The sequence below is a fragment of the Streptomyces sp. NPDC051677 genome (assembly GCF_044453465.1).
In the GTDB taxonomy this organism is placed as follows: domain Bacteria; phylum Actinomycetota; class Actinomycetes; order Streptomycetales; family Streptomycetaceae; genus Streptomyces.
Genome location: NZ_JBITCT010000041.1, coordinates 31,478 through 87,814 on the forward strand (window position 1 = coordinate 31,478; position 56,337 = coordinate 87,814).

Below are 56,337 nucleotides of genomic sequence, written 5' to 3' on the forward strand. Positions count from 1 at the left end.
GGGGCCCCACGGCGTGCAGCGCCCTGCCCTCGTCGAGAGCGCGTCGAGGCGGGTGTGCACATCGCCGTGAACGTCCGGGGCGAAGTGATCCCGGGCGGGCTCCGCATCGTCGGGCGCGGCCCGCGTGTCCGCCTCGGCGTCCGGCGAGACCGTACGGCCTTGCCAGCGTGCCCCGGACCACGCCTCCCGGCCTGCGGCGGGAGGGCTACGGGGGCCGAACGGGTGAGAACGGCAGTGCAGCCGCCGGCACGTTCCGAGGATCGGGGGCCCCACGGCGTGCAGCGCCCTGCCCTCGTCGAGAGCGCGTCGAGGCGGGTGTGCACATCGCCGTGAACGTCCGGGGCGAAGTGATCCCGGGCGAACCCCGGATCGTCGGGCGCGGCCCGCGTGTTCGCCTCGGCGTCCGGCGAGACCGTACGGCCCGACCTCACCTCGCGTACGGCGGCCGGCGCCCGCTCCGGCGTCAATACGTCCCACGTGCCCGGGGCGGGCGCCGTGCCGGGGTCACGCCGGACCGGTGTCCAGGAACTCGCGCAGCGCGAAGGCGACCAGCACGATCACCGCCGTCCAGAGCACCACCGCCATGGTCGGATAGCTCCACGTGAACAGGACGACCGCGGCCACGACCAGGATCGCCGCCCCGATCCACCCCTTGAAGCGGTGCACGAACCCGCCCACCGCGCCCAGGCGCAGCCCCGCCGAGGTCGCCACCTCGCGCCCCGCTCCGATGCCCTTGGTGCAGAAGTGCCGGGTGAACACGGCGGGCCGGGAGGGGCCGACCAGGAACGCGCCGAGGGCCGTGACCACGGCCAGCGCCCCGACCGCCCGGATGCTGGAGCGCAGAAAGCGCACCAGCGCGTCGTAGACGGATCCCGCGGCGTCCGAGTTCGTCCCCGGTGGCAGGTGGTCCAGATACACGGCGCGGAACACGGCGAGCACCACGCCCAGGAGCACCATGGCGAGGAACACCCCGATCGCGGCCCCGATCAGCGCCCGCCGCCGGTGGGTGGCCAGGAACACGCCCCCGGCGGCGATCAGCACCGCGATGATCGGCAGCCAGTTGCCGATGATCTGGAGCACCCGCAGATACGACTTGATCTTGCCGACGTCCTTGCCCTCGACGACGACGAAGTCCGTGTGCACGTCGGGGATCTTCGCCGCCACCGCGAGTCCCCTGTCGACGAGCCGCTGCTTCACCTGGGCCACGATGGGCCCGACGTCGATGGCGACCTGGTTGTTCTTCACCTGCACCGCCCCGCCGCCCGAGCCGGTCAGCGCCTTGTCGACGGCACTGTGGGCCCGGCGGTTGGCGTTCGTCCAGGCCGTCTCGAAGGCAGAACTGGAGACGACTTTCATCACGGTGCTGCTCACCAGTTCCTTCAGACCGCTGTTGATGGGGCCGCTCAGGTTGTCGATGAGGCTCGCGGCCTTGGGCGGCACGCCCTTCTGCGCCGCGGCCTGACTCAGCTCCGCGACCAAAGCGTCCACGTCGATCTGCTGGAGTACGACGTTGGTGACGCGGGTGGTGACGGCCTGCTGGACGTCGGGGTCGGAGGCCAGCGGCGCCACGGTGGCGACGTAGCGGTCGGTGTCGCGGATGATGCTGTTCGCCCAGACCGCGACCACGGCGAGCAGCGCCAGCAGCGACGCCAGGATGATCAGCAGGACCGATCCCAGTGCCCTCAGCCGGTGTTTCGGCTCGTGCCGGGCGGTCTCCAATTCGCTCAGTCGGCGATGCAGTTCGTCCAGCTCGCGGTCCTTCTGGGCGAGCCGGCGTTCCTCGGCGGAGCCCCCGGAGGAGTCCCCGGGCCGTGGCGGGGGCGTGTCGCTGCCAGTCATGCCTTCGAGGAGATCCCCGAAGGGGCGGTCCGGCGAGCCGGGAGGATCCGGTCAGGTGAACGCGCACCGGGTGCGACGGCCCATACCGGGTGATGCAATGGCAGTCAGGGGGCCGCAGCACGAGCACCAGAGGTGAAACCGTGAGCGAGCAGAGCGAGCGACTCGAAGAGATGGGACCCGTCGACTACGTGGTGGTGGAGTTCCCCGGCAACCGGATGACGGGCGAGGGCTTCCCGCTGCTGGTCGATCTGGTGGACCGCGGCCTCATCCGGATCCTGGACCTGATGTTCATCAGGAAGGAGGAGGACGGCTCGGTGACCGCCCTGGAGATCGCTGATCTCACCGGTGACGGCAAGCTCGACCTCGCCGTCTTCGAAGGCGCCCATTCCGGTCTGCTCGGCCAGGACGACCTGGAGGAGGCCGCCGCGGCCGTCGAGCCGGGCAACTCCGCCGGGCTGCTGATCTACGAGAACGTATGGGCCGCGCCTTTCGCGGCCGCCCTGCGGCGCGGCGGCGCCGAGCTGGTCGCCTCCGGACGGCTGCCCGTGCAGGCGATCCTCGCCTCGCTGGAAGCGGCCGAGGCCGCCTCCTGAGGTGACGGCCGGGGTCTGAGGTGACAGCCGGGGTCTGAGGTGACAGCCGGGGACGGGCGGCCGACGGCCGCCCGTCCTCAGCCGCCTCCGCCGACGACGGAGTAGCTCAGCCACGGGGACTGGCCGGGCGTGTACTGCACGGACATCTGCGTCCCGAGATAGAAGCTCTCTCCGCCGACCCGGCCGCTCTGGTCGTCGCCGGCCTCGGTCAGGACGCAGTCCGCGTTGGCGTAGAGCCGGATGTCGTCGACCGTGTAGTTCCACACGTTGTGGGCGCCGCCCGGCAGGAGGTGGCAGCCGTCGTCGGGCGGGCTCTGGAGCTTCACCACCCGCTTGGCCGCGGTGGTGTACTCGATCGTGCCCATGGCGGACTGCTCTGTACAGCCCGCGACGGCGAGCAGGAGGGCGACGGCTCCGGCCCGGCGGCCGGCCCGGCTACGACAGATCATGGCGACGAGTCCTCGTCTGTGCGGGTCTGTGCGGGAGGTCAGCGGGAAGCCTGAGGCCTCTTCCATCCAGCCTGCCGTGACCTGCGGCCCCCGGCATCCGGTGCAGGACCGGTCGGCTGAATCGCGGACGGCGTCCCGGTCAGCCGCCCGTGGCGAAGCCGGGGAACAGGGTCCGGCAGGGGATGAGCCTCAACAGGTCGGCCTCGGCCTTGGGGGGTCCCACGCGCTGCGGTTGATGGGCGTGCGGATCGCGCCGGGGGCGACGGCGTTGACCCGGATGCCGTGGGGGCCGAATTCCTGCGCGAGGGTTCCCGCCACCGGGCGAATACACCCACAACGAAAACACCGGCGGTTTCGCGCGGTGCGCCGGCGCGGGCCCCGACCGCACCTGCGCGGGTGACGGCCGGGGCCGAACGGCGCAATACCGGAGGGGCCGGGGGTCAGACGGCCCTGGGCTCCCTTCGCGGTCCGACGCACAGGGCCCAGATCACGAAGCCGTCGATGACCATCAGCGTGATCGCCCAGAACGGGTACCAGGGCAGCCACGCGAAATTGGCGACCAGGTTCAGACCCGCCACGGCGATACCGACGACACGGGCCCACATCGCCCCACTGAACAGGGCGATTCCGGCCAGTACGACCACGATCCCGAGGGAGAGGTGCAGCCATCCCCAGCTGGTCAGGCTCCACTGGAAGGTGAAATTACGGGTGGAGACGAATACGTCGTCCTCCGCGATGGCGGCTATTCCTTCGAATATCGCCAGGACGCCGCCGAACATCATCATGATCGCGGCGAATATCGTCCAGCCGGACACCGCGCCCATTCCCCGGGCGGTGGTCTGCTGCATTCCCGTGCTTTGTGTGGCCATTTTTTCGGGCTCCTTCGACTGGGCCTCGTCGCCGGAACTGAACGCCCGGCCGTGGACACACTTCCAGCCTGCCACCACTTGCGGTGATCGGCAGTTCGAGGAAGGAATCGCGGCCGTCCACACGCGGTGGTCCAATGGAATTACCTACGGACGAGAGGGGATGGGCCATGCCAGGTCTTCTTCGCGGAGTCGCCCGCACCGCGGTCGTCGCGGGCACGGCGACCGCCGTCTCCAACCGTGTGTCGCGCCGTCAGCAGGGGCGCTGGGCCGCCCAGGAAGGCTACCGGGAGCCCCCGCAGCAGTCGTACGAGCAGCCGCAGCAGGCCGCGCCGTCCCAGGCCGACGACATGAACAGCAAGCTCGACCAGCTCAAGGAGCTCGGCGAGCTCAAGAAGCAAGGGGTGCTCACCGAGGCCGAGTTCGCGGAACAGAAGCGCAGGCTGCTCGGCTGAGCCGGGCCGGACTCCGCCGCCGGACAACTGCCCTGGAGCAGGCTGTGGTTGGCCGACGCCGAAGGCATGCCAGGATGATGATCCGACAGTCACTCATCACGGTTCATCCGGCGGCAGGACACGAAGTCCAGGACGGAGCCAGGCAGATGGCCTCTCCCCTCAGCGGCGACGACGGCAGCGGCGGCAACAGCGGCGGCGACGGCCTCTCCCTGAAGATCGACACGAGCAAGCCCCATCCGGCCCGGATGTACGACTACTTCCTCGGCGGCAAGGACAACTACGAGGTCGACCAGGAAGCCGCCGAGCGGTTCATCAAGGCGGCGCCGGAGGTCCGGCTCGCCGTCCGGGCGAACCGGACGTTCATGCACCGCGCCGTGCGGCACGTGGTCGCCGAGGGCGGCATCCGGCAGATCCTCGACATCGGCACCGGCCTGCCGACCGAGCCCAACGTGCACCAGATCGCGCGCGCCATCGCCCCCGAGACCCGTGTGGCCTACGTCGACAACGACCCGATCGTCAGCGCCCATTCGCGGACCCTGCTGGACGACGACGACCACACCTCCGTCGTCCTGGCCGACCTGCGCGACCCCCGGGCCATCCTCGACCACCCCGACGTGCGCAGGGTCATCGACTTCGACGAGCCGGTGGCGCTGCTGCTGGTGGCCATCCTGCACTTCATCACCGAGGAGGAGGACCCGGACGCCATCGTCGCCGCCTTCCTCGACGCACTGCCGGCCGGCTCCTACCTCGTGCTGTCCCACGCGACGGTCGACATCCACGACAACGACCGCCAGGACGCGGTGAAGGTCTACAACAACGCCACCGCCAGCATGAACCCCCGCGACCACGGCCGCGTCCTGGAGTTCTTCGGCGACCTCACGCTCACCGACCCGGGTCTGGTCCTGGTCCCGCACTGGCGCCCCGACGAGCCCCCGCAGCAGGACGCCCCGCCGATCGGCATCTACGGCGGAGTCGCCCGCAAGAACGGCTGAGGTCCGGCAAACGGTTCCGTCCGACGAACGGTTCCGTCCGGCCAACGGCTCACCGCAGCGGGGTCGTGTCCAGGAGCTCGTGGGCCAGGCGCCGCGCGGGGGCCGTGGTCTGGTCCGCGACCTTGCGGAACCCACTCCCGCTCAGTCCCTAGGAACGGTCCGTGCGGATCGTCCAGAATTCGCTGACCAGCCGCAGCCGGACCCCGATCGGATCGCCGCCGGGACCGGCGTTCAGGTGCGCCGTCCAGCGCTTGTCGAAGGAGACGTAGCGCGCGGCGATGCTCTCCATTGGCTCGGTCGGGTGGCGGGATGACAGGTTTCGCCCCGGTCTTCTCAGACCGTTGAGTACAGTGCCGACCTCAGCAGCCGAAGGTGACGGTGCGTGGCGAAGAACCCGGGGGTGGCGGTGGGCCGTGAGCTGGACGCGGGGCAGGCGGGAACGGGACAGGGCTCCGACGGGCTCGCCGTGCTGGACCAGATACCCGACGGACCGCGCCGCGCACTGGTCGCGCATCTGCGCGCCCTCCGGGAGGCGTCCGGCCTGACCGTCGCGGAGCTGGTGCAACGACTCGCACAGCGGGGCGTCGCCCTCAACGCCTCGCGGTTGTCGAACATCCTCAGCGGCCAGGAAGTGCCCAGCCGCACGCAGGTCACGGCACTGCACCAGGTGTGCGAGGCCGCCGCCGGGACCGAGCGCGACCCGGATGCCGTCCAGGAGACCCGCCGCCTGCTGTACGCCGTGCTCGACGCCGAGCGCGCCACGAAACCGTTACGCGCACGGGAGTTCGACCTGGAGGAGCTGCGGGACCAACTGGAACGGGTCCGGGTGCGGACCGCCACCGAACTCGGCGTCCTGCGCGACGAGCTGGACCGGGAACGGGCCCTGCGCCGACAGGCCGAGGACCAGCTGACCGTGCTGATCGCCGCCGCCGACGACCACGCCCGGGAGATCGGCGAGACCACCGCCGAGCGGGATGTGGCCCGGGGGCGGATCGCCGAGCTGGAGGACCAGATCCGCCAGCACGCGGCGCTGTTGCGCCTGCACGAGAAGGAGGCCCGGCACCTGCAGGCCATGGCGAAGGAGACCGCGCAGGAGATCGCGCGCTACGACAGCCCGGTCCTGAAGACAGCCGCCCCGGAGACGACGGGGAACGCGACGGACGCGACGGACGCGACGGACGCAACGGACACGCGAGGCAGGAGAGGCGCCAGGGACGGGGCGCAGGGCGCGGCGGGTGCGGGCGCGTCGACCTCGACGGAGGTGCGGGTCGACGTCCTGAAGGTCGTCGCGGCGGTGGAGCGGCTGCGCGACGAGGACCGCGACCACGAGGCGGACCAGGTGCTGAGCCGCATCTGCGAGGCGGAGCCCGACCTGCTGCCCGGCCTCTGGCAGGCGTTTCGCGCGGGCCATCGACGCCTCGACGCCGAACGGCTGCTCGTCGGGGCGGCACAGTGCTGCAACGGGATCACGCTCTACCACATGTGGCGGACGAGAACGTTCCTCGGGACCCGGCACGTGGGCCTGTTCCCCCTGCACACCGACCACCTGATGGCCGCCATCGGCAGCCATGCGCCCCTCGACGTGCTGGAGCGGTTCATCAAGGCGTGCCGGGAACGCGACGATCAGCAGGGGCTGCGGCTGCTGGCCCTGCACTGCACCCCGCTCCCGGTCGGCGAAGTGCTGAAGCTCCGTGAGGTCGGCCTGCCGACGCGGCCGTTCCTCTTCTGGCCCTGGCAGGCCCTGCTGAAGGCGGTCGCGCGGGCCACCCCCTTCAGCAGAACACGCTGACTCAGGCGACGGGGCCGGCGGTGCCGGTGAGGACAGCGACGACGGTGACGGAGACAGCGAGGACCGCGAGGACGGCGAGGACGGCGGGGTTCGCCCGTCTCCTCCTCCGGTCTCACCTCACCCGGGCCCCCGCAGACGCGCACGTTCCTCGCCCCGTCCGCCCTCGGGCGGCCCCCCGCCCGCCGTGAAGCCGATCACCGAGCCGCCGCCCGCACGGTGGAAGGCGAAGGGGGCGCCGCCGTGGGCCAGGGCCACCTCGCGCACGATCGACAGACCCAGGCCGGATCCGGGCAGGGAGCGGGCGTCGGCGGCGCGGTAGAAGCGGTCGAAGACGCGGGTCAGGTCGGCCTCGGCGATGCCGGGCCCGCGGTCGAGGACCTCGACGCGGACGACGCCCGGCCGGGCGGGCCCGGTGACGGCGATCTCGACCGGCGCGGTGCCCTCGCGGTCGAACTTGGTCGCGTTCTCCACGAGGTTGGACAGCGCCCGCTGGAGCATGCCCGGCCGCCCGTAGGCGCTGGTCTCGCCGCTCGCCCGGATCAGGATCTGCCGCCCGGTGCGCCGCCGGGCGAGGCCCGCGACCTCCTCGGCGATGTCGGCCAGGTCCACCCTGCGCGGCGGCTCGCTGTCGGACTGGCCGGCCGCGAGGTCGACGAGCTCGTTGACCAGGTCGGTCAGCTCACGGGCCTCCTGGGTCAGGTCCGCCACCAGTTCGTCACGGGTGTCCGGCGGCAGCTCGTCGATGCGACGCAGCAGCGAGATGTTCGTCCGCAGCGACGTCAGCGGCGTGCGCAGCTCGTGTCCCGCGTCCTGGACGAGCCGCCGCTGGTCCTCCTCCGACTGGGCGAGCCGGCCCAGCATCCGGTCGAAGGCGCGGCCGAGCCGGCCCACCTCGTCGTACCCGGTGACCGGCACCTGCACGCCGAGCCGGCGGGTGCGGGCGACGTCCTCGGCGGCCGTGGTGAGGATGACCAGGCGGTGGGTGATGCGCCGGGCCAGCCACCAGCCGAACAGGCCCGCGGCCGTGACGACCGCGATCATCAGGATCAGGGTGCGCTGCTGGAGCGCCCGCAGCAGGTCCTCGGTGTCGCTGAACTCCTGCGCCACCTGCACCGCGCCCCGCCCGCCGCCCAGGGACACGGTCGCGATGCGGTAGACGTCGCTGCCGACGTCCACGTCCTTGTGCTCGGCCATCCGCCCGGCCGTCCCGGCGGCCGCGATCACGCGGTCGGCGGACCCGACCGGCAGCCCGGGGCTGCCGCCGTCGACCACCGCCCCGTCCGGGCCCAGCACCTGCACGTCCGTCCGGGCCGGCCGCACGATGTCGTGGCCCGGCTCGGCCGAGGAGAAGTCCTCCGGGGTCATCGGGTGGTCGCGCACCTCGTCCCGCAGGTCCTGCACGACCTCGTCGAACACCGACTCCTGGTCGACCCGGACCAGCCGGGCGGCCGCCGAGTACGACAGGACGCCGACGAGGACGGTGACGGCGGCGGTCACGGCCGCGAAGGACACGGCGAACGTCGTCCGCAGCGACACCAGCTTCGGCCGCGGCTTCGACAGCAGCAGCCGCCGCAGCCGCCGCAGAAGGCTCACCCTCGCCTCACCGCGTCCCACTCCCGTCCTCGTCCCTCAGTCCTCGCGCAGCACGTACCCGACCCCGCGCACGGTGTGGATCAGCTGCGCAGAGCCCGGCTGGTCGAGCTTACGGCGCAGGTAGCCGACGTAGACGGCGAGATTCTTGGAACCGGGCCCGAAGTCGTATCCCCAGATCCGGTCGTAGATCGTGGAGTGGTCCAGGACGATCCCCGCGTTGCGCACCAGCAGTTCCAGCAGCTCGAACTCGGTCCGGGTCAGCTCCAGCTCCCGCCCGCCCCGCCACGCCCGCCGCGCCTGCGGGTCCATGCGCAGCCCGGCCCCGTCCACATACCGCTCCGACACCTGCTTCGGGGCGGCCTCCGGGACGGGGGCGGGGGCCTCGGGGTTGGTCCGGCGCAGCAGCGCCCGCAGCCGGGCGAAGACCTCCTCGACGTCGAACGGCTTGACGACGTAGTCGTCGGCGCCCGCGTCCAGCCCGGCGATCCGGTCGGCGGTCTCCACCAGCGCGGTCAGCATCAGGATCGGCGTGCGGTCGCCCTCGGCGCGCAGCACCCGGCAGACCTGGAGGCCGTCGATCCCGGGCATCATGACGTCGAGGACGAGCACGTCCGGCGGGTTCTTGTGGGCGTGTGCCAGCGCCTCGACGCCGTCGGCGACCGCGGTGACCTGGTAGCCCTCCAGGGTCAGGGCGCGTTCCAGGGCGTGGCGGATGGCACGGTCGTCTTCGGCGAGCAGCAGGGTGGGAGGCACCGGTCCAGTTTGCCAAGCTTTCGGACCGGGACGACCTGATGATCTTCCTTCCGTAGGCCTTCTTACTGGCCTCTCACTCTGCCGCAGGCAACCGGCCGACGGTTCTCAGCCTGCGGGCCGCAGCGCCGCCAACTGCTCGGCGAAGGGGACGATCTCGAACTCGTCCTTCGCCGGTTTCGCCGGGCGGGCCGCGGACAGTCCCGTCATCAGCGCGGCCAGCTCGCCCGCCGCCCGCTCGATCCGCTCGGGCAGACCGTCGGCGCCCCAGTCCTCCGAGGCGGCGTAGACGGCGGTCGGGACGACGACGGCCCGCAGGTAGGCGAAGAGCGGCCGCAGGGCGTGCTCCAGGACCAGCGAGTGCCGCGCCGAACCGCCGGTCGCGGCGATCAGCACCGGCCTGCCCGCCAGCGCGTCCGGGTCGAGCACGTCGAAGAACGACTTGAACAGGCCGCTGTAGGAGGCGGAGAACACCGGCGTCACGACGACGAGCCCGTCCGCCGCCGACACCGCCTCCAGCGCGGCCGCCAGCTTCCGCCCGGGGAAGCCGTTGGTGAAGTGGTGCGCGATCTCGACGGCGAGGTCGCGCAGCTCCACTACCTCCACCTCCACCTCCGCCGAGGTCCGTCCGGCGGTCGCGGCGGACAGCCGGTCCGCCAGCAGCCGGGTCGACGACGGGACGCTCAGCCCCGCCGACACGACGACGAGCTTCATGCCACGACCTCCTTCGCTTCCTTGGCTTCCTTGGCTTCCTTCTCCGCCAGCAGGGACCGGTGGGTCGGCGCGTCCGGCACGTCGGCCGGCCGCCCGACGGCGAACTCCTTGCGCAGCACCGGCACGACCTCCTCGCCGAGCATGTCGAGCTGCTCCAGCACGGTCTTCAGCGGCAGCCCCGCGTGGTCCACGAGGAACAGCTGACGCTGGTAGTCGCCGGCGTACTCGCGGAACTTGAGGGTCTTCTCGATGACCTGCTCGGGCGTGCCGACGGTCAACGGGGTCTGGTCGGTGAAGTCCTCCAGGGACGGCCCGTGCCCGTAGACCGGCGCGTTGTCGAAGTACGGCCGGAACTCGCGCACCGCGTCCTGCGAGTTCTTCCGCATGAACACCTGCCCGCCGAGCCCGACGATGGCCTGCTCGGGCGTGCCGTGCCCGTAGTGGGCGTACCGGGTGCGGTACAGCTCGACCATCTGCTGGGTGTGGTCGGCCGGCCAGAAGATGTTGTTGTGGAAGAAGCCGTCACCGTAGAAGGCGGCCTGCTCGGCGATCTCGGGGGACCGGATGGAGCCGTGCCAGACGAACGGCGGTACGTCGTCCAGCGGGCGGGGCGTCGAGGTGAACCCCTGCAAGGCGGTGCGGAACTTCCCCTGCCAGTCGACGACGTCCTCGCGCCACAGCCGGCGCAGCAGCGCGTAGTTCTCGATGGCGAGGTTGACGCCCTGCCGGATGTCCTGCCCGAACCAGGGATAGACCGGGCCGGTGTTCCCGCGCCCCATCATCAGGTCGACGCGCCCGTCGGCCAGGTGCTGGAGCATCGCGAAGTCCTCGGCGATCTTCACCGGGTCGTTGGTGGTGATGAGGGTGGTGGAGGTGGAGAGGATGAGCTTCTCCGTCTGCGCGGCTATGTACCCGAGCATCGTCGTCGGGGACGAGGGCACGAACGGCGGGTTGTGGTGCTCACCGGTGGCGAACACGTCCAGCCCGACTTCCTCGGCCTTGAGCGCGATCGCGACCATGGCCTTGATCCGCTCACGCTCGGTCGGCGTACGGCCCGTCGTCGGGTCCGGCGTGACATCGCCCACCGAGAAGATCCCGAACTGCATGGTCGCTCACCCTCCAAAGTTGTTGACGGTTCAACTATACCCCTGGAACGACCCCCTCACGATTTCTATTCCGCCCCCGCCTTCGTCAGTCCAGCGGCAACGCGTCCATGTACGAGTTGGTCGGCTTGCGCACCTTCGCCACCGTGCGCGCGTCCACCGCGACCGCCGCCGACGACGTGCCCAGCGTCCCGCCCGCGTGCCAGACCCCGTCGACGGTCACCCAGGTGTCGACCTTCGGCGCGGGCGCTCCGTACACCCGCACCTTCAGCGTCGTCGAGTCCGCCGCACAGCAGCTGATGATGATCCGGGTGAGATACCAGCTGTCCCCGTCGGCGGGCGTCACGAACCCGGTCATCCGGACCGTGCGCCCCTTGACCGCCCGCGAACGGTCCTGCTGCACCCGCTGGGTGAACTCGGTGAGCGTGATCGGAAGCGGCGAGGTCGCCGGCAGCGGATCGAAGTCGTCCTCCTGCACCGCGACGACCTTGGCGGGCTCCCGGGAGGCGGTGTACGACCCGAGGGCGGGCGGCGCGTAGAACAGCAGGCTCAACACCGGCAGGAACAGCAGCCAGGCGACGCGCGGCACACGGGAGTGGTCGTGACCGTGGCCGTGGCCTTGATCAGGGCCGTGGCTGTGACCGTGGCCGCGATCAGGGCCGTTGCTGTGGCTGTCGCCTTGATCAGGGCCGTGCGCGTCGTGCTCCGCTTCGGTCCCGTCTGCGTACGCCTCCTTCGGCGGCGAAGCCCACGCCTCCGCCACGCCCAGCCCGATCAGCAGCACCCCCGACACGATCAGCAGCGGCCGCATCCCCTCCTTCACGAACCGCAGGTACTCGTCCGTGAAGAGCGAGGTGTGCAACAACCCCAGTCCCCCGAGCACCAGCAGCCCCACCTGCGCGAACCGCTTCACAGCAGCACCCCTCCGATCACCGCGCTGCACACCACCGCGACCACGGCCGTGGCCGCCGAGAACCGCACCGCGAAGGCCCGCCCGAACGTCCCCGCCTGCAGAGCGATCAGCTTCAGGTCGACCATCGGCCCCACCACCATGAACGCCAGCCGCGCCACCGGGGAGAACCCGCTGAGCGAGGCCGCGACGAACGCGTCCGCCTCGCTGCACACCGCCAGCACGATCGCCAGCGCCGCCAGGAACAGCACCGACAGCCACGGCGAACCCGCGAACGTGTCCAGCACCGAACGCGGCACCGCCACATTGAAGGTCGCCGCCGCCATCGCCCCCACGACGAGGAAACCCCCCGCGTGCAGGAAGTCGTGCTGGAAACCGCGCCGGAACTCCGTGAACCGGCTGCGCCCCGGGACGTGTCCCGTGTGCCGCACCGTCGGCTTCAGCCACTCCGCCCGCCCCAGCCAGAGCCACAGCCAGCCCATCACCGCGGCCGTGACCAGCGAGGCGAGCAGCCGGGCCAGCACCATCTCCGGGCTGCCCGGGAAGGCGACGGCGGTGGCGGTCAGCACGACCGGGTTCACGGCCGGGGCCGACAGCAGGAACGCGAACGCCGCCGCCGGAGTCACCCCCCGCCCGATCAGACTGTTCGCCACCGGCACCGACGCGCACTCGCACCCCGGCAGCACCACCCCGGCCATCCCCGCCACCGGCACGGCCAGCGCCGCCCGCTTCGGCAGGAGCCGCTCGAACACCCGCGCCGGCACGAACGCGTTGATCGCCCCCGACAACGCCGTCCCCAACAGCAGGAACGGCAGCGCCTGCACGGTCACGGCCAGACACACCGTCCGCCACGCCTGCACCGCCGGATCGTCCAACGACCGTCCGACGACCACCAGCACCGCCCCCGGCGCCACAGCCGCCCCCAGCAGCAACAACGGCCAGTGCCGCGGCAACCCCCGCCCGACCTCGACCCCGTGCGCCCCCTCGGCCGCCGGCGCCGCCGACCGCGACCGTATCTCCGTCTCCTGCATCCCGCCCCCTACACCCGGCCTTCCCGCAACCGCGTGATCCGCTCTCCGTGGAACTCCACCGTTCGTCTCATATGCCGCACGATCACCGCGAGTTCGGCATCCGCCAGGTCCTCGAACAGGGGCGAGCGGTCCCCGCCCAGCCGCTCCCACATCCGCCCGAACTCCGCGATCCGCTCCGGCACCGGCGCCACCAGCACCCGCCGCCGGTCGGCCGCGTCCCGCTCCCGGACCACGTACCCCGCCTTCTCCAGCCGGTCCACCAGCCGCGTCGCCGACCCCGTGGTCAGCCCCGTCAGCTCGGCCACCCGGCCCGTCGTCACCGGCTCACGCTCCAGCGTCAACAGGTTCAGACACTGCAGATCGGTCGGATGCAGCCCCAGCCGGTCGGCGAGCGCCTGATTGAACAAGGCGTACGACGCCACGTATCGGCGTGAGACCGTGGACAGCTCGCCCAGCAGCCTCGACCGCACGTTCCCGGACATCGCCCAACCCCTTCGTCAGCGCCGTGTGCCGAGATCGTACTCAGGGACAGCAAGGACATCAGAAGAAGTACGCGTCCCCCGTGTCCAGCACGAGCACCTGCTGCCGGTCATTGGACCGGTTACGGTCCACCGCGCCACCGCCCCACAGCGTGTCCACGGCCATCGTCACCTCCGCCGGCCGCCCCCGCAGCCACACCCGCAACGCGATCTGCTCCCCCAGCCCGTCCGCGGCCAACGCCCCCGTCCGGCACACCACCTCCTGCCGACCCGTCCGCGCACACCCCGCCGGCAATCGCGGCTCCCCCGCCGCCAACGGCACCGACCAGCGCAGCCGCACCGTCGCGTCGGCGACGTCCCCGGGACCGTGGTTGCGCGGCGTCAAACGTACGTCGACCCGAGGGCCGTCCATCACGGCGAAGCCGTGATACGACAGATCCGCCTCGGTCGCCGCACCGCCCGCGAGCGCACCGCCCGCCGCCCCCTCGGCCCGCGCGGGCGAGATCCCCGTCCCCACCGCCAGTACGGCACCCCACACCGCGAGACCCCGCATCCTGCGCATGCCACCACTCCTCACTCACCGTGCCGCAGCGACGTATCCCCCGGATGTATCCCACGCGAGGCGCCCCGCAGGCGCCCTCCAACAGGTGACAGCGCACCGCCGTGCGAAGCTGCGGCCATGCTCATCCTCCGCTCCGCCGTCCTCTTCGTCGTCGCCGCGCTCTTCGAGATCGGCGGCGCGTGGCTGGTCTGGCAGGGCGTGCGCGAACACCGCGGCTGGCTGTGGACGGCCGGGGGCGTCCTCGCCCTCGGCGCGTACGGCTTCGTCGCCACGTTCCAGTCCGACGCCCACTTCGGCCGCATCCTCGCCGCGTACGGCGGGATCTTCGTGGCCGGGTCGATCCTGTGGGGCATGGTCGCGGACGGCTACCGCCCGGACCGCTGGGACGTGACAGGCGCGCTGATCTGCCTCGCCGGCATGGCCGTGATCATGTGGGCGCCGAGAAACGGCGGCTGACAGGGGGCTGGCGGCGGCCGGCGGGGGATGACGGTCACTGGGCAGGACGTCTCAGGAGGGCTCGTCCGGCAGCAGCCCCAGCTGCCCCATGAACTCCATCTCGTCGAAGTAGAGCCGGTACTCGACGATCCGTCCGTCCGCGTCGACGGTGGCGAGGTCCACCCCGCGAATCCTGACCTCCTTCTGCGTCGCGGGCAGCGACTCCCCGGTGGGCAGCTGGATCGGTCCCGTGTTACGGCCGCTGAAGAACCCTTCGTCGATGGCCGTGTTACCGATCTCGTAGGAGTGCACCGACTCGAACCTGCCGTCGGGAACCATCTCCGTCATCTGCCGCCAGTACTCGGCGATGTCGTCGCGCCCGTGGATCTCCCCCGCGTCGGGGGTGACGGCGACCGCGTCCTCCGCGTACAGCTCGGCGAAGCGCCGGGGTTCCGCGTGGGTGGTGACCGCCTCGGTGAGCCGGTCCATGACCTCTCGTGCCTGTCCCATGATCGACCTCCGCAGAACAGGAGGATCACCTCTCCCATCGTCCCACCCCGCCAAACCGTCCGCCCATCGAAAAGGCAGGCGGTCCGCCTCCTGACGTCACCTACGCTTGGCGGCAGCCAGCCGTCCGAAACCGCCCCGAGGAGCACCCCATGGCCACCGCCGCACCGTCCGCCGCGTCCCGCATCGCCGTCGTCACCGGTGCGAGCAGCGGAATCGGCGCCGCCACCGCCCGCCGGCTCGCCGCGGCCGGCTACCGGGTCGTCCTCACCGCCCGCCGCAAGGACCGCATCGAGGCGCTCGCGGAGGAGATCAACGCGGCGGGCCGGTCGGCGACGGCGTACCAGCTGGACGTGACGGACCGGGCGGCGGTCGACGAGTTCGCGACGGCCTTCAAGACCATCGGCGTGCTGGTCAACAACGCGGGCGGCGCGCTCGGGGCCGACCCGGTGGCCACCGGCGACCCGGCCGACTGGCGCACGATGTACGAGACGAACGTCCTCGGCACCCTCAACGTCACCCAGGCCCTGCTCCCGAAGCTGGTGGCGAGCGGCGACGGCACGGTCGTCGTCATCTCCTCGACCGCCGGCCACGGCACGTACGAGGGCGGCGGGGGCTACGTCGCCGCCAAGCACGGCGCGCACGTCCTCGCCGAGACCCTCCGCCTGGAGATCGTCGGCCAGCCGGTCCGCGTCATCGAGATCGCCCCCGGCATGGTCAAGACCGACGAGTTCGCCCTCACCCGCTTCGGCGGCGACGCGGAGAAGGCGACGAAGGTGTACGAGGGCGTGGCCGAACCCCTGACGGCCGACGACGTGGCGGACACGATCACCTGGGCGGTGACCCGCCCCAGCCACGTCAACGTCGACCTCCTCGTCCTGCGCCCCCGCGCCCAGGCGTCGAACACGAAGGTCCACCGGGAGCTGTGATGCCCGAGCAGCACGAGAAGAACGAGAAGAACGAGAAGAACGAGGCGGACAAGCGCGACGAGGCCGACGAGCGGGCGAAGTCGCTCGAACAGGCCCGCCTGGTCCAGGAGACGAAGAACGAACGCCACATGTGGGTCTTCCTGGCGTACTTCCTCTTCGGCATCCACGTCATCGCGTTCGTGATGATCTACGCGGTCCGCCACGCGAAATAGCCGCCCCAGCCCCGCGCCCCTCAGCCGTCACTAGCCCTTCACGCACACGACCTGCTTCAACTTCGCCACGACCTCCACCAGGTCCCGCTGCTGATCGATGACCTGCTCGATCGGCTTGTAGGCAGCCGGGATCTCGTCCACGACGCCGGAGTCCTTACGGCACTCCACGCCCCGCGTCTGCTCCTCCAGGTCCTTCGCCGAGAAGCGACGCTTGGCCGCGTTGCGGCTCATGCGCCGACCCGCGCCGTGGGACGCCGAGTTGAAGGCCTTCTCGTTGCCGAGGCCCTTCACGATGTAGGAACCGGTGCCCATGGACCCCGGGATGATCCCGTACTCGCCGGAACCGGCCCGGATCGCGCCCTTGCGGGTCACGAGCAGGTCCATCCCGTCGTAGCGCTCCTCGGCAACGTAGTTGTGATGCGCGCTGATCTCCGGCTCGAAGGTCGGCTTCGCCTTCCGGAACTCCTTGCGGATCACGTCCTTCAGGAGCGCCATCATGAGCGTGCGGTTGTACTTCGCGTACTCCTGCGCCCAGAACAGGTCGTTGCGGTACGCCGCCATCTGCGGGGTTTCCGCGATGAAGACGGCGAGGTCCCGGTCGACCAGGCCCTGGTTGTGCGGCAGCTTCTGGGCTATGCCGATGTGGTGCTCCGCCAGTTCCTTGCCGATGTTCCGGGAACCGGAGTGCAGCATCAGCCAGACGACTCCGGTCGTATCCGTGCACACTTCAACAAAGTGGTTTCCACTTCCGAGCGTTCCCATCTGCTTTGTGGCACGTTCCTGGCGGAATTTGACCGAATCGGCAACGCCGTCGAACCGCCCCCAGAAGTCGTCCCACCCCGCTGTGGCCAGCCCATGGAACCCGCCCGGATCGACGGGGTCGCCATGCATCCCCCGCCCCACCGGAATGGCCTGCTCGATCTTCGATCGCAGCCGGGACAGGTCGCCGGGCAGGTCGTTCGCCGTCAATGACGTCTTGACCGCCGACATCCCGCAGCCGATGTCCACCCCCACCGCCGCAGGACACACAGCGCCCTGCATCGCGATGACCGAGCCGACCGTCGCGCCCTTCCCGTAGTGGACGTCCGGCATGACCGCCAGGCCCTTGATCCACGGGAGGGTGGCGACGTTGCGGAGCTGCTGCAGTGCGCCCTCCTCGACCGACGTCGGGTCGGTCCACATGCGGATGGGTACCTTCGCGCCCGGCATTTCCACGTACGACATTTCGTCCTCATTCCCCCGGAAGCAAACAGAAGTCATAGATCGCAAAACCAGGGCCAAGGTCAGTGAAAAGGGACGATGGACCGGCATCCACGGTGTTGCGTGCGATACACATTGTCTGCAGGGGCCACCCCTGCCCGGCAAGCGATTAACCAGCGGGGACACTGGGACACCCACACCTCAGAGCCACCGCTCACCGCCGTTCACCGCCGTTCATCACCGTTCATCACAGTCGAGAGGAGCCGACCGTGCAGCGGAAGGCCTACGTACCCGGCGTCGTCGTGCTCCTCGCGGCGCTGCTGGCCGGCTGCACCGGCGGCTCGGACGAGGGCGGCTCGACGGACAACTCCAACCCGGGCCAGGCCGGCACGTCCACCCCCGCCGCCCAGCCGGGCAAGTACGCCACGCTCCCGGAGGCCTGCGGCGTCGTCAGCCGGAACACGCTCGACTCCCTCCTCCCCGGCATCAAGCAGCTCACCGACGAGACCCAGCGCACGGCGGCCTACGCGGGCGAGGCGACGCTGACGTACGACACGGACCGCAAGGTGGGCTGCCGCTGGAAGGTGCAGTCGTCGGACGCCACCGACCACCTCTTCGTCGACTTCGAGCGTGTCGTCTCCTACGACAACGCCGTCAGCGACGACAGCCAGGCGGAGGCCCTCTTCGCGAAGCAGGTAGCCGCCGCCGACCTGCCGGCGCCCCTGCCGTCCACGAGCGCCGGCCCCTCGGCGACGGCCACCCTCTCCCCCTCCCCTTCTGTCTCCGCCTCCGCCTCGCCCTCCCTCTCCGCCTCCGGATCCGCCTCCCCCTCCTCCACCGTCCCGCCCGTGGAGCTCCAGCCCCGGCTCCTGGACGACCTGGGCGACGAGGCGTTCGTCGACGACGCGCTCAACAGTTCCGGTTCGACGGCCAAGCAGCGCACGGTGACTGTGGCGTTCCGCACGTCGAACGTCATCGTGACGATCGAGTACGAGGAGCAGCCGGCGACCGTGGGCGTGGCCCCGGACAGCACGGAAATGCAGGACAAGGCCCGGAAACTGGCCGCACAGCTGTCCGACTCCCTGGCCGGTTGAGGCCACTTCGGCCCCGCCCGCCGCGCCCCCGTAAAGGCTTTGAAGCGGAACCGCACAGAGTCTTCACCGCGTACCGTGGCCCCTCGGACCCGATCCGACCGCAGGAACCACGAGCGTCATGAGTGAAGGAACCATGCAGCGACGAGCCCAGCGTGACGGCCAGTTTGACCAGTGTGAGCAGCGTGACGAGCGCGTGATGCGTGCCGGAGGGCTGAACCGCCTCCTGGCCGCCGCGGTGGCCGTCCCGGTGATGCTGATCGCCGCGGGCTGCTCCTCGGACTCCGGCTCCGACGCCGGCAAGGACGCTCAGGACACGAGCGCCTCCACCGGCTCCGGTTCGGGTGACTCGGCGTCGAGTGCCGCGCCGACCGTGCAGGCGGCGGCGTACAAGACGCTGCCCGAGGCGTGTGCGGTGCTGTCGAAGAAGACGCTGACGGAGCTGGTGCCGAAGGGGGCGGCCAAGGGCAAGGAGGGGACGTCCAGCGACACGGGTGCGCGGGCGAGCTGTTCCTGGTCGAGTCTGGCCAACAACGGTGTGAAGGGCTCGCAGTTCCGCTGGCTGAACGTGTCCCTGTTGCGTTTCGAGTCGGACGCGACGACCGGCGACGGCGCGTCGCAGGCGAAGACGTACTACGCGAAGCAGGTCAAGGACGCGCAGGCGGTGGCGGGCGCGAAGAACACGAAGGCGACGCCGGTGGCCGGCACGGGCGACGAGGCGACGCTGGTGCGCTACGACCTGAAGAAGTCGGAAGGCGCTTTCAAGCAGCAGACGGTCGTGGCGCGGGTGGAGAACGTCGTCGTCACGCTGGACTACAACGGGGCCGGTCTGGCGGGTGACAAGACGCCGAGCGCGGACACGTTGGCGAGGTCGGCGGAGAAGGCGGTGAAGGAGTCGGTGGCCGCGGTGCAGTCGGCCAACGGCGAGGGAAGCGGCGGGAGTTCGGGTACGGCGCCGTCGAGCCCGGCCGCCCCGTCCCCCTCCGGGTCGGGCTCGAAGGCGGCCTCCCCGACGGCGAAGCCGTCGCCGTCCAAGTCGCCGTCCGCATCGGCGTCGGCGGCGGCGACGAAGGCGGCCGCGGCGGCTCCGAAGGCGTCCGCCTCGGCGAAGAGCTGACGGACCGGCAACGCGTGCGCCGCACACATGTGCCACCCTGTTGCGCGCAAGAACACGCAAGGGGAGGGGAGTACGGGTGTCCGCGCCAATACAGCTGACCCGGATGCACCGCGTTCTCATCGGCGTGGTGGTGACCGGCGCCGTGATCATCGCCGGCATCGGCTTCGCCGGTTCGTACGCGGCGGTCCGTGAGCTGGCTCTGAAGAAGGGCTTCGGGAACTTCTCCTACGTGTTCCCGATCGGCATCGACGCGGGCATCTGCGTCCTGCTGGCCCTGGACCTGCTGCTGACGTGGATCCGCATCCCCTTCCCGCTGCTGCGTCAGACGGCGTGGCTGCTGACGGCGGCGACGATCGCGTTCAACGGCGCGGCGGCCTGGCCGGACCCGCTGGGCACGGGCATGCACGCGGTGATCCCGATCCTGTTCGTCGTCGCGGTGGAGGCGGCGCGGCATGCGATCGGCCGGATCGCGGACATCACGGCGGACAAGCACATGGAGGGCGTGCGCCTCACGCGCTGGCTGCTCGCCCCGGTGCCCACGTTCCTGCTGTGGCGTCGGATGAAGCTGTGGGAGCTGCGCTCCTACGACCAGGTGATCAAGCTGGAGCAGGAACGTCTCGTCTACCGGGCGAGACTGCATTCCCGTTTCGGCCGGGCGTGGCGTCGTAAGGCTCCGGTGGAGTCCCTGATGCCCCTGCGCCTGGCCCGTTACGGCGTCCCCCTGGCGGAGACGGCCCCGGCGGGCCTGGCGGCGGCAGGCATAGAACCGGTCCTGCTGCCCCCGATGCCGACCCAGGCGCAGCCGCCCCAGACCCAGACCCAGACGCAGACCCAGGCGCCGGCACTGACGCCCCAGCAGGGGCTGCAGGAGCTGGCGGCGGCCCCGGCGCAGCAACAACAGGCGCAGCCGCAGGCCCAGGGCCGGCCCCAGGACCAGGGCCGGCCCCAGGACCAGGGCCGGCAGCCGCAGCAGTTCGGCCAGCAGCCGCCCGTGCAGCCCGAGGACGACCAGAGTCCCTGGTTCCAGTCGCCGCACGAGGTGCAGTACCAGGGCGGCTACGACCCCACGTACGACCCCGCGGAGCAGTACGCCGACTGGTACGAGGAGCAGCGGGACGCCGAGCAGTACACGGACCAGTACCAGGAGGAGCCCCCGGCCCAGGAGCCCTCTCCGGAGGAGACGGGTTCGTTCCCGATCCCGGTGGTCCCGGGCCGCAGCCGCGAACTCGGTGAGGGCGGCGGCTCCCCGGAGCCGACCGAGGAGGACTACTACATGGTCTTCAAGAAGTCGATCGACGGCAGCTACCCCACCTCGGGCCAGCTCAGGGACGACGTGGAAGCGACGTTCGGCGTAACGATCCCGCAGCGCGAAGCCGACCGCATGGTCAACCGCTTCACCAACCGCCACACGGCGGAGCTGCAGGAAGACCACATCGCCTGAGACAGGAAGAAGGGGCCCTCGGAACGAGGGCCCCTTCTCCACTGCCGCTTACTCCCCGAGCAGGGCCCGCACCCGCTCCTGCCCGACCGCGAGGAGCAGCGTGGGCAGCCGCGGTCCCGTGTCACGCCCCACCAGCAGGTGGTACAGCAGCGCGAAGAACGTCCGCTGGGCGGTCTTGATCTCCGGCGGGAGTTCCTTGGGCGTGGCATCGGCGGAGAACCCGGCCTGCACCTTGGGGACGCCGTAGACGAGGTGCGTGAGGCCGTCCAGCGACCAGTGCTCGGCGAGGCCGTCGAGCAGCAGCCGCAGCGACTGCTGGGAGGCCTCGTCGAGGGACTTCAGCAGTTCGGCGTCCGGCTCCTCGCGCACGATGGTGCGCTGGTCGGCGGGGACGTGGTTGTTGATCCACGCCTCGGCCTTGTCGTACCGCGGCCGGGCCTCGTCGAGGGAGCCGATCGGGTTCTCGGGGTCGAGCTCGCTGAGGATGCGCAGCGCCTGGTCCTGGTGCCCGGCGGTGATGTCGGCGACGGAGGCCAGCGTCCGGTACGGCAGCGGTCGCGCCGTGCGCGGCAGGTCGCCGCCGGCCGTGCGCACCGCACGCGAGTGCCCGGCGACGTCGGCCGGGAGAGCGGAGCCGTCGGCGACCTTGCCGTCGAGCTTGTCCCACTCGTCGTAGAGGCGCTGGATCTCCTGGTCGAAGGCGATCTTGAAGGACTGGTTGGGGCGGCGGCGGGCGTACAGCCAGCGCAGGAGCTGCGGCTCCATGATCTTCAGGGCGTCGCCGGGGGTGGGCACGCCACCGCGGGAGGACGACATCTTCGCCATGCCGCTGATCCCCACGAAGGCGTACATGGGCCCGATGGGCTGCTTGCCGCCGAAGATCCCGACGATCTGCCCGCCGACCTGGAACGAGGACCCGGGCGACGAGTGGTCGACGCCGGAGGGCTCGAACACGACGCCCTCGTAGGCCCAGCGCATGGGCCAGTCGACCTTCCAGACCAGCTTGCCGCGGTTGAACTCGTTGAGCCGGACGGTCTCGGAGAAGCCGCACGCGGTGCAGGAGTACGTGAGCTCGGTCGTGTCGTCGTCGTAGGAGGTGACCGTGGTCAGGTCCTTGTCGCAGTTGCCGCAGTACGGCTTGTACGGGAAGTACCCCACGGACCCGGCACCGGAGGAGCCGTCGTCCTCGCCGGCCGCGCCGGACCCCTCGGCGGCCTCCAGCTCGGCCTCGTCGACGGGCTTCTGCTGCTTCTGCTTCGCCGGGGCCTTCTTGGTGCGGTACTGGTCGAGGATCGCGTCGATGTCGGCGCGGTGCCTGATGGCGTGCAGGATCTGCTCGCGGTAGACGCCGGCGGTGTACTGGGCGGTCTGGCTGATCCCGTCGAACTCCACGCCGAGCTCGGCGAGCGCCTCGACCATGGCGGCCTTGAAGTGCTCGGCCCAGTTCGGGTACGTCGACCCGGCCGGGGCCGGGACGGAGGTCAGCGGCTTGCCGATGTGCTCGGCCCACGACGAGTCGACGCCCGCGACGCCGGCCGGCACCTTCCGGAACCGGTCGTAGTCGTCCCAGGAGATCAGGTGGCGGACCTGGCGCCCGCGGCGGCGGATCTCGTCGGCGACGAGGTGCGGGGTCATGACCTCGCGCAGGTTGCCCAGGTGGATCGGCCCGGAGGGCGAGAGCCCGGAGGCCACGACCACGACCGGAGCGGTGGCGACCGATGTCACAGTGCCGGGGGCTCGGCGCTCCGACTCCTCGATGACCTCATCCGCGAAACGGGAGACCCAGTCGGTGGTCTCGGTGCTCTGAGCCACGATCGGCACGTCCTCTTGTTCTGAGTTGCTCGGAAGGCTTGCTGACGGCGTCATTCTCCCAGACGGCCCCGCGCCCGGGAAAACCGCTTTACCCCCCATGGGATACTGGCTGTGTCTATCCATCCCCACCAGGAGAACGGCACCCACTCCTATGGCCCCGGTCACGTCCCTCACCGCTTCGGTCCACCAGCGTCTCGCGACGGCCCTCACGGCAGCCCTGCCGGAGGCCGGCGCCGCCGACCCGCTGCTGCGACGAAGCGACCGGGCCGACTTCCAGGCCAACGGCATCCTGGCCCTCGCGAAGAAGGCGAAGGCCAACCCGCGGGAGCTGGCGACGCAGGTGGTGGCGCAGGTCGTCACCGGTGACGTGATCAAGGAGATCGAGGTCTCGGGCCCCGGCTTCCTGAACGTGACGATCACCGACCGGGCGATCACCGAGAACCTGGCCGCGCGGTACGCGGACGCGGACCGCCTGGGCGTCCCGCGGGCCGAGCACCCGGGCACCACCGTCATCGACTACGCCCAGCCGAACGTGGCGAAGGAGATGCACGTCGGTCACCTGCGGTCGGCGGTCATCGGCGACGCGGTGGTGCAGATCCTGGAGTTCACCGGCGAGACGGTCGTGCGCCGTCACCACATCGGCGACTGGGGCACCCAGTTCGGCATGCTCATCCAGTACCTGGACGAGCACCCGCACGAGCTGGACCACAAGGAGTCCCAGGTCAGCGGCGAGGAGGCGATGTCGAACCTCGACCGCCTCTACAAGACGGCCCGCAAGCTGTTCGACTCCGACGAGGAGTTCAAGACGCGGGCCCGTCGCCGGGTGGTCGACCTCCAGGCGGGCGACCCGCACACGCTCGCGACCTGGCAGAAGTTCGTCGACGAGTCGAAGATCTACTTCTTCTCGGTCTTCGAGAAGCTGGACATGGAGATCCGGGACCCGGACATCGTCGGCGAGTCGGGTTACAACGACATGCTGGCGGAGACCTGCCGGCTCCTGGAGGAGTCGGGTGTGGCGGTCCGCTCGGAGGGCGCGCTCTGCGTCTTCTTCGAGGACGTCAAGGGCCCGGACGGCAACCCGGTCCCGCTGATCGTGCAGAAGTCGGACGGCGGCTACGGCTACGCGGCGACGGACCTGTCGGCGATCCGCGACCGTGTCTTCGACATCAAGGCGGACACGCTGCTCTATGTCGTGGACGCCCGTCAGTCGCTGCACTTCAGGATGGTCTTCGAGACGGCGCGCAGGGCGGGCTGGCTGAACGAGGACGTCAAGGCGCACCAGTTGGCGTTCGGCACGGTCCTGGGCAAGGACGGCAAGCCGTTCAAGACCCGTGAGGGCGAGACGGTGAAGCTGGTCGACCTCCTCGACGAGGCGGTGGACCGGGCGACGGCCGTCGTCGGCGAGAAGCGCGAGAAGGTCGGGCTGACGGACGAGGAGGTCGTCGAGAACGGCCGGTACGTGGGCATCGGCGCGGTGAAGTACGCCGACCTGTCGACGTCCGCGGTCCGCGACTACAAGTTCGACCTGGACCAGATGGTCTCGCTGAACGGCGACACGTCCGTGTACCTCCAGTACGCGTACGCCCGTATCCAGTCGATCCTGCGCAAGGCGGGCGAAGCCCGGCCGGCCGCCCACCCGGAGCTCGAACTGGCCCCGGCGGAGCGGGCGTTGGGCCTGCACCTGGACCAGTTCGGCGAGCTGGTGGCGGAGGTCGCGGCGGAGTACGCGCCGCACAAGCTGGCGGCGTACCTCTACCAGCTGGCCTCGCACCTGACGACGTTCTACGACCAGTGCCACGTGCTGTCGCCCGACAACGCGCCGGAGGTCGTCGAGAACCGGCTGTTCCTGGTCGACCTGACGGGCCGCACGCTCCACCTGGGCATGGCCCTGCTGGGCATCCGGACGCCCGAGAAGCTCTGACGCCCGGAAGGCTCTGAGCCGGCCGGTACGACGCCACGACGCACCGCGGCCCCGTCCTCCTCCCCCGGGGAGGACGGGGCCGCAGTCGTTCGCGCGGACGTCAGGCGGACGTCAGGCAGGCTGCCGTCAGGCGGCGAACCGCTTGAACGCGGCCCGGGTGCCCGACCCGGCGATGCCGTCGATCGCGCCGGTGTAGCCGTAGCTGTCCTTCAGCAGGCGCTGCAGCGCCTTGATGGTGTTGGTGCCGGGGTCGCCGTCGATCGCGCCGGTGTAGCCCCAGTAGGTCTTCAGGCAACGCTGGAACGCCTTCCAGCTGTTGGTGCCCAGCTGCCCGTCGATGCCGTCGGTGTAGTTCCAGTTGGCCGCCAGCCAGCGCTGGACGTTCTTGGCCTCGGCGCTGGTGAGGCCGAAGTTCTGCGTCGCCAGCAGGGAGGCGGACTGCGCGCTCACCGCTGCCTGCGGGGCCGGCGCGGACGCCGCGAAGCTGGTGCCCGCGGTCGCCAGGGAGCCGACGGCGAGGCCGGCGACGGCGGTGATTCCGACGAGGGTCCTGGCGAGGACGTTCGGTCGCATGCGTTCCTCTTTCGGTCGTGGGTCGGGTGTCGTGGCCCGGTCGGCGAGCCGGTGACGACACCACGGTGCGGCCCCCTCGGCCCGGGCCGCCACGGCTGCCGGGGAAGTGACGGCTTCTTGGGACGTCCCGCCCGCTGACCTGCGCGGACGCGGGCGGTCGGGACGATGCGGCGGGACGGCTGTGACAGACCTTGTACAGACGGTGCGCTGCTCATGCAGAATGCGACGCAGCGGGGGGCCGCTGACCACGGTCCATGACCGCATCTGGGGGGAACATGGCGCGCCGCAAAGCGCTGTCCGCCGAACTCGATCCGCGTGTGCGGCAGTTGGTGACGGAGTTACGCGGGCTGACGGATCGCAGCGAGCTGAGCATGCGCCAGCTGGCGGCCAAGACGGGGTACAGCCAGAAGTCGTGGGAACGGTATCTGGGCGGCCGGTCGCTGCCGCCCCGGGAGGCCGTGGAGAAGCTGGCCCGGATCGGCGGCGTCGATCCCGTGCGGCTGCTCGCGTTGCACGAGGTCGCGGCCGAGACGTGGAACGCCGCACAGGCGACCGCGTCGGCGCGGGCGGCCTCGGCGGCCCCGGCGGCGCAGGGGGTGGGTACGCAGGAGGGGGGTACGCAGGAGGGGGCCGCGAGCGCGCTCGCTCCCGGGCGCTCGCTGCACATCGCGCTCGTCGCGGGAGTGCTGGCCCTGGTACTGGCCGTCTGCACCGCGGTGCTCCTGATCATGCGGCTCGACCACGACGGCGACCATGCGGTCGCTCCCCCGGGTCCGTCTGCCGCCGGGGCGTCCTCGTCGGGTCCCGCGTACCGGTGCCGCATCGAGCAGGTCGGCGGGCTCTGGTACGCGGGCATCAGCCGCACCCAGGACACCGAGCTCGCCACCGGCAACAGCGGTCCCGACGTGGCCGAGGCACAGTGTCTGCTGCGCCGGGCGGGCATCTCGCCGGGGGGCATCGACGGCATGTTCGGTCCGCTGACCCGGCGAGCGGTCAAGGCCATGCAGAAGCGGTCGGGTCTGGAGGACGACGGCATCATCGGACCGCTCACCTGGAAGGCTCTCCGCGGATGACCAGGCCCGATCCGTCACCGGAGAGCGCCCGACTGGCCGCCGGGCTGAGGGAGTTGAAGGAACGCACCGGTCTGAGCCTGGCCGGGCTCGCGGCGAAGACCACGTTCAGCAAGTCGTCCTGGGAGCGTTATCTCAACGGCAGGACGCTGCCCCCGCGCCCGGCGGTCCAGGAGCTGTGCAGGCTCGCCGGCGAACCGGCCGGCCGCTACCTGGCACTGCGGGACCTCGCGCAGTCGGAGTGGAGCGACGACCCACCAAAGGACCCGACTCGGACGACCACAAGCACAAGCACAAGCACGGAACCTCCCTCGTCCCCCGAAGGCGCCACGGCCGCCCCCGGTCAGCGCGGAGCGACGGCCGTGGCGGTCCTGGTGTCGGTGTCCGCCCTGGTGTTCGGGGCGGTCGTACTGACCCTTCTCCTCCTCCCGCACGGAAGCGAGACGGCAGGACCGTCGGCATCGCCGTCGGCGTCCGCGACCGGACCGCTCTGCCGGGGCGCCGCCTGCGAGGGCAAGGACCCGCTGCTGATGCGTTGCGGTCCCTCGCCCGAAACCCTGGCGGAGCACGTCACCGCCACCGGAGCTTCGGTGCAACTGCGGTACAGCAGCATGTGCGGGGCCACGTGGGTACGGATGTGGGGCACGCGGATCGGCGACGAGGTCGAAGTGCGCGGCCACCTCGCCCGGGTGCGGACCCGCACCGACGCCGACACCTACGTCCACACCCTCATGGCGACGACCCGCACGGGAGCGGTCGTCCAGGCCTGCTTCGTGCCCGCGACGGGCGGCAGGAAGGAGTGCTTCCAGGCCAGGGTGGACCCGGCCGCGTCGGAACCGGCTCCTGGCACGCACGCGTCCTCCGGGATGCCTGCATCGGGAACACGGGCGCAAGGAGGAACAGTTGGGCGGCGAGGACGACCCGTCGGTCGGTGAGGCGCTGATCGGCTTCCTGCTGGTCGGAGGGGCGGGCGTGCTCATCCCGGCCGCCGTCGTGCTGCCGCTGATCGGCCTGGGCATCTGGCTGACGCATCGCCTGCGCGCAAGAAAGTCCCGCTGACCGCGCTCGTGACTGTGGCGCCAGTGGCTGTGGCGCCACGGCCACACCGGAAAGGCGGGAAGCCCTGCCGAAAGCGATTCGGCAGGGCTTCCCCATCACCCTTCGAGACCGGCCCGTCGGGTCATGCGTTCAGGAGCTGGTGTCAGACCCAGCGGGACGGGAGTTCGGGGAACCCCTGGCCGAGGGTCGAGGAGATCGGATACGGCAAGGACTTGACGAAGTCGGAGCCGGCCAGCAGCCCCGGGTCCGCCACCACGACATGGACCCGTGGCGGGCGGTCGGGGTCGCCGGTCAGGAACGGCTCCTCCAGGACGACCGCGTCGTCGAAGCGCGTCCATCGGGTGAGGCTCCCGCCCGTCTCAGGGCGGGTCCTCCCGCGGGAGACGAACTCCACGGCGGCGGAGTACCGGAGACCGTGACTCTCCAGGGCTGTCCAGCCCCGCAGCGTCGACCACAGGGCCACCGTCTCCACGAATTCCGTGAAGCCGGCGAACATGTCCGTGTACTCGCCGCTCCAGGAGACCCCGACCCTGCCGTCGCGACGCAGAACGATCGCGCAGGGAGCGTCGTGGTTCTCCGCGATGCGGATGAACTCGTCCCCCTCGGGGGACGAGGTCCAGCCGCCCCGGGAGACCGAGATCCGGGTCCATCCGTAGTAGTTCCCCCCGTAGCAGGGAAGGACGCAGCCCTCCCACTCCTCCGAGAGAAGTTCGATCAGTGCTCCCGTCTCGGACGGGAAGTCGATCGAAGGGACCTCGCGAAGTCCACGAGGGGCACGAACCTCCTCGTTGAGGAACCGGACGGACTCGGCTGTCGGTTTCACCCGGACGCTCCTTTCAGCAATGGCGGACTAGTGATTGACGCCCAGCAGGTGCGTGAAGAGCTTCCGGCAGTAGCCGCACATCTCCCGATGGGCTCCATGGCGATCCCATCCATACCCCTCGGATCCGCCCCGGACGTCGACAGCCTGCGACCTGGCGCCTCCGATCGGCAGACCACGCTCCTCGAGATCGCACAGCGCGCCGATCTCTCCGCAACCGCCGTGGTGCTGGGTCGCCATCACGGCATCCTGCACGTTCGGGGTGAGGTCCCCGAAGTTCCTGTTCGTGCTGATACCGAGGGCGGAGTGCTGCCCGTCGGCCGTGAAGACCTGGGCCGCCACGTTGGTGGCGCCCACGTTGGCGTCGGCATGGTCGAGCAACTCGTCCGACGGCTCGCCCGTGATCTCGCAGACATGCGGATCATTGCCACCGCTGTTGTGCACCAGGACCGGCGTCGCACCCGCGAGCGCGTAATACGTGTGGACGTCGGAGACCGTCAGGTTGTGGACCGTCGCGGCCTGCGCCGTCCAGCGCTGGATCGAGTCGATCTGGACGTACGTGCCGGTGCTGGTCTGCAGCCACTGGCCGGTGCGCAGATCGGTCGCCTTCAGCCACGCGTGCAGCTCGGGGACCCAGAAGGGGTGGCCGTCGGTCGCGGTGACCTGGGCCGTCTTCGAGCCGGCCTTGCCGTCGACGTCGATCGTGACCTTGACCAGGTGCTTCAGGCCCTGGCCCTTGATCTCGGCCGTGACCGTCTCGACGCGGGTCTCCCCGGTCTTCGGGTCGGTCGCCAGGACCTTGTCGCCGGCCTTGACCTTCTCGATCGGCTTGGTGGAGCCGTCGGCCATGAGGACCTTGGTGCCGGGGACGAAGCTGTTGCACGTCCCTCCGCCCCCGCCCCCGCCGCCGCCCTCGGCCTTGCCCGAGCCGCCGCTGCCGCTGGATCCGCCCTTGCTCTTGGAAGAGCCGCCGGACGAACCGCCGGGCTTGCCGCCGCCCGACTTCGAGCCGCCGCCCTTTCCGCCGCCGCCGTGGGACGACACCTTCGGCGCTGCCTTGGCCTGGGCCTGCTTCTGGACGCGGTTGCCGGTCTTCCTGGCGGCGGCCGCCGCCCTGTCGGCTGTTCGTTTGGCTGCTTCGGCCGCCTTCTTCTTGGCTCGCTGCGCCGCCAGCTTCTTGGCTCGCTCGATCGCGAGTTTCTTCGCTCTCAGCGCTGCCGCCTCGGCCGCCTTCGCGGCCTTCAGGACCAGCTGGGCCGCTTTCTTGGCCGCCTTGAACGACTCGATCGCCTTGATCGTGCGCTTCACGGCCTTGATGACGGACGGGATCTTGCCGAGCTTGGTCCACGGGATCGCGTCGACCGCGATGCCGATGCAGGACCACATGTCGCCGCCGAAGCACGCCATCGCGTCGTTGATGCCGATGAAGTCCTTCAGCGTCTCCCACGCCACGGCCAGGATCACCGAGGTCATGGACTTGCCCATCATCGACTGCGCCTGCGCGACCTGCGCCGCCGACAGTCCCGCGCCCGCGAGGGCCGCGGCCCGCTCGGAAGCGGTCAGCGAGATGGCCAGACCCGTCGGGTCGGACATCGTCACCGGGTTGTTGTGGGCGTAGGCGTACCCGTTGGACTGCAGGGCGTCGTTCAGGTCCACCACCGGGTCGGCGGACAGGAAACGTCCCACGACCGGGTCGTAGAGGCGGGCGCCCAGCGGCTGGTAGCCGGAGGCGTCGTCCTCGACAGCGCCGAGGAACCCGGTGTGCGCCTGCAGGTTGGCGCCGGCCGTGTCGGTGCCGCGCTGGTTGCCGAAGGGATCCTGCTTGCGGATCCGCACCGGCATCTCGCCGCTCATGGCGATCTCGGCGTAGGTGCTGCCCTGGTGGTCGGCCGTCAGCGCGACCAGGGACTCGCCGCCGTTGCCGTAGGCGTAGCGCATGACCGCGCCGCCGGGGGCGGAGTAGGTGCGCTGGGTGTTGACCAGGATGCCGCCCTTCTGGACGGTGACCTCGGCCTCGCCCAGGTACAGCGTGGCCTGCTTGCCCTTGATCGTCAGCAGGCGGGAGCCGTCGGGGCCGTAGATGTGACGGGTGTCGTTCTGCGGCGCCCACTGCTGCTCGGCCTTAGTGGCGTCACAGGCGGCGAGCACGACCGGGGTCGCGTTCGCCGAGTTGGCGTCCTTGACCGCCAGGCACAGCCCCCCCGAGGCGGGGTGGACGAGCTGACCGGAGGTGGTCCGCTTCAGCTCCTGGTTCGCCGAGCCGTCGCACTTCTGCAGCTGGATCGCGGACCCGGCCGTGTTGCCGGCCGGCTGGACGCACCAGTTGTCGTAGACGTTCAGCGTGCCCCGGTTGGGGTCGGTCTGCGTCGCGCCCGGTGACGGGGTGAAGCGCCAGTTCTGCGCCGGGGAGGCGTTGCAGGAGTACAGCTGGATCGCCGTCGCGGCGACCGCGAGGCCGCTCTTGAGGTCCAGGCACTTGTCGGCGAGGCCCACGTACGGGGTCTTGCCGCCGGCGCCCGCGCCGGTGATGCGGTCGATCTGGCCGTCGGGAGTCCAGGACAGCGACTGCTTGTCGCCGTTCTCGACGGAGGTGACGGACTTGGTCTCGCCGGTGAGCTCGTACAGCCGCTCCGCCTCCGCCTTGACCTGCGCGCCGGCCGGCGTGGTGTAGGTCTTGGACACCTTGGCCAGCGTGTGCGGCTGGGTGCCGTCGGCCTTGCCGTAGGCGTAGCCGGTCGTCGCGTCCTTGCCGGTGTTGCCGGTGAGGTCCTTCTCGGTCAGCTTCTTGCGGTTGCCGAGCAGGTCGTACTCGTACTCCTGCCAGTAGCCGGAGTTGTCCTTTCCGGCGGCCACGTTGAGCGTGCCGTCGCTGTTCTTCGGCGCCGTGCAGGCGCTCTGGTCCTTGGAGGTCCAGGCCGACTTCAGCTGACCCAGCGGGTCATAGGCGAAGCACTGCCGCTCCTCGATGCCGAGGGAGCCCTCCTTGACGGAGGTGACGTTGCCGGACGGGTCGTAGGTGTACGACCGGTCGGAGACCAGCCACGGATTGTTCGGGTTCTGACCGACCCGGGAGGTGTCCCCGGGCTTCTCCCGGAACACCGACTGCTGCTTCAGCTCACCGCTGGACTCGTCGAAGGTGTTCTGCGTCCACACCCGGTAGGGCTGGGCGCCGAGCGTGGAGCGCAGCACCTGGCCGTAGGGGTCGTAGACCGTCTCGGAGCCGTACCAGTCCTTGCCGGAGACAGAGAGCGGCTTGCCGTCCTTGTTGTAGCGGACGACGAGCTTCTCGCTGTCGAGCTTGCCGATCTTCGGCAGCGTGGACTCCTCCAGCACACCGTTGTCGCTGTACTGGTAGGAGTACTTGTACGAGGCCTCCAGGCCCCACGTGTCCTTGAGGGACTGCGGCAGGGTCAGGGTGGTCGAGGTCGGCTGGTAGTCCTTGGTGTAGCCGTCGACCTGCTGGGTGTACGCCTCGTTGTCGGTGTACCGGGTGGCGGTGTAGGGCATGCCCTTGCCGCCGGGGGCCAGGTCGTAGGTGAAGCCGGCCAGCAGCGGGCCGTCCGCGGTGTTCAGGTGCTGTTCCGTGGGCCGGGACAGCAGGTCGTAGTTGTTCCACAGTTCGATGCCGCGGGCGTTCTTGGTGTGCAGCACGCGGTCGTACTTGTCGTACCACGTCGAGGTGGTGCCGGTGTCGGGGTCGGTGGCGGTGTTCTGACGGCCGCGGTTGTCGTACGTCCACGACCACGGGTGGGTGGGGTCGGCGGAGTTGGTCGCCTTCACCAGCTGGCCGCGGGTGTCGTAGTCGTACTTCATCGACGTGAAGCCGCCGGGCGCGTCCGCGTTGAACGTGTCCACCCGCTTCGTGCGCCCGAGGGCGTCGGTGTAGACCCGGTAGTCGGAGGTGCCCTGCGGGTTGTCGACCTTGGACCAGTCCAGGCCGTACTCGTAGCGGGTGGCCCGCGCCGGGACCGGCTCCGACTTGGACTCGCCGGTCAGCGGGTCCGCGACCTTGAGGACCGGCGTCTCCTCCAGCACGCGGCCGGAACCGTCGTAGCTGTAGCGCGTGATGTTCGGGACGACCGTGTCGCTGACCGGGCTGAACAGCTCGCCCGGCTTGGCCTCGTTCGTCAGGTAGGCGTTGTTGGTCTGCCACACCTCGCCGGAGCTGTTGTACAGCGTGTCGGTGATGAGGTAGCCGCCGCCGTCCGCCTCCTCCTGCGTCTGCCGCTCCCGGCCGAGGCCGTCGTAGAGGGTGACGGAGGTCTCGACGCGGTTGTCGTAGCCGCGCGTGTAGGTGGTGACGTACGAGGGCTTGCGTTCCTCGTCCTTCTTGTACTCCGGGATGGTGTAGACGGCCCGGAAGTCCGGCACGGCCGAGTCGGAGGGGGTGCGGTCGGCCGCCCAGGCCTTCGCCAGCCGGCCCAGCGGGTCGAACTCGGCCTGGGTGACGTGGTTGTTGGCGTCGGTCGTCTTCAGGGTCGTGCCACGACCCGGTTCGACCTCGGTCGTCTCGGCGTGTCCGAGGGCGTTGGTCTCGACGATCGAGAAGACCTGTCCGATCGCCGGCTTGTAGGTGATGGTGCCGGAGGTCTTGTAGTCCATGTCGGTCATGCGGGTGACCCGGCCGACGTCGTCGAACTCGGTGGTGCCGCCGGTCTGCCAGCCGGTGCCGGCGTCGTTCAGCGACCACGACTCGGTGGCCTCGCCGAGCGTGCCCGCGCCCAGGGCGAGCCCGTAGCCCTGCCCGTCGTAGGCGGTGCGAGTGCCGCCGGTGAGCGTGCCGAGGTCGGTGAAGTCGGCGGCCGCACAGGTGGTCGGGGAGACCAAAACCTGCTTGGACAGACCGATCAGGTGCTTCGCGGTCTGGTGGATGTACTCCGACTTGGTGCAGGACTCGTCACCGGCCTTGCCGGTGTCCCCGAGGGACTCCACCAGGGTGGGCAGACCGTAGACCGACTCGTAGGTGGTGTTGGTCCTGACGATCCGCTCGGTGCGGGTGTCGTCGCTGTCAGTGCCGGAGGACTTGGTGTACGCGATCTCCGTGGGCTCGGTCACCCGCCAGGCGTACAGCGGGTCCAGGCCGTCGTCGCGGTTGCGGTGGCCCAGTTCGGTGACGGCCGGGACGGTGACGCTGCGGGAGACCCAGTCGGTGTCGGCGTCGTCCGCCTCGTCGTAGTCGAGCTCCTCGGCGATCCGGCCGGCGAACGCCTCCCGGTCCTTGGCGATCTCGGCGCCGGTGATGTCCTTCATCGACACGGTGTCGCCCATGCCGCGGAAGAAGCGGGTGACGGCCTTCGACCGCTTGGAGCTGATGTCGGCGTTGTCCGCGCCCGTGATCACCGTGGTCTGCTCGACGCCGGCGAACTGCGAGTAGGTCCGCGTGGACTTCTTCGTGAACTCCGCGTCGGCGAGCTTCCAGCCCGGGTTCTGGTACTCGTAGGCCGTCTTCGTCGCGAACGCGCCGTCGACGTTGGGGAGTTCCTCGATGGTGTCCACCACGTACTTGTGGAACCAGTCGATGTCCTCGACCTCGGGGTCCGGGGACCAGAAGGTCGGATAGCACAGCCGGGTGTTCGCCTTCAGCGCCGCCTTGTCCGTCTTGCCCGGCAGGCCCGTGCCGGTGGCGCAGTCGCCCGCGGCCGGCTTGTAGGAGACGACGGTCTCGCCGCCGTACTCGTTGATGACGCGGCCGACGCGCAGCCGGGAGAAGCCGGGGCGCGGGTCGTTCGGGCGCATCACCCGGTTCGGCATGTCCTCCGCGTTGGACTCGAAGCGCACCGCGTTGAGGGTTGCGCTCTCGTCCGTGCTGCCGTTGCGGGCGTAGCCGGTGCGCTGGATCGACTCCAGCCACAGCGCGGTGTTGGGGCCGGTCTTCAGGACCGGGAAGTTCTGCGTGAGCGTGTGCCGGTCCACCACCTGACGGGCGGTGGTGTCGGTACGGCGCTGCGCCGAGGTCTGGATCTGCACCAGCCGCTTGCGGCTCCAGAACGACGGGCCGGCGTTCCAGCACTTCCTGGTCTGGGTCTTGGTGACGGCCTCGCAGTTCAGGTCGGCGGGTGTGTCGTACCAGATGCGGTACTTGCCCGGGTCCTTGTCCTTGAAGTTGGTGTCCGAGCAGGTCAGCGAGGCTTCGTCGAGGCAGCGCTCGGCGACCGTGAAGTTGACGCGGGCCGGGGCTACCGCGCTGAAGAGGGTGTTCGCACGCTGGCCGTAGTCGATGTGGTCGAGCCAGCCGTCACGGTCGTAGACGACCGGCGCCTTGAAGTCGAAGTTGCGCGCGTAGTAGTTCTGGTCCTTCTGCCACCACAGGGACATGGCGTTGCCGTGGACGTCCTCGACGTAGTCGAGGTTCCAGCGCCAGCCCTGGGTGCAGGCCGAGGCCTTCCAGTCGCCGGCCTTGTAGCAGTCCTCGCCGTCGTGGTTGCCGTACACCGGCACCGTCAGCACGGAGTTGGTGACCGGCTGGCCGGAGCCCCAGCCCGGCAGCTTGTGCTTGCCGAAGTGGTACTTGGTGCCGTCGCGGGTGGTGACCCTCCAGTACTCGCCCTTGTAGGCGCCGTTGCCGGACGTGTCGTCCTGGATCCGCTCCACCTTCGAGCCGTCGCCGTTGGCGGTGAGCCACGTGCCCTGGTCCTTGTCCCAGACCAGCTCGGTGGTCATGCCGCCCAACGACAGGGTGGCGTTGTCCGAGCCCCAGCACAGGTCCGCGGTGCGGTGCGTCTTGTTGTTGGAGCCCTCCTTCTTGGAGTCCTCACGGCAGTTGGCGTACGTCCGGGTGATGGACCCCGGGTTGTAGTCCCAGCCGTCGCCGATCCAGGAGGCCTGGTTGTTGGTGGCGGAGGTGCGGCCGTCGACGGACTGCGAGGAGTAGCCGAGGGAGATCTTCGGCATGAGGCCGCCGGCGGTCTCGGGTACCTGCACGTCGTACGAGTAGGTGAACGCGCCGGAGGAGGAGCCCGCCGCCCAGGAGCCGGAGGACAGCAGCGGGGAGGCGGTGAAGTCGCCGGAGGCGGAGGCGCCGGTGTCCATGGCGCCGACGACCTGCGGGCCGGAGGCGTCCACGACCGGCAGGACGTCACCGCTGCGGAACGACGCGGTGCGCGCGGAGGCGCCGGACGTCGTCGAGCCGGTGTTGCCGCCGAGCAGGCCGGAGACCGGGACGGAGCCGGTGAGGATCTTCCGGGTGGCGGACTTCTTCGCGGCGGTGGTCCTGGTCGGCGCCTCCTTGGCAGGCACTACCTCGACCGAACTGCGCAGCCGCTCGGGCTGCTTGTCGGCCTTGCCCGCCATGGTCGTCACACCGCTGTCGGCGCAGTCGCCGGTGTCGGGCGCGTCCATGACGCAGTTGGGCAGCAGGACGAGGCCGAAGCGGTCGGCGGCCTGCGGGCCGTAGAGGTCGGCGAAGCCGGTGGTGTCGACGGCGATCGCGACCTGCGCGGCCGGGTCGGCGTCGGCCGGCGGCGTGACCTTCATGATCATGCCGGAGACGCCCGCGGTCTGGGAGTCGGCCGGCGCGGCCAGGTCGACCTTCCATTGACCGTCGATCGCGGCCGGGTCTCCGCCCTCGGGCACGCCCACGGCGATCGGCAGGTCGTCGACGGGAACCGTCGTGCCCGGTGTGGCGTCCGGCGTCAGCGTGGCGACACCCGTGTCCCCCGCCCACGGCGTCACGGCGCTCGGCGCGTACGGGGTCACGGGGACCTCGGGCGCGGTGGTGAGGTTCTTCTCGGCTTCCTCGTCCGCCGGGAGCGCGGTGCTCTCCGGCAGCTCGGGAAGCTTGACCTCCTCACGCGTCATGCCGGGGCCGGGTATCGCCCAGGCATCCGCGCCGAGGCTGCTCGCCAACAGCGCCGAGGACAACAAAAGGACGGTCGCCACGCGGCTTTGCCGGCGGCGCCGTCGTTGTGACTCCGTCATGGCTGGGCGTCTCCGCCTCAGCCAGGACGGTGGACTTTGAGCACGCATACGCGTCGACCCCACCAAGGCATGCGAAAAAAACGACAGATGGAGACCGCACCCTCTGTCATGACCGCCGCACGATCAAGATCGGCCGTGAAGGGTTCCCGGTGCGCGATGTGACCTCCGACACGGGATCAGGCCCACCACATCACCGCACTCGCGAACAAGCCCGCAAGGTACCGAAAATGCCGCCTATAGCTGCACTCCGGGTGACCAAAAGCCGCAGATGACGCACAGTCAAGCGGCAGTCAAACGTTCACCATTCGATCGTCACGACTTTATAAATTCTTCATACGTGGACGTTTCGTGCGGTTCGTGTGACCGTGTCTGCCCCCATGCCCGTCCGCCTGGTCCACACGGGAGTAGACCGTCGCCGTGTCCGTGCTGCCTCGTTTTCTCAGCCCCTTCGTGCGCACGCGCACCAGGCTGGCTCTCACCCTCGGCCTCGTACTGGCCGCCCTGACCGTCACGCTGCTGCCGTGGTGGCACCCTGACGACCCCTCACCGCCCCAGGCCGGCAAGGCCGCCGACGCCCGGCAGGCCGCGACCGGCCCGCGCGACGAGGAGGCCGCCCAGACCGAGGCGCGGCGCACCCGCAAGCCGGTCCTCGTCGACACCGCCACCACCGCCACCACCCAGACCTGGGCGCAGCCGGACGGACAGCTGCGCACCCGGATGGCCGCCCTGCCGCAGCGCGCGAAGACCGCCGCGGGCGCGTGGGCGCCGATCGACAACCGGCTGCGGCGCGTGCAGAACGCCGTCCGCGGCCTGGGCGTACAGCCGGTCAACCCCGCCCAGCCGATCCGCTTCTCCAGCGGCACTCCCGGCAGGTCCACCGCCCGTGCCGACCGTTCCTTCGCCCGTCTGCCGCTGGCCGACGGGCCGCAGGCACAGGAGACGGTGCTCGCCGAGGTCGACATCGCCGGGCACACCGTCGCCTACACGTGGCCCGGCGCCCTGCCCGAGCCGGTGCTCGACGGCCCCCGCGCCCTCTACTCCGAGGTGCTGCCGGGCGTCGACCTGCTGCTGGTCGCGCGTGAGGAGGGCGGCTTCGCCCAGCTGCTGATCGTCAAGAACAAGGAGGCCGCGCAGAGCAAGGCGCTGGCCGCCGTGGCCTACGGACTGCGCTCGAAGACCGCCGTCTTCCACCACGACAAGGCCACCGGCCGCATCCTGGTGCAGGACGGCTCCGGCAGGGAGCTCGGCTCCATCCCCACCCCCTTCGCCTGGGACTCCGCCGGCCGTGACCCCGAACTCGACGAGGGCAAGGGCACGCCCCGCACCTCGGTCGCCACGCCGGCCGACGTGCTGAAGCTGTCCGGCCTGACCGGCATCGAGCCCGGCGCGCACAGCGCCCCGATGCCCGTCCAGCTGACCGGCGATGGCACCGGCGCCGCCCGCCTCGACCTGCACGCCGCCCAGGCCGGCCTGTTCACCGACGCCGACGTGAAGTTCCCGGTGTACGTCGACCCGACGCTCAACGCCGGCTGGCTGGCGTGGACCGTGGCCTACAAGCCGTACCCGAACACCAGCTTCTGGAACGGCACCAACTTCTCCTCCGGCACCTCCGACGCCCGCGTCGGCCACGAGAACGAGACCGGCGGCACCGCCCGCTCGTTCTGGCGGATGAACTACAGCACCAGCCTGAAGGGCGCGACGGTCAGTTCGGCGACCTTCAAGGTGCTCAACAACCACTCCTGGTCCTGCACCGACCGCGAGTTCCAGTTCTGGCTGACCGGCGCGATCTCCTCCGGCACCACCTGGAACAAGCAGCCGAGCTGGTCCGACGAGATCCAGCGCAAGTCGTTCGCCCACGGCTGGTCCTCCAGCTCCTGCCCGGACGACTACGAGGCGTTCAACGTCAAGTCCGCCGCTCAGGAGGGCGCCACCAAGGGCTGGTCGAACATCACCTTCGGCATCCGCGCCACCAGCGAGGGCGACGTGCAGACCTGGCGCAAGTTCAAGGCGACCAGCGCCGCGCTGGAAGTGATCTACAACCGGCCGCCCGCCACGCCGAGCAGCGTCTCCAGCACGCCGGGCGGCGCCTGTAACCAGACCACGGCCGGCGCCACCGTAGGCAAGACCAACCTGGTCCTGTCGGCGAAGTCCTCCGACCCCGACGGCAACCTCAAGGGCCTGCGCTTCCGGTTCTGGAAGTCCAACGCCGCCACCCCGGCCGGCACCCTCGTCACCAGCCTGTCCAGCGGCAAGGGCACCCTGACGATCGCCTCCAGCACCCTCGTCGACAAGGGCATCTACTACTGGGACGTCCGCGCCGAGGACAGCAACTCCCCGACGGCGGTGTCCGCCTACTACCCGACCAGCGGCAACCGCTGCACCGTCACCGTCGACGGCTCCGGCCCGCCGCCGCCCACCGTGGACAGCGACACCTTCCCCGAGGCCACGCCCGACGCCCAGACCTGGGCGAAGGTCAAGTTCGGGCAGACCGGGGCCGTCACCTTCACCTCCGAGGGCGCCTCGAAGTTCCGGTGGTCCATCGAGGGCAACAACCCCGTCGACCTGCCCGCCACGAACAACACCGCCACCCTGCCCGCCTTCGCCCCGGCCCACGCGGGCCCCAACACCATCCAGGTGTACGCGTACGACTCCCTCGGCAACCCCAGCAAGCGCACCGACTACCCGTTCTACGTGCCGCCGCGGGACATCGCGGACGGACCCATGGACACGGGCGGCGACAGCATCCCCGACCTGCTGATCGTGAACGCCGCCGGCGATCTGCGCACCTGCGTGGGCGGAGCGGGCGGCGACCTGTACAACTGCCTGGCCGCCTCCTACGACGCCGCCAAGCAGCCCGACCCGCAGGGCCACTGGTACGACCCGGCCACCGGCAAGGCCGCCCTGATCGCCCACTACCAGGACACCTATCCCGGCGACGGCGCCACCGACCTGTTCGCGGTCGCCCCGGACGGCCGCTTCTGGCTCTACCCGGGCGACGGCTACGGCAGCTTCGACGTCTCCCAGCGCCTGGAAGTCCGCCTGCCCTCGAACGCTCCGGCGCCGTCGACCTGGACGCAGATGAAGGCCGTCGGCGACATCACCGGCGACAAGCTGCCCGACCTGGTGCTGCGGGCCGGGGCCGGGTTCTGGACGCTGTCCGGCTACACCGGCGCGACCTTCCAGACGGCGACGCAGATGAACGCCGACGCCTGGGCCCGCCGGGAGATCGTCAACGTGACCGACGTCAACGGCGACAAGACGCCCGACCTGCTGTGGCGCAACCTGGACAACGGCAACATGTACGACCGCCAGGGCAAGCCCGGCGCCGTCGCCGGCAGCGTCGACCTGGAGTCGCTCAAGCTGGGCGCCAACTCGCTGACCGGGAAGGACGAGGCCTACGGCACCGGTTGGACCGATGCCGGCGTGCCCACGGCCATCGGCATCCCCGACGTCAACGAGGACGGCATCGCCGACATCTGGGCCCGCTTCGCCTCCGACGGGTACACCCGGATCTACAACCCGTCACGGACGAACACCAACGCCGCGGTGAAGGTCGTCCTGGCGGTGGACTGGAACACGGTCAAGGCCTTCGGCTGACGCCGACGACCCGCTGACACTCCCACCGAGGCCCGGCCGCCCCCGCACAGGGGCCGCCGGGCCTCGGCCGTCGCCGCCTGCCCACGGCGATGTCAGTGGCTGCCCCTACAGTCACCCCCATGGCGACTCTTCCCAACCAGCTGCCCAAGCTGGCGACCGACCCGAGCGGCCGCTCCCTGGGGCTGCAACTCCCGCCCGGGAGACTGATCGACGACGGTGGCGCCTCCCGCGCCTTCAAGGCGGTGGGGGAGGACGAAGGTCCGTGGCATGAGCCGTTGCTGTGGCACGCGGAGAAGGCCGCCTCGCCCGGCGCCTGGAAGGCCATGGGCGCGCAGGCCGCCCGCGCGGGTCTGCTCCCGGTGCTCGTGGACGTGGGCGGCTCCCAGGGCGGCCCCGCGGACTGGGAGTTGACGCCCGGCGAGATGTCCTACCCCGGGGACCACGACGCCGACGAGGTCCTCGCGGAGTACTGGGAGGACAACGCGGAGGAGGAACTCGCCGAAGGGATGGAGCCCTTCGGCCCCGACTGGCCCGGCCTCGCACCCGAAGCCTCCCCCACCGCCGCCCCCGACGTACGCGCGGCCCAGATCGCGGACTCGCTGACGGACGGCGCCCGGACCTGGCTCAAGGAGCCGCATCTCGCCCTGGTCGCGGTCCGCCGGTCCGCCGACATCCCGGCGGCGATCGGCTGGACCGGCCCCCTGAACTACGAGAACGACGTGGCCCGTCTCTGCGCCGTCCTGCGCTCCTGGGAGGACCGCTTCGGCATACGGGTGGTGGCGCTCGGCTTCGACACCCTGGTCGTGTCGGTCGCGGCCCCGCCGGCCACCCTGGCGCAGGCCGAGGCGTTGGCGGCGGAGCACTTCGCGTTCTGCCCCGACAACATCACCCAGAACGGCCCCGAAGCCCTGCGCGCCTACGCCGAGGAGCTGATCGGCGAGCCCGCCTGGTCCTTCCGGTGGGACTGATCCGTTCCCGTCCGGTCACCGACCGGAGGCGGATCCGGGGGATCGGCGTCCCACATCCCGTCCCAACGGGACGCCGTTCTCGCAGGTCAGACGCCATGGGACCGGACGGGCGTCCCGAGTTGCGCCGCGGAGGTGGAAGGCGGTGGGCCCTACCGCCCAGGCTTGCCCCATGCCCACTCGCCCCACCCCCCGCAGCCACCCCCGCACCCGGACCCGCGTCCGTCTGCTCTGCGCCGTGCTGACGGCCGTCGCGGCGCTCGCCCTCACCGCGTGCAACGACGGCCAGGGCCTGCGCGACGAGGGCCCGTCCAGCTCCAGCACGCAGACGGGCTCCGGCCCTCTGCCGGGCTCCGCCTCCTACGGCGTCGGAGAGGCCCCCGCCCGCTCCCACGCGGAGCCGCCGAGCGGGAACACGTAGTCGGGCCGCCCGTTGGAGCCGCTCGTGCGGAACGGCTTGCCCTCGTCGTCGATCGTCACCGTGCCGTGCCGCGAACCGCTGGACCAGGACAGTTCCAGATACCAGCGCACGTCGTAGGCGGAGGCGTCGGCGGTGATGTAGTAGGCCTCCGGGTCGGACTCGCTCACCGTGAACGGGAAGTCCTTGTGCCCGGCCTCGGGCACCAGCGCCGGCCGAGCCGCGTCGAGGGCGACGGAGAAGGCCCGCGTCGGCATCCCGCCGCCGCAGCCGACGCCCGGGTAGCCCATGGCGTAGTCGTTCCAGGCGAGCGGCACGCCCTTGTCGACCGTGCGGACGGTCAGCTTGTCCACGACCACGGTCTGCGCACCGGTCCCCTGCACGGTGATCTCCAGGAACTGCTCCCCCGCCGACACGGCCCCGTGCGCGGACGCCCACGCGGGCGCGTCCTGCTCCAGGGGCGGCGGCGCGACCTTCCCCGGCCCGCTCTTGATCAGATAGTGCTGGCTACAGGGGTTCACCCAGGCGTACGGCCGGGTGTTGACCGTCAGCGGGACGGAATCGTCCGCCCGCGCCCCGGAATCCGCACCGGGGGCGGAGACCGACGGGGACGCCGGCCCCGAGGCCGAGCCCGACGGCGTCCCCGACGCGGACGCGGAGGCGGAGCCGGAGGCGGACACGGACGCCGACGGAGACGGCGACATGCCCCCCCTTCCCCCTGCCCTGCACGGACTCCCCGGCTGCCGCGGCGCTCCCGCCGTCCCGCTCGCCCGACCCGCCGGACGGCAGGGTCAGCGAGAGCACCAGCGCGACGGAGCCGAGCGCGGCCACGACACCGACACCGGCGAGCACCACGGAACGCCGCACACTACGCGCGGGGCGGGGGGATCGCGCAGGTAGGGGAGGACCGATCTCCTCGGCCCCCACGCCACCGCCGCTCGCCGCGCCACCGCCCCCCCACGCCACCGTTCGCCGCGCCACCGCCCCCCGCGCCACCGTTCGCCGCGCTTCCGTCCCCCATGCCACCGTTCGCCGCGCTTCCGTCCCCCGCGCCACCGTTCGCCGCGCTTCCGTCCCCCGCGCCACCGTTCGCCGCGCCACCGCCCCCCGCGCCACCGTTCGCCGCGCCACCGCCCCCCACGCCACCGTTCGCCGCGCCACCGCCCCCCACGCCACCGTTCGCCGCGCTTCCGTCCCCCACGCCACCGTGCCCCTCAGGAACCGGCACCTCGCCAAGAACCGTTTCCTCAGCGACGGCCTTCACGCCAGCGGGATCCACGGCAGCGGCTTCCCCCGCCGTTTCCGCGGCGGCGGTCTCGACGGCACCGTTCTCCGCCGCCCCCGTCGTCTTCCTCCCTCGCCCCGCGTCCGCCAGCACCCACCGCCGATGCAGATCGACGAGCTCCTGCGGGGACGCCTTGCAGAGCCGGGCCAGCCGCTCCACGGGCGCGTAGTCCGTGGGGATCGCGTCCCCGTTGCAGTAGCGGTGCAGCGTCGACGTACTCATGTGGAGCCGTTTGGCGAGCGTCCCGTAGCTCAGCCCGGACCGCTCCTTAAGCTCCCGCAGCAGCTCGGCGAACTCGCTCGCAGACACCGTTTCCCCACTCTCCATGTCCCATCCCCGCGTTCCAGGGATGGCTTGTTTCCCCAGGTCAAACCCGTTGTGGGCATTCCAGCGTCCCTGATCGGCCGCCGGTCATGGCGGCCGGGACGGATCCCCGCACAAGCTTTGGCCATCGAAGCACATCGCTTCAACTCGCCATCCCGGAAGAGGACTTCATCATGCGTATCCGCCGCACCCGCCACCTGCTCGCCCTCACCGCCCTGACCGCCCTGGCGCTCACGGCCTGCGAGAACGGGACCGGCGTGAAGGACGAGGGCGCGTCGCACCCGGCGTCATCGACGGCGACGGCGGCGGGCTCCGCCACCCAGCCGACGCAGTCCGCGACGAAGCCGGCAGGCACCACCGAGGACCCGGCGAAGACCCCCGCGAAGGACACCGCGGGTTCGACCGGCACCGGCACTCACACCGGCAAGGGCACGGGCACGGGCAAGGGCACGGGCACGGGCACGGGCACCGGCACGGGAGCCGGCGCCGGCTCCGACGCCGCAGCGACCCGCGTCCTCTGCAATGGCTCCAACACCAAGGTCACCGCCCAGCCAATGTCCCGCCCGCTCAACCACATGCTGCTCACGGTGACCAACACCGGCTCCAAGATGTGCGACCTGACCTACTACCCGATCCTGCGCTTCGACCAGATGCAGTGGGCCCCGCAGGCCGACAAGGCGACGCAGCCGCAGGCGGTGACGACCCTCGCCCCCGGCGAGTCCGGCTACGCGGGCGTCCTGCTGTCGGCCGCCGACGGCAGCGGCGACGGCGGCACGACGGCGAAGAAGCTGACCGTCGCCTTCCAGGGCTACACCCCGAACAGCGACGCCGGCGCGTCCGCGTTGCCGTCGCTGCCCGCCAAGGGCGTCTACTACGACAGCTCGCTGAAGGTGACGTACTGGCAGCAGGACCAGAACGACGTGCTCGGCTGGTAGCAGCGGGCGAACTACCGCAGCTTCTGGGCCGCTTCGGTGGCCCAGTAGGTGAGGATGTTGCGCGCCCCGGCCCGCTTGATGCCGGTCAGCGTCTCGAAGATCGCCTGGTCGCGGTCGATCCAGCCCTTCTCGGCGGCCGCCTCGACCATCGAGTACTCGCCGGAGATCTGGTAGGCGACGACGGGCACCTCCACCGCGTCCGCCACCCTCGCCAGGATGTCCAGGTAGGGTCCGGCCGGCTTGACCATCACCAGGTCGGCCCCCTCCTCCAGGTCGAGCGCCAGCTCGCGCATCGACTCCCGGAAGTTGGCGGGGTCCTGCTGATAGGTCTTCCGGTCCCCCTTCAGGGACGACCCGACCGCCTCCCGGAACGGCCCGAAGAAGGCGGACGAGTACTTGACGGTGTAGGCGAGGATCGAGACGTCCTCCCGCCCGATCTGGTCGAGCGCGTCCCGGACGACCCCGATCTGCCCGTCCATCATCCCGCTGGGCCCGACGACATGAGCCCCCGCGTCGGCCTGGACCTGAGCCATCTCGGCGTACCGCTCCAGGGTGGCGTCGTTGTCGACGCGCCCCTCGGCGTCGAGGACGCCGCAGTGCCCGTGATCGGTCGTCTCGTCGAGACACAGGTCGGACATGACGAGGAGTTCGTCCCCGACCTCGGCCCGCACGTCCCGGATGGCGACCTGGAGAATCCCGTCCGGATCCGTCCCCGGCGTGCCGAGCGCGTCCTTCTTCGACTCCTCCGGCACCCCGAAGAGCATGATCCCGGAGACCCCGGCCTCCACGGCCTCCAGCGCGGCCTTCTTCAGGCTGTCACGGGTGTGCTGCACGACCCCGGGCATGGCCTGGATCGGCACCGGCTCGCTCACCCCCTCCCGCACGAACGCGGGCAGGATGAAGTCGGCGGGATGCAGCCGGGTCTCCGCGACCATGCGCCGCATGACGGGGGTGGTCCGCAGCCGCCGAGGACGCGAACCGGGGAAGGATCCGTACTTCGTCATGCACCTACGCTACGCCCGTCCCGACCCCGCCCTTGCCGACGCCGAGTCGGCCCGCAGTCCCCTCACCGGCGAGTGATCTACGTCATCCCACTCCGTTCACGTGTGACGTTTTCCAGCCAGACAGCGCTCTCTGTACGGGCCGCCTGTGTCAGGTGTGCCCTACGTGACCAGAGTGTGTGACTAACAGGGGTGGATTTCGTCGTGAGTCGACGTCGGCGTCGGGGTGGAACGCGTGCGTACAGACCACTGAGCATGAAGAGACGGGCCTGGCTGACGCTCGGTGCGGTGGTCCTGGGCGGCGGAGGCGTGGTGACCTACGCCGCCGCCAACCCGTCCACGGATCACGCGGCCCGGCCCAAGCGGCCGGTGAAGGTCTACGACCTCGCCCTGAAGGCCGCTTCGGCGGACCGCCAGGAGATGCCGCGCACGGACACCGAGCAGTTCTCGCTGCTCGGCGTCACCTGGACCGGCGGCGCCAAGCGACTCGTCGGCACCGCGCAGGTGCGCACCCGCAGCGTCGCGACCGGCGAGTGGAGCGCCTGGCACGACCTGGAGTTGGACGTCGATCCGCTGGACCGGCCGGGCCCGAAGGTGCGCGGCGCGTCCGAGCCGGTCTGGGTCGGCCCGTCCGACGGCGTCCAGGTGCAGGTCGTCCGCAAGAACGGCGCCGGCGCCGCGCTCCCCAAGGGGCTCGAGGTCAACCTGGTCGACCCGGGGGTGGCGACCGACGCCGAGACGAAGACCGGCACGACCGGCGCCGAGCCGGCCGGCTTCGTCATGGACGGCACGCCCGACCCGACGGCGTCCGACACCGCGAACCCCGACCCCTCCGCGTCCTCCTCGCCCGGTGACACGGCCTCGGCCTCGCCGACCGACACGGTCACCGCCGCGCCCACCGACACCGTCTCCGCCTCGCCGACGGACACCACGCCCGAGGTCACGGCGACCGCCTCGACGGGCGCCGCGTCCCCGACGACGAGCCCGTCGTCCACCGTCACGCCCCCGCCGACCGCGCCGAAGTCCACCGTGCCCGAGCCGCCGATCCGCTCACGCGCCGACTGGGGCGCCGACGAGTCGATCAGCCCCGACGCGCCGGAGTACAACAAGGACGTCAAGGCGATGTTCGTGCACCACACGGACGGAACCAACGACTACACCTGCGACCAGACGCCGTCGATCATCCGCAGCATCTACGCGTACCACGTGCAGGTCAGCGGCTGGAAGGACATCGGCTACAACTTCCTCGTCGACAAGTGCGGCACCCTCTGGGAGGGCCGCAAGGGCGGTGTGGACCTGCCGGTGCTCGGCGCCCACACCTACGGCTGGAACCGCGAGGCCGAGGCCGTCGCCGTCATCGGTGACTACACCCAGACCACCGCCACCAACGCCGCGCTGACCTCCATCGCCCGCCTCTCGGCCTGGAAGCTCGGCCAGTACGGCGCGGACCCGGCCGGGACCGTCCAGCTCACCGCGGGCGCCACCCAGACGAACTACTTCGGCAAGAGCTTCACCTCGGGCAGCCTCTACACCTTCAACCGCATCTCCGGCCACCGCGACGGCTACAACACGCAGTGCCCCGGCGGGCTGCTCTACGACCAGCTGCCGACTGTCCGCGCCTGGGCGGCCGGCCCGGTACAGGGCCTGAAGGTCACCTCGGTGGCCGGTGGCGCGAGCCTGTCGGGCTCGACGTACTACACCAAGGGCGCCGTCACGGTGAACTGGACGGCCACCACGCCCGGCTCGCTGATCTCGAGGTTCGAGCTGCTGGCCGACGGCAAGGCCGTGGCCACCGTCACGGGGACCGCCACCTCCGCGAGCGCCACCCTGCCGCTGGGCAGCCACACCGTCGCCGTGCGCGCGGTGCACCAGTCGGGCAAGGCGACGACGACCGCCGCGCTGAACGTCGTAGCGGAGACGACGGCGCCGACCTTCACCACCGCGCCGACGCTCTCCCTGCGCACCGGCACCGTCAGCACCACCGCCGTCCCGGTCACCCTGGGCTGGAAGGCCGCCGACGACAAGGCCCTGCGCTCCGTGCAGCTGCTCGCGCCCACCACCGCGACCTTCGGCCCGACCGTCACCAGCTCCGGCCGCACGGCCAAGCCCGGCGCCGCCACCACCTGGTCGCTGCGGGCCAACGACTACGCCGGCAACTACCGCACGGCCTCCCTCTCCTCGACCCCGGTGATCCTGCAGGAGACCTCCGCCGTCAAGTACGGCAGCTGGACCACCCGTTCCAGCACGAGCTACCTCGGCGGCGCGTCGTACTCCAGCGGCTCCAAGGGCGCGAGCCTGACCTGGACGTTCACCGGCCGCTCCGCCGCCTGGGTGGTCTCCCGGGCGACCACCTCCGGCCAGGCGTACGTCTACGTCGACGGCACGAAGATCGCGACGGTCGACCTGAAGTCCGCCACCACGCTGTACCGCCAGGCGATCTGGACCAAGACCTGGTCGAGCAGCGCCAAGCACACAATCAAGATCGTCGTCGTGGCCACCACCGGCCGCCCCACCATCACCACGGACGGACTGGTCTACATCAAGTAGCCCTCGAACCCGCTCCGCGAGATCAGCGACGGCCTTCACGATCCACCAGGATCGCGGAGGCCGTCGTCTTCCCGATTGACGATTCGCAGTGTGGGCTCGGGCGCGAACTCACCCACCTCGAACGCGGCGTCACGCCAGTTGCCGCACAGGTCCAGCAGCCGGTCGGTGTCCTGGGACCAGGGAGGCGTCTGGCAGGGCACGGTGGGGAACAGCACGGCCGAGGCGAGCCTGACCGCCGCCAGGGCGGCACCGGCGTGCGGTTCCAGGCCGACCTCCGCACCCTCCCGCTTCAGGGTCTCGAGGTCGTCGGCCGCTTCGAGCAGGACGCGGTACACACGTGCGTAGGCGGAGTGGGTCGCGTGGTCGGGCATGGGCTGTTCCTCGGGAGAGGTGGGAGTCGGCGGAGGTCTGCGGCTGCGGCTGCGGCTGCGGGGGACTCAGACGGTGCGGACCGGCAGTTCCGGGGAAGCTGCCGCTCTGCGCGCACGGCAGTCCCGACAGCACTTGTCGGGCGCAGACTTCCGGAAGACACGCGTACAGCCGCCCACGCAGTCCGTCCAGGGATCCGACCAGGGGTCCGGCGGGGTCCACGCGGAGTCGGTCGGCGGGGTACCGGGAAGATCGGCGTACGGCGGAAGCGCGGGCAGGGGCGGCGGGAGACCTTCCCGGAGCCGGTACGCGAGGAACCCGGCGGGAGACGTCAGAGGGACGGGAACGTCGGCGGTCATGGCGTGGATCACGGCGGCCCGAGAGGCACCGTTGTCTAACCAGCGCACGAGGGCGGGGGTGAGGCTCTCCACGTCTTTCCGGGAGAGCGTGAAGCGGTCGTCAATGCGGCGCAGGCCCGCGAGCAGGGCGAACGCCTTGTCGTGGTGCTCACTGCTGGACGGCCCCTGTTCGGAGGGCTCGGACGGAGACGACGGAGTCTCTTCGGGGACGGGGTCGCCTGCTGCCTCGCTTCCTACGGCTTCCGCGACCGCGACCTGCGCGGCCGGGGTGACGCAGGCGACGATGGGGGCGGGAACGACCGGCTCGTCCCGTACCTCGGTCGCCTCCGCCCGCCTTCGGGAGAGCGCCGGGGCGTTGTGCGCGTACGTCCGCGTGATGAAACGGCCCCCGTCCGTGCGCTCACGCACCCGCTCCAGGTAGCCGTGCGTCTCCAGTTCCCGCAGGGCGAAGGCGATCCGGTCGCGGCCCTCCGGGAAGCGGTCGGCGAGGCTGCGGATGTCGACCGGAGCGCGCTCCGGCAGCGACAGGATGTGAGTGGCCAGTCCGATGGCCGTCAGTGACAGCTCGCGGTGCTGAGCGAGGTGGTTGCCGATGATCGTGTAGTGGCTCGACTGGTACGCACGTACGTGGGTGACACCGGAGTGGGTGGTGCTCCGCCGAACGCCCGGTGTCGGGCGGGGCGCAGCGATAGGCTTCGTCACAGCCATAGGGAAGTTGTTGCCTTCCTCGATGGTCAGGCCCTCGCACTGGGATTGCCGTCCCGGCGGGGGCCGATGCATGTGTGGGGTTGTTCGTGCCGAACGTGCACGGCGGGACGACGCACACGCCAGCCACAACGGCCCGTTTCACCCACCCGAGTGACAAACACGGGGTTTGGTTTAGTTGGAAGGGTTTTTTTCCCGGTTTCTTTGATCTTTTACCGCCCACAGCACCGGCCTTCCCGCCACCGGGTCCCGTGTTCCCGGGCTCCGGACGGGAGTTCACCGGGGTGGGGCGAAATCCAGTTCCGTCCACACGGTCTTGCACGGCGCCGGCCCGGACCGCACACCCCACCGGTCGGCCAACTTCTCGACGAGCAACAGCCCGTAGCCGGACTCCGCGAGGGCGTCGCCGCCGCTTGTGCTGGGGCGGGCAGATGCTCCCCGCGGGTGTCCGCGACCTCGATGCGCAAGGTCCCGTGCCCGACGACGGAGAGCGTGAGGCGAAAGCTTCGGCCGGGAACGCGGCCGTGCAGGGCCGCGTTCGCGGCGAGTTCGGCGACCACGAGCCGGGCCGGGTCCAACGGCGCTCCCCAGGCGCTGAGTTGCTCGGCCGCGAGAAGGCGGGCGAGTCGGGCGCCGCGCCGGGTGGCGGAGAGCGGCACGGAGAAATGGTGGAGCGGGGCGCACACGATTTGTTGATTCACGTCACTCAGCGTGTCCACGTGTACGTAACCTGTGAAGCAGGGTGGCCCGTGCGGAGGGCGTCTGTCCGCGTGGCGTCCGGATCCGTCCGGGCCGTACGGGGTGACGGGGCGCGGACACCCGGGGTTGGGCCGAAAAGGGCGCAGCGGGAGGACAGCGGACATGAGCGAGCGGGACGCGGAACCGGAGGTCGACGAGGAAGCCGGCGCGGTGATGAGGACCGTGCAACGTCAGCTGAAGCTGTGGCGCGAGTCGGCCGGCCTCACCCAGGCCGAGTTCGGGGCGGCCATCGGGTACGGCGAGGAACAGGTCTCCTCGGTGGAGCGCGGGCGGCGGATTCCGCGCCCCGAGTACCTGGACCGCGCCGACGAGGTCCTGTCGGCGGGCGGCAGGATCGCCGCTCTGAAGGAGGACCTGGCGGAAGTCCGGTACCCGAAGAAGGTGCGGGATCTGAAGAGGCTGGAGGCGGACGCGGTCGAGCTGTGCGCGTACAACAACTCGGTGATCCATGGGTTGTTGCAGACCAAGGAGTACACGCGGGCCATCTTCGACGTACGTAGGCCCCCCTTCACCGACGAAGAGGTGGAACACCAGATCGCGGCGCGCCTCGCGCGTCAGGAGGTCCTCGATCAGACGAAGGAACGGCGGGTCTTCAGCTTCGTCCAGTGCGAATCGACGCTTCGCAGGCCCATCGGGGGCAAGATGGTGATGCGACAGCAGCTCGAACGACTGTTGGAGGTGGGCCAGCGGCGAAACGTGGACCTCCAAGCCCTTCCGCCCGACCGTGAAGAGAACTCCGGAACCGACGGTTCGTTCAGGCTCCTCAACCTCAAAGACGGATCCACCGTCGGGTTCAGTGAGGCGCCTCTCAGCAGCCGAGTGATCACCGACCCCAAAGAAACGACGGTCCTCGACATCCGCTATGGCGTCATCCGCGCGCAGGCTCTCAGCCCTCGCGAGTCGTTGGCCTTCATCGAAAAAGTACTGGGAGAGACGAAAGCATGACGCTCAAAGCTTCCGCCGCCGACACCGAGTTGCAGTGGATAAAGAGCACCTACAGCACGGCTGACGGCCCCGACTGCGTGGAAGTGGCCGCCGCCCCCGCCCGCATCCTCGTCCGCGACTCCAAGAACCCCCACGGCCCCCGCCTCGCCCTCACCCCCACCACCTGGACGGCCTTCCTGCCGTACGCCTCAGAGCGCTGACGCAGCCAAAGCGCCGCCCGCACCCGTTTTCTCGCGGTGCGGGCCCCATGCGCGTGTCAGTCCGTGATCGGCCAACACGATTCAGGTCACCTAGTGGGTACGTCCCCGTGTTCACAGTCCCCTGACGACACGGGCCCTGCCCTGTGTACGGAAACCAAGAGCATGGCGGTAGATCTCGGGCATCCGGTAGCGCCCGTCGGCGTCCTTCGCGAGGGCCCCCCACTGTTCGAGGGCTTCCACGTCGTCAGGGGAGAGTTCCACATCGGACGCCTCGAACGGCATCTTCACGGAATCCGAGAAAGTCGACATGTGCCGCAGCAGCCTCCCCAAGCGCGCATTCTCCTGGTTGATCTCATCGATCTTCGCCCGGCTGCACGCCCCCAGCGCCCTGCGCATGGCGGCAGGGGTCAGCACACGGTCGGACCAACGGCCGTCGCCCACGGATGCCTTGGCCGCCTCGCAGAGGAACCGCACGACGTCACGGGCCTGGATCTGCTCCTTGAAGTCCGCGAGGGCCGCAGGCACCCACCGCTCGGTCCACGCCTCACGAGAGTTGTCCGTGCCGAGCTTGGCCCCCCACAACGGCAGCAGAGCGTGGACGATCTCGTCGTAGCCCATGTCCGCGATCGGCCGATCCGGTTCGGTCACGGCACGCGCGTTGACCGCCACCCACAGGGACAGCCGCAACGCGTCCTCGGTGTCCCAGCGCAGTTCGTAGGGCGAATAGCGGTCGAGGAACTGTCCGAGATTCTGCCGGATCGCCGTACGGACCAGGTCCTGCCGCACGAAAACCACGAGGCCGAGCGAACGGCTGCGCAGTCGGCGCAACCAGGCCGGCACCTCGATGAGCAGGGTCCGCAGGGCGATGCGCTTGGTTTCCGTCTCGAGGGACTCCAGCCAGTCCTCCAATCCGTCGAGAACGAAGAGGGCACCAACGTGAGTCTCCCTATTCAGGTTGATGAGGAACTCGTCGGCGGGCTCGTCCCGTGCGGCTCCGGCCGCCCACGCCAGGCACTCCAGCCAGCGATCCCGCCAGAACTCCGGGTCGTCCGCTCGGTCATCACGCAGACCGGCGTTGAGGTGGCCGCGGAGCTCGTCTGCGGTGACACCGCATCCGGCCGGCGTCAGGTCGCGCAGGTGCTGCGGTGACACCACGCCTTCCTGCGGATCCGCCATGTTGGCGGGGTCCAGGACGGGCACCACCCTCGCCGATCTCCGGACCCGCTGGTCGTTCTCGGCGGCGAAGCCCTCCCACGACTTCTGGGCGCACATGCGGGCAAAGGTGAACGTCTTGCCGGAGCCCTTGGCCCCCACCACGACCGCCACCGGCAGGTCGGTGCTGTGATCGGCGATCAGTCGGCGTACCGGCTCGGTGGTAAGGAATCCAAGACCGGCGTCCATTCCGCGCCGCTCAGCGAAGACGAGTCGGCCCGCATTGCTCTCCAGAGCGCGTCGGCGAGCGTCCAGCGTGTCCGGTTCCTCAGCAGGCGCGGCGGACGGCGTCGTACCAGGGGCGAACTCCACCAGCAGATCAGGAAGGCCGCAGTGGCGCACGGCCTCCATGACCGCGTCCCAACTCTGCGGCAGAGCAAGCAACTCCTCACGGAACGGACTCAACACCGGTGCGGTCAGGACCTGCTCGTCCACCGCCAGATCATCCGGCGGAAAGTCGTCAGCCGTTGTCGTCGGCAGGACGATGGTTGACGACAACGCGTCCGACAGCCGTGTACGCGCCTGCTCTGCCTGGCCGTCATGGACGTCGAGTCGGTACTGGGTGATGATGGCGCCCGGCGTGGGATCGGTCCCCGCGACTGCCGGTGACTGCAGGCCCAGCTGCCGGATCAACGCTTCGGTGCCCTGGAGCGACTGGCTGCTGATCGTGGTGACGAAGACCCGCATGACCCGAGGGTCCAGCAGAATCGGGGCAGCCAGTTCCGAAGCACCCGCTCGAAGATCGAGCACGACCGTATCCGCCTCGGCGGCGACGGCGAGCGCGGCCAGAGACTCGCTCAGGAAGTACGGCGACCGGTCCTCGGTCAGCAGATCCGCGGGGGCGATCGGCGGCGGGCCGAGTCGCGTCCGCCGGCCGGCCGGCAGGACCGTGACGCATCCTGTACCCGGATACCTCGACACCCGTTGGTTGGGCAGATAGGCCGCGGCGATCTGTACGGCCTCGGTCGGGTCGCCCTGCTGGGCGGAGTGCAGAAGGGCGAGGACGTCCTCGTACGCGATGTCGCAGCGGCCCCCTTGAGCCTGATACATCCAGGTGATGCCGGGTGCCTCCAGATCCGCGTCGACGAGCAACACGTGCTGTCCCTGCAAGGCGAGATGATCGGCCAGCGCCACGGCGTGCAGTGTGCGTCCCACACCGCCCTTGAACGAGTGAAAGGCGATCAGTTGCTTGCCGTCACCGAACTCGGCGGCCTGCGGGCGGGGCAGTGCCTCGCCCAGCTGTCGAGTGACACGGCGCTCCTTGAGCCGGGGGCGACGCGCTACGCGCTCGGGCTGCGCCGCTTCTACCAGCCGGATCTCCAGCGCCTCCGCGGCGTGCGAGCTCGGGCGGTCCAACCCCAGCTCCAGAACCCCGTCGCGCTCCGCCGTCGAACCGAGCCCGAACAGTGCGTCCAACCACTCACGGACCTCAGCGCCACTGATTCCCGGGACAACGGTCAGTTCCAACCCGTCCCACCAAGCATCCGCCTCCAGAAGCCACACGGGCCACTCGCCTTCGACGGCAGCCCCTGCGAGTTGGGAGTCGACATCGACCCAGGTGAAGAGCTTGTCGGCCATAACGCTCAAGTTCCTTTCCTGGCGTCGTTCAGCAGCGACTTCAGAGCTTCCAACGCCGCCTTCTGATCACCCGCCCGCAACTCGGCACCATAACGCCATGCCTCGTGGAGTTGGTGACATTCGATCCAGGTGCCACCCCTGTGCCGACGGCACCTCAACGGGTCCGGGCCCGGCCCCGGGTCCTTAAGGTTCAGGGCCTTGGCCAGGCGGCGCAGGTCGTGCGACCGCAGATCCTGCGGCAGGGCAGCGGTGTCATTGCGGTTCAAGACGCTTCGCAGCAACTCCGCCTTCAAGCCGCACTCCGTCGCGTAGAAAAGCAGCAGTCCGCCCGCCGCCGTCTCCCCCGCCTGCTCCGCGTCCTGCGCCTGCCTCGCCAGCCTGTCGCGGCTGCGGCGCAGCTCGCTCACCCCCACGTCCACCATTCGGCCAGATTAGTGAGCCCAATGGCTGGCCTGGGACGGTTTTCTGGCACCCGTGGGCTCGGCCTATGCCGGAAGGGCGCCCGGAAACGGAACGCGTCCCGTACCGCAGTACGGGACGCGTCGGTCATGCCCAGGGGCCTCAGGTAGCCCGTCGCCGCCGCGCCCCCGGCCTGCGCTCGCTCGGTCGGCTCACCGGATCCCCCGCCTCCTGGGCGGCAGCCCGCCGCCGCAGCCCGAAGTCGGCCAGCGCCTCCGCCAGCGCCTGCACGGACGGCTCCGGAGCCATGACGTCGACCCGCAGCCCGTGCTCCTCGGCGGTCTTCGCCGTGGCGGGGCCGATACACGCGATGACCGTCACGTTGTGCGGCTTGCCCGCGATGCCCACCAGGTTCCGCACGGTGGACGACGACGTGAAGAGAACGGCGTCGAAGCCACCCCCCTTGATCGCCTCCCGCGTCTCCGCCGGCGGCGGCGAGGCCCGCACGGTCCGGTAGGCGGTGACGTCGTCGACCTCCCAGCCCAGCTCGATCAGCCCGGCGACGAGCGTCTCGGTGGCGATGTCGGCACGCGGCAGGAACACCCGGTCGATCGGGTCGAAGACGGGGTCGTAGGGCGGCCAGTCCTCAAGCAGCCCGGCAGCGGACTGCTCCCCGCTCGGCACCAGGTCCGGCTTCACGCCGAAGGCGATCAGCGCCTTGGCCGTCTGCTCGCCCACCGCCGCGACCTTGATCCCGGCGAAGGCCCGCGCGTCGAGCCCGTACTCCTCGAACTTCTCCCGGACCGCCTTGACGGCGTTGACGCTCGTGAAGGCGATCCACTCGTACCGCCCGGTGACGAGCCCCTTCACGGCCCGCTCCATCTGCTGGGGCGTCCGCGGCGGCTCGACGGCGATCGTCGGCACCTCGTGCGGCACGGCCCCGTACGACCGCAACTGGTCGGAGAGCGACACCGCCTGCTCCTTCGTGCGCGGCACGAGCACCTTCCAGCCGAACAGCGGCTTGGACTCGAACCACGCCAGCTGGTCGCGCTGGGCGGGGGCGGAACGCTCGCCGACCACGACTATCACCGGCCGGCCGCCCTCGGGCGAGGGCAGCGCCTTCGCCTGCTTCAGCGTCTGCGCGATGGTCCCGAGGGTCGCGCTCCACGTCCGCTGCCGGGTCGTCGTACCGGCCACCGTCACCGTCATCGGGGTATCGGGCTTGCGGCCCGCCGACACCAGCTCACCGGCGGCGGAGGCGACGGAGTCGAGCGTCGTCGAGACGACCACGGTGCCGTCCGACGCCCCGACCTCGGTCCAGCAACGGTCCGAAGCCGTGCGCGCGTCCACGAACCGGACGTCCGCGCCCTGCGCGTCGCGCAGCGGCACCCCGGCGTACGCGGGCACGCCGACGGCGGCCGCGACACCGGGGACGACCTCGAAGGGAACGCCGGCCGCCGCGCACGCGAGCATTTCCTCCGCCGCGTACGTATCCAGTCCCGGGTCCCCGGACACCGCACGGACGACCCGCCTGCCGCCCCGCGCGGCCTCCATGACAAGATGTGCGGCATCGCGCACAGCGGGTGCCTCAGCGGTTGTTGACGTGCCGTCAACGACCGTCGGGAGGGGCGCGCCCGTGCCCGGAAGAGGGTCCGACGAAGGACCCGCTTCCGCGTTCACGACGGCGACGCCCGGCCTCGCGTGCGTCCGTACGACGTCGAGCACCTCGTGCTCGGCGACGAGGACGTCCGCGTGCGCCAGCGCCTCCACGGCGCGCAGAGTCAGTAGTCCCGGATCCCCGGGTCCGGCACCCAGGAAGGTGACGTGCCCGTGTTCAGGACCGGCGGCTGGAAGAGTGGTGGGGCTCACTGTGCTCGCTCCCCCATCAGACCGGCCGCGCCCTGGGCAAGCATCTCGGCGGCGAGTTCGCGACCGAGCGTCATTGCCTGGTCATGCGTCTCGGGCACGGGACCGGTGGTGGACAGCTGCACCATACGGGTGCCGTCGGTGGTGCCGACGACGCCCCGCAGGCGCATTTCCTTGACAATCTGCCCGTCGGCCAGAAGGTCGGCCAGCGCACCCACAGGGGCGCTGCAACCGGCCTCCAGGGCGGCGAGCAGTGACCGTTCAGCGGTCACGGCGACCCGCGTGAACGGGTCGTCGAGCTCTCCGAGCGCGGCGATCAGTTCCGCGTTGTCCGCGGCACATTCGATCGCCAGTGCTCCCTGGCCGGGAGCCGGCAGAACCGTGTCTATCGACAGGAAGTCGGTGACCTCGTCGAGGCGGCCGATGCGGCTGAGGCCGGCCGCTGCCAGCACCACCGCGTCCAGCTCGCCTTCGTGCACGTACCGGATCCGCGTGTCGACGTTCCCGCGGATCGGCACCGTCTCGATGTCCAGCCCGTGGGTGCGCGCGTACGCGTTCAGCTGGGCCATGCGGCGCGGCGAACCGGTGCCGATGCGCGCCCCGCGCGGCAGGTCGGTGAACTTCAGCGCGTCCCGGGCGACGAT

At 70.5% G+C, this 56,337-nt stretch carries 48 protein-coding genes and 4 pseudogenes (1 of these 52 running past the window's edge); 22 read left to right on the forward strand and 30 right to left on the reverse strand.

The annotated features are described in order from the left end of the window. Positions 1 to 504: 504 nt before the first annotated feature. Positions 505 to 1,839: a hypothetical protein gene (locus ACIBAF_RS36265; protein ID WP_399468720.1), complete on the reverse strand. Its 1,335-nt coding sequence runs from the start codon at positions 1,837 to 1,839 to the stop codon at positions 505 to 507. A 170-nt stretch (positions 1,840 to 2,009) separates the two neighbouring features. On the opposite strand from ACIBAF_RS36265, the gene ACIBAF_RS36270 reads away from it, so the two are divergent. Continuing rightward, positions 2,010 to 2,432: a DUF6325 family protein gene (locus ACIBAF_RS36270; RefSeq protein ID WP_334581221.1), complete on the forward strand. Its 423-nt coding sequence runs from the start codon at positions 2,010 to 2,012 to the stop codon at positions 2,430 to 2,432. 77 nt (positions 2,433 to 2,509) lie between these two features. Here ACIBAF_RS36270 and ACIBAF_RS36275 read toward each other — a convergent pair whose 3' ends face one another. The 3 genes and pseudogenes from ACIBAF_RS36275 to ACIBAF_RS36285 form a co-directional block, all read right to left on the reverse strand. Next, positions 2,510 to 2,881, reverse strand: a complete 372-nt coding sequence (locus tag ACIBAF_RS36275) for a hypothetical protein (RefSeq protein ID WP_399468722.1) — start codon at positions 2,879 to 2,881, stop codon at positions 2,510 to 2,512. A gap of 139 nt (positions 2,882 to 3,020) precedes the next feature. After that, a pseudogene (locus tag ACIBAF_RS36280) lies at positions 3,021 to 3,193 on the reverse strand (SDR family oxidoreductase); the annotation flags it as partial. A gap of 128 nt (positions 3,194 to 3,321) precedes the next feature. Then, complete coding sequence (locus ACIBAF_RS36285) at positions 3,322 to 3,750, reverse strand: hypothetical protein (RefSeq protein ID WP_399468724.1); 429 nt, start codon at positions 3,748 to 3,750, stop codon at positions 3,322 to 3,324. A 167-nt stretch (positions 3,751 to 3,917) separates the two neighbouring features. Between ACIBAF_RS36285 and ACIBAF_RS36290 the strand changes: the two genes are divergently transcribed. Both ACIBAF_RS36290 and ACIBAF_RS36295 read left to right on the forward strand, forming a co-directional pair. Continuing rightward, positions 3,918 to 4,202, forward strand: coding sequence for an SHOCT domain-containing protein (locus ACIBAF_RS36290; RefSeq protein ID WP_399468726.1), 285 nt, complete (start codon positions 3,918 to 3,920; stop codon positions 4,200 to 4,202). Positions 4,203 to 4,348: 146 nt separating this feature from the next. After that, complete coding sequence (locus tag ACIBAF_RS36295) at positions 4,349 to 5,194, forward strand: SAM-dependent methyltransferase (RefSeq protein ID WP_399468728.1); 846 nt, start codon at positions 4,349 to 4,351, stop codon at positions 5,192 to 5,194. 148 nt (positions 5,195 to 5,342) lie between these two features. On the opposite strand, the gene ACIBAF_RS36300 is transcribed toward ACIBAF_RS36295, so the two are convergent. Continuing rightward, positions 5,343 to 5,483 carry a hypothetical protein gene (locus tag ACIBAF_RS36300; RefSeq protein ID WP_399468730.1) on the reverse strand — a complete coding sequence of 47 codons (141 nt, stop codon included), beginning with the start codon at positions 5,481 to 5,483 and terminating at the stop codon, positions 5,343 to 5,345. Between the two features lie 93 nt (positions 5,484 to 5,576). On the opposite strand from ACIBAF_RS36300, the gene ACIBAF_RS36305 reads away from it, so the two are divergent. Further along, positions 5,577 to 6,983 carry a helix-turn-helix domain-containing protein gene (locus ACIBAF_RS36305; RefSeq protein ID WP_399468733.1) on the forward strand — a complete coding sequence of 469 codons (1,407 nt, stop codon included), beginning with the start codon at positions 5,577 to 5,579 and terminating at the stop codon, positions 6,981 to 6,983. A 117-nt stretch (positions 6,984 to 7,100) separates the two neighbouring features. On the opposite strand, the gene ACIBAF_RS36310 is transcribed toward ACIBAF_RS36305, so the two are convergent. The 8 genes from ACIBAF_RS36310 to ACIBAF_RS36345 form a co-directional block, all read right to left on the reverse strand. Continuing rightward, positions 7,101 to 8,567 carry an ATP-binding protein gene (locus ACIBAF_RS36310; protein WP_399468849.1) on the reverse strand — a complete coding sequence of 489 codons (1,467 nt, stop codon included), beginning with the start codon at positions 8,565 to 8,567 and terminating at the stop codon, positions 7,101 to 7,103. Between the two features lie 45 nt (positions 8,568 to 8,612). Beyond that, positions 8,613 to 9,317 (reverse strand): response regulator transcription factor, encoded by a 705-nt coding sequence (locus ACIBAF_RS36315; RefSeq protein WP_399468851.1) that lies wholly within the window; start codon positions 9,315 to 9,317, stop codon positions 8,613 to 8,615. Between the two features lie 117 nt (positions 9,318 to 9,434). Beyond that, positions 9,435 to 10,040: a CE1759 family FMN reductase gene (locus ACIBAF_RS36320; protein ID WP_399468735.1), complete on the reverse strand. Its 606-nt coding sequence runs from the start codon at positions 10,038 to 10,040 to the stop codon at positions 9,435 to 9,437. Next, complete coding sequence (locus tag ACIBAF_RS36325; RefSeq protein WP_399468737.1) at positions 10,037 to 11,146, reverse strand: LLM class flavin-dependent oxidoreductase; 1,110 nt, start codon at positions 11,144 to 11,146, stop codon at positions 10,037 to 10,039. Before ACIBAF_RS36325 ends, ACIBAF_RS36320 begins: the two co-directional genes overlap by 4 nt. An 85-nt stretch (positions 11,147 to 11,231) precedes the next feature. Beyond that, complete coding sequence (locus tag ACIBAF_RS36330; protein ID WP_399468739.1) at positions 11,232 to 12,056, reverse strand: TIGR03943 family putative permease subunit; 825 nt, start codon at positions 12,054 to 12,056, stop codon at positions 11,232 to 11,234. Then, complete coding sequence (locus ACIBAF_RS36335) at positions 12,053 to 13,084, reverse strand: permease (protein ID WP_399468741.1); 1,032 nt, start codon at positions 13,082 to 13,084, stop codon at positions 12,053 to 12,055. The genes ACIBAF_RS36330 and ACIBAF_RS36335 overlap by 4 nt, the downstream gene beginning before the upstream one ends. An 8-nt stretch (positions 13,085 to 13,092) precedes the next feature. After that, complete coding sequence (locus ACIBAF_RS36340) at positions 13,093 to 13,566, reverse strand: MarR family winged helix-turn-helix transcriptional regulator (RefSeq protein ID WP_399468743.1); 474 nt, start codon at positions 13,564 to 13,566, stop codon at positions 13,093 to 13,095. 58 nt (positions 13,567 to 13,624) lie between these two features. Then, complete coding sequence (locus tag ACIBAF_RS36345; RefSeq protein ID WP_399468745.1) at positions 13,625 to 14,125, reverse strand: hypothetical protein; 501 nt, start codon at positions 14,123 to 14,125, stop codon at positions 13,625 to 13,627. A 117-nt stretch (positions 14,126 to 14,242) separates the two neighbouring features. On the opposite strand from ACIBAF_RS36345, the gene ACIBAF_RS36350 reads away from it, so the two are divergent. Continuing rightward, entirely contained in the window at positions 14,243 to 14,581 is a 339-nt protein-coding gene (locus tag ACIBAF_RS36350; protein ID WP_399468747.1) for a YnfA family protein, read from the forward strand. 51 nt (positions 14,582 to 14,632) lie between these two features. Here the strand turns inward: ACIBAF_RS36350 and ACIBAF_RS36355 are convergent, their stop codons facing one another. After that, positions 14,633 to 15,070: an ester cyclase gene (locus ACIBAF_RS36355; protein WP_399468750.1), complete on the reverse strand. Its 438-nt coding sequence runs from the start codon at positions 15,068 to 15,070 to the stop codon at positions 14,633 to 14,635. Between the two features lie 149 nt (positions 15,071 to 15,219). Between ACIBAF_RS36355 and ACIBAF_RS36360 the strand changes: the two genes are divergently transcribed. Further along, positions 15,220 to 15,996 carry an SDR family NAD(P)-dependent oxidoreductase gene (locus ACIBAF_RS36360; RefSeq protein WP_399468752.1) on the forward strand — a complete coding sequence of 259 codons (777 nt, stop codon included), beginning with the start codon at positions 15,220 to 15,222 and terminating at the stop codon, positions 15,994 to 15,996. Beyond that, the gene (locus ACIBAF_RS36365) at positions 15,993 to 16,208 is read left to right on the forward strand and encodes a hypothetical protein (RefSeq protein ID WP_399468754.1); all 216 of its coding nucleotides are present in this window, start codon (positions 15,993 to 15,995) and stop codon (positions 16,206 to 16,208) included. The genes ACIBAF_RS36360 and ACIBAF_RS36365 overlap by 4 nt, the downstream gene beginning before the upstream one ends. Positions 16,209 to 16,238: 30 nt before the next feature. Here ACIBAF_RS36365 and ACIBAF_RS36370 read toward each other — a convergent pair whose 3' ends face one another. Next, positions 16,239 to 17,432, reverse strand: a complete 1,194-nt coding sequence (locus tag ACIBAF_RS36370) for an RtcB family protein (RefSeq protein ID WP_399468756.1) — start codon at positions 17,430 to 17,432, stop codon at positions 16,239 to 16,241. A 245-nt stretch (positions 17,433 to 17,677) separates the two neighbouring features. On the opposite strand from ACIBAF_RS36370, the gene ACIBAF_RS36375 reads away from it, so the two are divergent. The 3 genes from ACIBAF_RS36375 (at position 17,678) to ACIBAF_RS36385 (ending at position 21,057) form a co-directional block, all read left to right on the forward strand. Continuing rightward, entirely contained in the window at positions 17,678 to 18,502 is an 825-nt protein-coding gene (locus ACIBAF_RS36375; protein WP_399468758.1) for a DUF3558 domain-containing protein, read from the forward strand. Between the two features lie 118 nt (positions 18,503 to 18,620). Further along, complete coding sequence (locus ACIBAF_RS36380) at positions 18,621 to 19,616, forward strand: DUF3558 domain-containing protein (RefSeq protein ID WP_399468760.1); 996 nt, start codon at positions 18,621 to 18,623, stop codon at positions 19,614 to 19,616. A 76-nt stretch (positions 19,617 to 19,692) separates the two neighbouring features. Further along, positions 19,693 to 21,057 carry a DUF2637 domain-containing protein gene (locus ACIBAF_RS36385; RefSeq protein ID WP_399468762.1) on the forward strand — a complete coding sequence of 455 codons (1,365 nt, stop codon included), beginning with the start codon at positions 19,693 to 19,695 and terminating at the stop codon, positions 21,055 to 21,057. Positions 21,058 to 21,105: 48 nt separating this feature from the next. On the opposite strand, the gene lysS is transcribed toward ACIBAF_RS36385, so the two are convergent. Continuing rightward, positions 21,106 to 22,878 (reverse strand): lysine--tRNA ligase, encoded by a 1,773-nt coding sequence (gene lysS, locus ACIBAF_RS36390; RefSeq protein ID WP_399468764.1) that lies wholly within the window; start codon positions 22,876 to 22,878, stop codon positions 21,106 to 21,108. A gap of 142 nt (positions 22,879 to 23,020) precedes the next feature. Between lysS and argS the strand changes: the two genes are divergently transcribed. Continuing rightward, positions 23,021 to 24,790: an arginine--tRNA ligase gene (gene argS / locus ACIBAF_RS36395; RefSeq protein WP_399468766.1), complete on the forward strand. Its 1,770-nt coding sequence runs from the start codon at positions 23,021 to 23,023 to the stop codon at positions 24,788 to 24,790. Between the two features lie 126 nt (positions 24,791 to 24,916). On the opposite strand, the gene ACIBAF_RS36400 is transcribed toward argS, so the two are convergent. Then, complete coding sequence (locus ACIBAF_RS36400; RefSeq protein WP_399468768.1) at positions 24,917 to 25,363, reverse strand: peptidoglycan-binding protein; 447 nt, start codon at positions 25,361 to 25,363, stop codon at positions 24,917 to 24,919. Positions 25,364 to 25,638: 275 nt separating this feature from the next. Between ACIBAF_RS36400 and ACIBAF_RS36405 the strand changes: the two genes are divergently transcribed. Genes ACIBAF_RS36405 through ACIBAF_RS36415 form a run of 3 tightly spaced genes read left to right on the forward strand, consistent with a single transcriptional unit; the run spans position 25,639 to position 27,492 of the window. After that, positions 25,639 to 26,436: a peptidoglycan-binding protein gene (locus tag ACIBAF_RS36405; protein WP_399468770.1), complete on the forward strand. Its 798-nt coding sequence runs from the start codon at positions 25,639 to 25,641 to the stop codon at positions 26,434 to 26,436. Next, complete coding sequence (locus tag ACIBAF_RS36410; RefSeq protein WP_399468772.1) at positions 26,433 to 27,368, forward strand: helix-turn-helix domain-containing protein; 936 nt, start codon at positions 26,433 to 26,435, stop codon at positions 27,366 to 27,368. The genes ACIBAF_RS36405 and ACIBAF_RS36410 overlap by 4 nt, the downstream gene beginning before the upstream one ends. Beyond that, complete coding sequence (locus ACIBAF_RS36415) at positions 27,337 to 27,492, forward strand: hypothetical protein (protein ID WP_399468775.1); 156 nt, start codon at positions 27,337 to 27,339, stop codon at positions 27,490 to 27,492. Before ACIBAF_RS36410 ends, ACIBAF_RS36415 begins: the two co-directional genes overlap by 32 nt. Positions 27,493 to 27,634: 142 nt before the next feature. Here ACIBAF_RS36415 and ACIBAF_RS36420 read toward each other — a convergent pair whose 3' ends face one another. Both ACIBAF_RS36420 and ACIBAF_RS36425 read right to left on the reverse strand, forming a co-directional pair. Continuing rightward, entirely contained in the window at positions 27,635 to 28,315 is a 681-nt protein-coding gene (locus tag ACIBAF_RS36420) for a hypothetical protein (RefSeq protein ID WP_399468777.1), read from the reverse strand. A gap of 27 nt (positions 28,316 to 28,342) precedes the next feature. Beyond that, positions 28,343 to 36,109 (reverse strand): polymorphic toxin-type HINT domain-containing protein, encoded by a 7,767-nt coding sequence (locus tag ACIBAF_RS36425; RefSeq protein WP_399468853.1) that lies wholly within the window; start codon positions 36,107 to 36,109, stop codon positions 28,343 to 28,345. A gap of 537 nt (positions 36,110 to 36,646) precedes the next feature. Between ACIBAF_RS36425 and ACIBAF_RS36430 the strand changes: the two genes are divergently transcribed. From ACIBAF_RS36430 to ACIBAF_RS36440, 3 genes are all read left to right on the forward strand, one after another. Beyond that, positions 36,647 to 39,826 (forward strand): DNRLRE domain-containing protein, encoded by a 3,180-nt coding sequence (locus ACIBAF_RS36430; protein ID WP_399468779.1) that lies wholly within the window; start codon positions 36,647 to 36,649, stop codon positions 39,824 to 39,826. A 119-nt stretch (positions 39,827 to 39,945) separates the two neighbouring features. Then, entirely contained in the window at positions 39,946 to 40,794 is an 849-nt protein-coding gene (locus ACIBAF_RS36435; protein ID WP_399468782.1) for a DUF4253 domain-containing protein, read from the forward strand. Positions 40,795 to 40,963: 169 nt separating this feature from the next. Continuing rightward, on the forward strand, positions 40,964 to 41,212 hold the full coding sequence (locus tag ACIBAF_RS36440) for a hypothetical protein (protein WP_399468785.1): 249 nt from the start codon (positions 40,964 to 40,966) through the stop codon (positions 41,210 to 41,212). On the opposite strand, the gene ACIBAF_RS36445 is transcribed toward ACIBAF_RS36440, so the two are convergent. After that, positions 41,152 to 41,730, reverse strand: a complete 579-nt coding sequence (locus ACIBAF_RS36445; RefSeq protein WP_399468855.1) for a hypothetical protein — start codon at positions 41,728 to 41,730, stop codon at positions 41,152 to 41,154. The genes ACIBAF_RS36440 and ACIBAF_RS36445 overlap by 61 nt on opposite strands. A 19-nt stretch (positions 41,731 to 41,749) precedes the next feature. On the opposite strand from ACIBAF_RS36445, the gene ACIBAF_RS36450 reads away from it, so the two are divergent. Beyond that, positions 41,750 to 42,109 (forward strand): hypothetical protein, encoded by a 360-nt coding sequence (locus ACIBAF_RS36450; protein ID WP_399468857.1) that lies wholly within the window; start codon positions 41,750 to 41,752, stop codon positions 42,107 to 42,109. A 120-nt stretch (positions 42,110 to 42,229) separates the two neighbouring features. On the opposite strand, the pseudogene ACIBAF_RS36455 reads toward ACIBAF_RS36450, so the two are convergent. Then, positions 42,230 to 42,415, reverse strand: a pseudogene (locus ACIBAF_RS36455) (hypothetical protein); the annotation flags it as partial. Between the two features lie 250 nt (positions 42,416 to 42,665). Beyond that, a pseudogene (locus tag ACIBAF_RS36460) lies at positions 42,666 to 42,821 on the reverse strand (helix-turn-helix domain-containing protein); the annotation flags it as partial. 170 nt (positions 42,822 to 42,991) lie between these two features. On the opposite strand from ACIBAF_RS36460, the gene ACIBAF_RS36465 reads away from it, so the two are divergent. Continuing rightward, on the forward strand, positions 42,992 to 43,753 hold the full coding sequence (locus tag ACIBAF_RS36465) for a DUF4232 domain-containing protein (protein WP_399468787.1): 762 nt from the start codon (positions 42,992 to 42,994) through the stop codon (positions 43,751 to 43,753). An 11-nt stretch (positions 43,754 to 43,764) separates the two neighbouring features. On the opposite strand, the gene hemB is transcribed toward ACIBAF_RS36465, so the two are convergent. Next, entirely contained in the window at positions 43,765 to 44,757 is a 993-nt protein-coding gene (gene hemB / locus ACIBAF_RS36470; protein WP_399468789.1) for a porphobilinogen synthase, read from the reverse strand. A 252-nt stretch (positions 44,758 to 45,009) separates the two neighbouring features. On the opposite strand from hemB, the gene ACIBAF_RS36475 reads away from it, so the two are divergent. After that, complete coding sequence (locus tag ACIBAF_RS36475; RefSeq protein ID WP_399468791.1) at positions 45,010 to 47,301, forward strand: N-acetylmuramoyl-L-alanine amidase; 2,292 nt, start codon at positions 45,010 to 45,012, stop codon at positions 47,299 to 47,301. Between the two features lie 35 nt (positions 47,302 to 47,336). Here ACIBAF_RS36475 and ACIBAF_RS36480 read toward each other — a convergent pair whose 3' ends face one another. From ACIBAF_RS36480 to ACIBAF_RS36490, 3 genes and pseudogenes are all read right to left on the reverse strand, one after another. Next, on the reverse strand, positions 47,337 to 47,672 hold the full coding sequence (locus tag ACIBAF_RS36480; RefSeq protein ID WP_399468793.1) for a hypothetical protein: 336 nt from the start codon (positions 47,670 to 47,672) through the stop codon (positions 47,337 to 47,339). 66 nt (positions 47,673 to 47,738) lie between these two features. After that, positions 47,739 to 48,737, reverse strand: a complete 999-nt coding sequence (locus ACIBAF_RS36485; protein ID WP_399468795.1) for a helix-turn-helix domain-containing protein — start codon at positions 48,735 to 48,737, stop codon at positions 47,739 to 47,741. A 273-nt stretch (positions 48,738 to 49,010) separates the two neighbouring features. Further along, positions 49,011 to 49,453 (reverse strand): annotated as a pseudogene (locus ACIBAF_RS36490) (ATP-binding protein). A gap of 142 nt (positions 49,454 to 49,595) precedes the next feature. Between ACIBAF_RS36490 and ACIBAF_RS36495 the strand changes: the two are divergent. Both ACIBAF_RS36495 and ACIBAF_RS36500 read left to right on the forward strand, forming a co-directional pair. Beyond that, positions 49,596 to 50,438, forward strand: coding sequence for a helix-turn-helix transcriptional regulator (locus ACIBAF_RS36495; RefSeq protein ID WP_399468798.1), 843 nt, complete (start codon positions 49,596 to 49,598; stop codon positions 50,436 to 50,438). After that, entirely contained in the window at positions 50,435 to 50,638 is a 204-nt protein-coding gene (locus ACIBAF_RS36500) for a DUF397 domain-containing protein (protein ID WP_399468800.1), read from the forward strand. The genes ACIBAF_RS36495 and ACIBAF_RS36500 overlap by 4 nt, the downstream gene beginning before the upstream one ends. A gap of 111 nt (positions 50,639 to 50,749) precedes the next feature. Here the strand turns inward: ACIBAF_RS36500 and ACIBAF_RS36505 are convergent, their stop codons facing one another. The 4 genes from ACIBAF_RS36505 to hemC all read right to left on the reverse strand — a co-directional run. Then, complete coding sequence (locus ACIBAF_RS36505) at positions 50,750 to 53,428, reverse strand: KGGVGR-motif variant AAA ATPase (RefSeq protein ID WP_399468802.1); 2,679 nt, start codon at positions 53,426 to 53,428, stop codon at positions 50,750 to 50,752. Between the two features lie 5 nt (positions 53,429 to 53,433). Next, positions 53,434 to 53,835 (reverse strand): hypothetical protein, encoded by a 402-nt coding sequence (locus tag ACIBAF_RS36510; protein WP_399468804.1) that lies wholly within the window; start codon positions 53,833 to 53,835, stop codon positions 53,434 to 53,436. Between the two features lie 154 nt (positions 53,836 to 53,989). Continuing rightward, complete coding sequence (locus tag ACIBAF_RS36515) at positions 53,990 to 55,696, reverse strand: uroporphyrinogen-III synthase (RefSeq protein WP_399468806.1); 1,707 nt, start codon at positions 55,694 to 55,696, stop codon at positions 53,990 to 53,992. Beyond that, positions 55,693 to 56,337, reverse strand: the 3' portion of a protein-coding gene (gene hemC / locus ACIBAF_RS36520; RefSeq protein ID WP_399468808.1) for a hydroxymethylbilane synthase. 315 nt of this gene lie beyond the right edge of the window; 645 of the gene's 960 nt are visible here — the last part of the coding sequence; the start codon falls outside the window, past its right edge; the stop codon is at positions 55,693 to 55,695. Before hemC ends, ACIBAF_RS36515 begins: the two co-directional genes overlap by 4 nt.

What these genes read in the sequence shown, in the direction of transcription:
- ACIBAF_RS36265 (WP_399468720.1), bottom strand. Translation starts at nt 1,839, where the DNA reads ATGACTGGCAGCGACACGCCCCCGCCACGGCCCGGGGACTCCTCCGGG.
- ACIBAF_RS36270 (WP_334581221.1), top strand. Translation starts at nt 2,010, where the DNA reads ATGGGACCCGTCGACTACGTGGTGGTGGAGTTCCCCGGCAACCGGATG.
- ACIBAF_RS36275 (WP_399468722.1), bottom strand. Translation starts at nt 2,881, where the DNA reads ATGATCTGTCGTAGCCGGGCCGGCCGCCGGGCCGGAGCCGTCGCCCTC.
- ACIBAF_RS36285 (WP_399468724.1), bottom strand. Translation starts at nt 3,750, where the DNA reads ATGGCCACACAAAGCACGGGAATGCAGCAGACCACCGCCCGGGGAATG.
- ACIBAF_RS36290 (WP_399468726.1), top strand. Translation starts at nt 3,918, where the DNA reads ATGCCAGGTCTTCTTCGCGGAGTCGCCCGCACCGCGGTCGTCGCGGGC.
- ACIBAF_RS36295 (WP_399468728.1), top strand. Translation starts at nt 4,349, where the DNA reads ATGGCCTCTCCCCTCAGCGGCGACGACGGCAGCGGCGGCAACAGCGGC.
- ACIBAF_RS36300 (WP_399468730.1), bottom strand. Translation starts at nt 5,483, where the DNA reads ATGGAGAGCATCGCCGCGCGCTACGTCTCCTTCGACAAGCGCTGGACG.
- ACIBAF_RS36320 (WP_399468735.1), bottom strand. Translation starts at nt 10,040, where the DNA reads ATGAAGCTCGTCGTCGTGTCGGCGGGGCTGAGCGTCCCGTCGTCGACC.
- ACIBAF_RS36325 (WP_399468737.1), bottom strand. Translation starts at nt 11,146, where the DNA reads ATGCAGTTCGGGATCTTCTCGGTGGGCGATGTCACGCCGGACCCGACG.
- ACIBAF_RS36335 (WP_399468741.1), bottom strand. Translation starts at nt 13,084, where the DNA reads ATGCAGGAGACGGAGATACGGTCGCGGTCGGCGGCGCCGGCGGCCGAG.
- ACIBAF_RS36340 (WP_399468743.1), bottom strand. Translation starts at nt 13,566, where the DNA reads ATGTCCGGGAACGTGCGGTCGAGGCTGCTGGGCGAGCTGTCCACGGTC.
- ACIBAF_RS36345 (WP_399468745.1), bottom strand. Translation starts at nt 14,125, where the DNA reads ATGCGCAGGATGCGGGGTCTCGCGGTGTGGGGTGCCGTACTGGCGGTG.
- ACIBAF_RS36350 (WP_399468747.1), top strand. Translation starts at nt 14,243, where the DNA reads ATGCTCATCCTCCGCTCCGCCGTCCTCTTCGTCGTCGCCGCGCTCTTC.
- ACIBAF_RS36355 (WP_399468750.1), bottom strand. Translation starts at nt 15,070, where the DNA reads ATGGGACAGGCACGAGAGGTCATGGACCGGCTCACCGAGGCGGTCACC.
- ACIBAF_RS36360 (WP_399468752.1), top strand. Translation starts at nt 15,220, where the DNA reads ATGGCCACCGCCGCACCGTCCGCCGCGTCCCGCATCGCCGTCGTCACC.
- ACIBAF_RS36370 (WP_399468756.1), bottom strand. Translation starts at nt 17,432, where the DNA reads ATGTCGTACGTGGAAATGCCGGGCGCGAAGGTACCCATCCGCATGTGG.
- ACIBAF_RS36380 (WP_399468760.1), top strand. Translation starts at nt 18,621, where the DNA reads ATGAGTGAAGGAACCATGCAGCGACGAGCCCAGCGTGACGGCCAGTTT.
- argS (WP_399468766.1), top strand. Translation starts at nt 23,021, where the DNA reads ATGGCCCCGGTCACGTCCCTCACCGCTTCGGTCCACCAGCGTCTCGCG.
- ACIBAF_RS36400 (WP_399468768.1), bottom strand. Translation starts at nt 25,363, where the DNA reads ATGCGACCGAACGTCCTCGCCAGGACCCTCGTCGGAATCACCGCCGTC.
- ACIBAF_RS36405 (WP_399468770.1), top strand. Translation starts at nt 25,639, where the DNA reads ATGGCGCGCCGCAAAGCGCTGTCCGCCGAACTCGATCCGCGTGTGCGG.
- ACIBAF_RS36410 (WP_399468772.1), top strand. Translation starts at nt 26,433, where the DNA reads ATGACCAGGCCCGATCCGTCACCGGAGAGCGCCCGACTGGCCGCCGGG.
- ACIBAF_RS36425 (WP_399468853.1), bottom strand. Translation starts at nt 36,109, where the DNA reads ATGACGCGTGAGGAGGTCAAGCTTCCCGAGCTGCCGGAGAGCACCGCG.
- ACIBAF_RS36435 (WP_399468782.1), top strand. Translation starts at nt 39,946, where the DNA reads ATGGCGACTCTTCCCAACCAGCTGCCCAAGCTGGCGACCGACCCGAGC.
- ACIBAF_RS36440 (WP_399468785.1), top strand. Translation starts at nt 40,964, where the DNA reads ATGCCCACTCGCCCCACCCCCCGCAGCCACCCCCGCACCCGGACCCGC.
- ACIBAF_RS36465 (WP_399468787.1), top strand. Translation starts at nt 42,992, where the DNA reads ATGCGTATCCGCCGCACCCGCCACCTGCTCGCCCTCACCGCCCTGACC.
- hemB (WP_399468789.1), bottom strand. Translation starts at nt 44,757, where the DNA reads ATGACGAAGTACGGATCCTTCCCCGGTTCGCGTCCTCGGCGGCTGCGG.
- ACIBAF_RS36475 (WP_399468791.1), top strand. Translation starts at nt 45,010, where the DNA reads ATGAAGAGACGGGCCTGGCTGACGCTCGGTGCGGTGGTCCTGGGCGGC.
- ACIBAF_RS36480 (WP_399468793.1), bottom strand. Translation starts at nt 47,672, where the DNA reads ATGCCCGACCACGCGACCCACTCCGCCTACGCACGTGTGTACCGCGTC.
- ACIBAF_RS36485 (WP_399468795.1), bottom strand. Translation starts at nt 48,737, where the DNA reads ATGGCTGTGACGAAGCCTATCGCTGCGCCCCGCCCGACACCGGGCGTT.
- ACIBAF_RS36495 (WP_399468798.1), top strand. Translation starts at nt 49,596, where the DNA reads ATGAGCGAGCGGGACGCGGAACCGGAGGTCGACGAGGAAGCCGGCGCG.
- ACIBAF_RS36500 (WP_399468800.1), top strand. Translation starts at nt 50,435, where the DNA reads ATGACGCTCAAAGCTTCCGCCGCCGACACCGAGTTGCAGTGGATAAAG.
- ACIBAF_RS36505 (WP_399468802.1), bottom strand. Translation starts at nt 53,428, where the DNA reads ATGGCCGACAAGCTCTTCACCTGGGTCGATGTCGACTCCCAACTCGCA.